Here is a 55,433-nt window from a genome sequence, read left to right on the forward strand (position 1 = left end):
GGCGGGGCAGTGCTCATCGACTGCGGCGCTACCGCTGAGGGTACCCCGGAGTATCTGCTCCAGTTCGCTTTCATGGGCTCCTACTACGCCGAGCGGGTGCTCAAGCGCCCCGAGCCCAAGGTGGGCCTGCTGAACATCGGCGCCGAGCCCTCCAAGGGTACCGACCTCCAGCGGGAGGCTCACGCCCTGCTGACTGCCGCCGACAAGGCCGGGCGCATCCACTTCGTGGGCAACGTGGAGGCCCGTGAGGCGGTGTTCGGCCAGGTGGATGTCATCGTGTCCGACGGCTACTCGGGCAACATCTTCCTCAAGACCATGGAGGGTACTGCTGGGTATATGGCCAAGGAACTGAAGGCCATGTTCAAGAAAAGCTTCCTGACCAAGCTGGCGGCGGTGCTGGTGTCCGGCGGTCTGAAGGAGTTCAAAAAGAAGATGGACTCCAGCGAGGTGGGCGGTACCGCCCTCATCGGCATCTCCAAGCCGGTCATCAAGGCCCACGGTTCCTCCAACGACTACGCCATCAAAAACGCCATCCGGCAGGCCCGGGATTTTGCCTCCTCCGGCATGATCGATGACCTGGTGGACAACATCGAGTACATGCGTCTGCCCACTGGCGCAGAGGAAAAAATTTGAGTTTCCTATTGACAGGCGATGGAAACTTGCCTATTATCATAGTGCAAGAGCAATGACGCCGTCGGACGACGGATGCGACAGGAGTAGATGAACATGATTTTTGAGAAGATCGCCGGTCTGCTGTCCGAGCAGTTTGGTGTGGAAGCTGACAGCATCACCATGGACACCTCCTTCGAGGACCTGGGTGCCGACTCGCTGGACATCGTGGAACTGACCATGGCGGTGGAAGAGGAATTCGGCCTGGAGAATATGGACGAGGACGATCTGTCCGGGGTTGCCACTGTGGCCGACCTGGTCCGCTATCTGAAGTCCAAGCTGGAAGACTGACACAGAATCCGACTGGGAGCCCCGCCGACGGCGGGGCTCCTGTCATGAAAGGAAGAGACGGCCATGGAAGCCTTGGAAGAAAAGCTGGGTTACCGCTTCAACCAGCGGGCCCTGTTGGAAAACGCCCTGACCCACAGCTCCTACGCCAACGAGAACAAGGCCAGGGGCAGCCAGAGCAATGAGCGGCTGGAGTTTCTGGGAGACTCCGTGCTGGGTATGGTGACTGCCGACTACCTGTTCCGCACCCACCCCGATCTGCCCGAGGGCGATCTGACCCGTACCCGGGCGGCTCTGGTGTGCGAGGGCAGCCTGGTGGAGGTGGCCCAGCAGTTGAACCTGGGCGCCTACCTGAAGCTGGGCAAGGGTGAGGACGCCGGCGGCGGCCGGGAGCGGCCCTCCATTGTGGCCGACGCGGTAGAGGCGGTAATCGCCGCGGTCTACCTGGACGGGGGCATCGGCTCCGCCCGTAAGATCATCCAGAAGTTCATTCTGGACCGGGAAGAGGAGAAGAGCGCCAGCCGGGACTACAAGACCGCCCTGCAGGAGCTGGTCCAGCGGGAGAGCGGCCAGGTGCTGGGCTATCAGCTCATCGGCGCCGAGGGCCCCGACCACGCCAAGATCTTCTCGGTGGAGGTGGACCTGAACGGCACCCCCATCGGCCAGGGCAAGGGCCGCAGCAAAAAAGAGGCCGAACAAAATGCAGCTAAAGCTGCCATTGAGAAGTTGAAGGGTTAACCATCAACCGGAAAGAAACAGGACTGCGGATCTTCCACAGTCCTGTTTTGTGCATTTCGGGGGGCAAAATGATTTGCAATAGGCCCCATTCCTTGATATAATACTTTATTCAGAAGTACGTGTGTTGCGAGGTGCCGCCTTGTATTTAAAAGCGCTGGAGATCCAGGGATTCAAATCATTCCCGGATAAAACGGTCCTCTCCTTCGGGGAGGACATCACCGCCATCGTTGGTCCCAACGGCAGCGGAAAATCGAATATCTCCGACGCCATCCGCTGGGTCATGGGGGAGCAGTCCACCAAGGCCCTCCGTGGCGGTAAGATGGAGGATGTGATCTTCGGCGGTACCGCCCTGCGTAAGCAGCAGGGCTTTGCCGAGGTGTCCCTGGTGCTGGACAATACCGACCACATCTTCCCGCTGGAGGAGAGCGAGGTCATGGTCACCCGCCGGTACTACCGGTCCGGCGAGAGTGAGTACTACATCAACCGCCGCTCCGTCCGCCTGAAGGACGTGAACGAGCTGTTCATGGACACCGGCCTGGGCCGGGAGGGCTACTCCATCATCGGTCAGGGCCGCATCGACGAGATCCTGTCGGTGAAGAGCGGCGACCGCCGTGAGATCTTCGAGGAGGCCGCCGGCATCTCCCGCTTCCGCCACCGGAAGGAGGAGGCCGAGCGCAAGCTGGAGCGCACCCAGGAGAACCTGGTGCGCATCACCGACAAGATCGATGAGCTGGAGCTCCAGGTGGAACCCCTGCGCCAGCAGAGCGAAAAGGCCAAAAAATTCCTCATCCTGCGGGACGAGCTGCGGGGACTGGAGATTTCTCTGTGGCTGGATCAGCTGGAGAAGATTCGGGCCGGGTCCCTCAAGACCCTGTCCGACTATGAGAACGCCGTCCGCCAGAAGGGGGAGGTCCAGCAGCAGGTGGAGGACCTGTATGCCGCCGCCGAGGCCTTCTCCGCCCAGATGCGGGACAAGGACGTGGAGACCGAGGGCGTCCGCTTCCAGATGATGCAGCGGGAGGCCGACGCCAACGGCCTGGAAAATGCCATCGCCGTCCTCAAGACCAACATTCAGAACAACTTGGAGAACCGGGACCGCATCCAGCGGGAGCTGGAGCAGCAGGAGGGCCGGGCCGACTCCATCGCCGCCCAGATCGGGGAGCGCAAGACCCGGCTGGAGGAACTGGAGGGTCAGACCGCCGGTTTGCGGCAGCAGCTGGCCGATCGTCAGGCGGAGGCTGCCTCCGCCAGCCGCTCCGCGGGCGCCATCGCCCAGGAGCTGGAGGACCTGCGCCGGAAGGAGGCAGTGGAGAACGCCTCCGCCGCCGATGCCAAGGCCCTCATCTCTGCCCTGGCCGCCGCCGCCCAGGAGGTGCTGGACCGGGACGAGGCCATGCGCCAGGAGTTGGCGGCCGGTGAGGAGCGACTCCATGAGGCGGAGGAGACCCGCCGTCAGGCCGCTCAGGAGCTGGACCAGGCCAGAGAGGACCGGGACAGCCTGCAGAACATCATCAGCGGCTATGCCCTGCGGCTGGAGGCCCGTCAGCGGAAGGCCAAGGAGGCGGAGGAGCGCCACGTCAAGCTCCAGATGGAGGACAACGCGCTGAACTCCCGCATCCATATGCTCTCCGAGATGGAAAAGATGTATGAGGGCTACTCCAAAGCGGTAAAGCTGGTCATGGGGGAGGCCAAGAAGGGTCAGCTCCGGGGCATCCACGGCCCGGTGGCCGGGCTCATCCACGTGCCCGATGCCTGTACCGTGGCCATCGAAATCGCCCTGGGTGGTGCCATGCAGCATATCGTGGTGGAGCGGGAAGAGGACGGTAAAGCCGCCATCCAGTACCTGAAGCGCCGGGACGGCGGCCGGAGCACCTTCCTGCCTCTGAGCTCCATCCGGCCCTCCGACTTCCGGGATCAGGGCGTGCGCAAGGAGCCCGGCTTCGTGGGCCTGGGCAATGAGCTCATCCAGTTCGACTCCCGGTATGAGAAGATCTTTTCCAACCTGCTGGGCCGTACCGTGGTGGCCGAGGATATGGACAAGGCCATCGCCATAGCCCGGAAATACAGCTATCGCTTCAAGATCGTCACCCTGGACGGCCAGGTGCTTAACCCCGGTGGCTCCATGACCGGCGGCTCGGCATCCCGCAGCGCGGGCATTCTGAGCCGGGCCAACGAGCTGGAGCGGCTGGCCCAGCAGCGCACCGGCGTAGCTCAGCAGCTGGCCGACGCGGCCCACGCCATGGAGGAGGCCAAGCGGGAGGCTACCGCAGCCGCCTACGAGATGGAGACCGCCCAGGCCCAGCAGCGCCGCCATGAGGATGATATCCTCAAGCTGGAGGAGCGCCTGGGCCATCTGGATACCCAGCTGGCCGACCTGAAGAAGCAGCGGGCCGACCAGAAGAATGAGCTGGAACAGCTCCAGGCCCGTTCTGCCCAGATCGAGGCGGATACCCATGCCGCCCGTGCCCGGGTGGAGTCCCTGGAGGGAGCCGCCGCCGCTCTGCGTGCGGAAGCCGAGGGTAAGGCCAGAGGCCAGAGCGACGCCCAGGAGAAGGCCACCGCCCTGGGTGAGGCCATTGCCGAACTGAACATGCGCCTGGCCGCCCTGGAGGCGGAGGCCCAGGCCGCCCGCCAGTCTATGACCGAGCTGGAGGAGCTGCGCCGGGACCTGACCGGCGACAAGGCCGAGCGGGAGAAGATGCTCTCCCAATTCCAGGAGAAGAACGCCGGCCTGGAGCGGGAGATCGCGGAGAAGGAGCGTCAGCTCCAGACCATCCGACAGGAGAACCAGGACCGGCAGGCCGCTATCAGCCGCATCAACGACGAGAAGCTGGCCCTGGAGGCCCAGCGCAACCAGGCGGACAAGGACGCCCGGGACAAGAACAGCGCCCTGCTCAACCTGGAGCGGGAGGTGTCGGTGCTGGAGCAGAAGAAGGCTGCCGCCGCCATGGAGGAGAAGAACCTGCTGGACAAGCTGTGGGAAACCTACGAGCTGTCCCACCAGGCGGCCATGGCCCAGCGGGTGGAGTTGGAAAGCGTCCCCAAGGCTCAGCGCCGGGTGGGCGAGCTGAAAAAGTCCATCTCCTCTCTGGGCAACATCAACCTGGATGCCATCGACGAATTCCAGCGCATCAACGAGCGCTATACCTACCTCACTGACCAGCGGGACGACGTGCAGAAGTCCAAGAAGGAGCTGGAGGGCATCATCGCTGATATTACGGAGGAGATGCGCGCCATTTTTGCCAAGCAGTTTGCCGTGCTCAACGAGTCCTTCCAGCAGACCTTCACCGAGCTCTTCGGAGGCGGTAAGGCCACCCTGGAGCTGGAGGACCCGGAGGATATCCTGAACTGCGGCATCGAGATTCGGGTACAGCCCCCGGGTAAGGCTTTGAAGGTGCTCTCCCTGCTGTCCGGTGGTGAGAAGGCCTTTGTGGCCATCGCCCTTTACTTTGCCATCCTCAAGGTGCGTCCCACCCCCTTCGTGGTGATGGATGAGATCGAGGCCGCTCTGGACGACGCCAACGTGGTGCGCTTTGCCCACTACATGCGCCAGATGGCGGACAAGACCCAGTTCATCGTCATCACCCACCGCCGTGGTACCATGGAGGAAGCGGATGTCCTCTATGGTGTTACCATGCAGGAGCAGGGCGTCAGTCGAATGCTCACCATCAACCTCAATGATGTGGAAAAAGAGCTGCATATCAAGTGAGTTTGCAGCTTTATCAACAACCGAAAGGAACCAAAATCAATATGGGCTTTTTTGCGAAGATCAAGGCGGGTCTGACCCGCACCAAGGAGAACATCGGCCACTCCATCGACCAGCTGTTTGCCGGTGAGCTCAACGACGACTTCTACGACGAGCTGGAGGAGACCCTGATCCTGGGCGACATGGGCGTGGATACCACCCTGAAGGCGGTGGAGGAGCTGCGCCGCCGGGTGAAGGAGGAGAAAATCAAGGACATGGACTCCGCCCGGGCCTGTCTGCGGCGGGTGCTCACCGAGATGCTCCAGGTGGGTGAGCCGGAGCTCCACCTCACCACCGCCCCCTCGGTGGCCCTGTTCATCGGGGTGAACGGCGTGGGCAAGACCACCACCATCGGCAAGCTGGCCGCCCGGATGAAGGGGGAGGGCAAGAAGGTGCTGATGGCCGCCGCCGACACCTTCCGGGCCGCCGCCGCCGACCAGCTGGAGATCTGGAGCCAGCGCTCCGGGGTGGAGATCGTCCGCCAGCACGAGGGGGCCGACCCCGCCGCCGTGGTGTACGACGCCCTCACTGCCGCCAAGGCCAGAGGCACCGATGTGATCCTCATCGACACCGCCGGCCGGCTGCACAACAAGCAGAACCTGATGAACGAGCTGAACAAGATCTCCCGTGTGGTGGACCGGGAGCTGCCAGGCTGCGACCGGGAGACCCTGCTGGTGCTGGACGCCACCACCGGCCAGAACGGCCTGATCCAGGCCAAGCAGTTCAAGGAGACCGCCGGCATCACCGGCATCGTCCTCACTAAGCTGGACGGCTCCGCCAAGGGCGGTATCGTCATCGCCATCGCCCAGGAGCTCCAGGTACCGGTGAAGTACATCGGCGTGGGCGAGGGCATTGACGACCTGATGCCCTTTGAGGCGGAAGCCTTTGTGGAAGCGCTGATTTAAGGGAGGTTATCTGATATGGCCAGAATCGACGGACGGGCCAACGACCAGCTTCGGCCCATTGAGATCATTCCCAACTTCAATCAATTTGCCGAGGGTTCCTGCCTCATCCGCTGCGGCAACACTCAGGTGCTGTGCTGTGCCAGCGTGGAGGAGCGCACCCCGCCCCACGTTCCCGAGGGGGAGGGCTGGGTCACCGCCGAGTACTCCATGCTGCCCCGTGCCAACCGGGAGCGCTCCAAGCGGGACATCGCCAAGCTGAAGCTGTCCCCCCGTTCCGCGGAGATCCAGCGGCTGGTGGGCCGGTCCCTCCGGGCCTGCGTGGATATGAAAAAGCTGGGTGAGCGTACCATCACCGTGGACTGCGATGTGCTCCAGGGGGACGGCGGCACCCGTACCGCCAGCGTCACCGGCGGCTTTGTGGCTCTGAGCCTGGCCCTCCACAAGCTTGTGGAGGAGGGCGTGCTGGAGAGCATGCCCCTCAAGACCTGTGTGGCCGCCATTTCCGCCGGTATCGTGGACGACCAGCTCCTGCTGGACCTGTGCTATGAGGAGGACTCCTCCGCCCAGGTGGACCTGAACTGCGTCATGACCGGGGAAGGGGAACTGGTGGAGATCCAGGGCACCGGCGAGGGCCGGACCTTCACCATCGCCGAGCAGCAGGCTCTGGTGGACCTGTGCGCCAAGGGCATCCGGGAAGTGCAGGCCATCCAGAAGGCTGTTCTGGGAGGTTAAGGATATGAAAATGGTATTGGCCAGCAAAAATGCCCACAAGCTGGTGGAGATGAAGGACATCCTCTCCCAGCTGGGGGTGGACGTGGTGCTGGAGTCCGAAGTGGGCGTGGATGTAGACGTGGAAGAGACCGGCACCACCTTTGAGGAGAACGCCTATCTGAAGGCCCATGCGGTATGCGAAGCCTCCGGTCTGCCTGCCATTGCCGATGACTCCGGCCTGTGCGTGGACGCCCTGAACGGCGCTCCCGGCGTGTACTCCGCCCGCTACGGCGGTCCCGAGTTGGACGACGTGGGCCGGTACAAGCTGCTGCTGGAGAACCTGCGGGGCCAGCTGGACCGGCGGGGCAAGTTCGTCTCTGCCATCTGCTGCTGCTTCCCCAACGGGGACAAGGTGGAGGCCCGGGGAGAGTGCCCCGGTACCATCGCCTACGCCCCCAAGGGCGAGGGCGGCTTCGGCTACGACCCGGTGTTCTTTATCCCCGGGCTGAAAAAGACCTTTGCGGAGCTCACCGCGGAAGAGAAGAACGCCATTTCCCACCGTGGAAATGCGCTGAAAGCCTTCCAAAAGCAATTACAGGAATACCTCTCCACTGGGGATAGATAACCCTGATGGGAGCCCAGCAAAGCGGGTTGCATCAGGAGAGGATGAACAACAAAATGGAGCGAATGTCCGCCAAAGGCGGACGTAGCGGAATGGAGTTTGTGAAGACGAAATGGAACTGACCAGTAAACAGCGGGCCCAGCTGCGGGGCCTGGCCAACAACATTGACACCATCCTCCACGTGGGCAAGGACGGCATCGGCGACAACCTGGTGAAGCAGGCTGACGATGCCCTGGAGGCCCGGGAACTCATCAAGGGCAAGGTTCTGGAGAACTGCATGCTCACCAGCCGGGAGGCGGCGGAGGAGCTGGCCCAGAAGACCCGCAGCGACGTGGTGCAGGTAATTGGAACAAAGTTTGTCCTGTATCGTCCAACCCACAAGAAGGATAAGAAGGACAAGATCGTCCTGGTAGCGGACAAGAAGCGGAAAGCATAACAAAAAAGAGGGGGCATGGTCATGAAGCTGGGCATCTATGGCGGGACCTTCAATCCGCCCCATCTGGGGCACCTGACCTCGGCCAAGGCGGCGATGGACGTTCTGGAACTGGACCACTTGCAGTTTGTCCCGGCGGCGCTGCCGCCCCATAAAACACTGCCGGAGGGCAGCCCCAGCCCCCAGGAGCGGCTGGAGATGGTGGAGCTGGCGGCTGACAGCCTGCTGCTGCCCAAGCGCATCGGGGTCAATGACCTGGAGCTGTCCCGGCCGGGCAAGAGCTATACCGCCGACACCCTGGAGCAGATCCACGAAAAATATCCCGAGGCCGAGTTGTGGCTGATGATGGGCACGGATATGTTCCTCACCCTGCACAACTGGTGGGACCCGGAACGGATCACCCGCCTGGCGGGTGTGTGCACCTTTGCCCGTACCCAGAGCGACAGCCTGGAGGCCCTGGACCGTCAGGCAGAATACCTGCGGGATACCTTCGGGGCCAGAACCCGTGTGCTCCGGCTGCCCGAGATCGTGGAGGTGTCCTCCACCCAGCTGCGGGAGCTGCTGGCCCGGGGAGAGGGGCAGGAGCACCTGCCGCCGGCCGTGTACGGCTACATCATCCGCCACGGCCTGTACGGCGTCCACTATGACCTGAAGCAGCTGCCCGACCGGGAACTGCGGGCCTGCGCCTGTTCCATGATCCGGGCCAAGCGGATTGCCCACATCAACGGCACTGAGGAAGAGGCTGTGCGTCTGGCCCGTCGCTGGGGCGCCGACGAGGAGAAAGCCCGCCGGGCCGGTATCCTCCACGACATCACCAAGTACCTGGAGATGGACGAGCAGTTGCAATTGTGCCATAAATATGGTATCGTACTGGATGATTTGGAACAGCGTGCCGTCAAGCTGCTCCATTCCAAGACCGGGGCGTGTGTGGCCCGGGATGTGTATGGAGTAAGCGATGATATCTATAGCGCCATTTTCTGGCATACCACCGGCAAGGCGGATATGACCCTGCTGGAAAAGATCCTCTACATCGCCGATTACATGGAGCCCAACCGGGACTTCCCGGGAGTGGAGAAGCTGCGTAAGCTGGCCTATGAGGATCTGGACCAGGCGGTGTTGGCAGGGTGTGAAATGAGCATTCAGGAAATGGCGGACCGGGGCCTGCCGGTCCACAGCAACACGCTGCAGGCCAGGGATTGGCTGAGGAGCAAATCCAGCAGAAAGGAATCTTGAGATGAACCCGGAAGAGAAAAAGAACAGCCACGGCGGCGCCCGGCTGGTAAAACAGCAAAAGCCGCCCAAGCAGAAGAAACCCAAGCCCAACCGTACCCCCAAGGAGAAGGCGCTGCGGATCGCGTTCATCGTGCTGACGGTGATCGCGGCCCTCATTGTGATTGTGTTTGTCGCCTACAAGCTGCTGGTGGTCAAGCCGGAGATCCCCAACGTGGTGGACCCCAATACCGAGGCCTCCCCCGGCATGGAGATGAACGGACCCAAGCTGTCCGGCGACCGCAAGGAGGAATTTTACACCTTTCTGGTGGTGGGCCGTGATACCGGCGGCGGCGGCAACACCGACACCATCATGGTCATGTCCTACGATATTCCCAATCAGCAGCTCAACGTGCTGAACATCCCCCGTGATACCATGGTCAACGTGCCCTGGGATGTGAAGAAGGTCAACTCCATCTACAACTGGGCCGCCAACTATGACAAGGACGGCATCGACTATCTGAAGGAGGAGATCTCCTACCTGATCGGTTTCCAGCCTGACTTCACCGTGGTGGTGGAGTGGGAGGCCGTGGGCGAGCTGGTGGACGCCATCGGCCCTGTGTGGTTCGATGTGCCCTACGACATGAATTATGACGACGGCACCCAGGACCTCTATATCCACCTGGAGGCCGGCCCTCAGGAGATCGACGGCGACGAAGCCATGCAGCTGCTGCGCTGGCGCAAGAACAACAAGATCGAAAACGGCAAGCTGGTTGTTTACGGCGGCTATCCCAACGGCGACCTGGGCCGCATCCAGACCCAGCAGGACTTCCTGAAGACCGTCATCGAGACCTGCCTGAACAATCTGACGGTGGATAAGATCCCCGCTCTGGCCCAGGTTTTCTTCAACAATGTGGACACTCGGGGCACCCTGACGGTGAACAACATCGCCTGGTTTGCCCAGGAGGCCATTCTGGGCGGCCTGAGCATGGACAATGTAAACTTCATGACCCTGCCCTGTGAGGGCGCGTGGGTGTACAGCCGCACCGTGGGCAATAAGCAGTCCTATGTGACCCCCATCCCCGACGAAACCCTGGAGATGGTGAACACCTACTTCAACCCCTATCTGGAGGATATCGAGCTCAACGAGCTGGACCTCATGATCGTCAATGAGGACGGGTCCCTGTCCTCTACCAGCGGTCATGTGGAGGACACCTATGCGGCCAAGCCTCAGGGCGGCTCCAGCAGCTCTTCCGGCAGCAGTTCTTCTTCCGGCAGCGGCTCTTCCAGCAGTTCCGGCAACTCGGGTACTACCAGTACCTCCACCCCCAAGCCCAGCAGCACACCGGCGGCCAGCACAGCCCCCTCGGCCACGCCCACGCCGGTGAACACCCCCGCTGCAACCCCCACTCCGGAAGCCACGCCGACTCCGGAGGCAACCCCCACCCCGGCGCCTACGCCGGTATCTACGCCCCAGCCTGATCCCACGGTGCCCGAGGTGGGCCCCGGGATGGAGCCTGTGGAGTAAAGGAGAGATTGTATGTTGACACCCAAAGAGATTGCCCTGCTGGCTGCCAAGGCGCTGGACAGCAAGAAGGGCCTGGATATCAAGGTGCTGGAGACCGGTCATCTGACCACCCTGGCCGACTATTTCGTGCTGTGCTCCGCCACCTCCACCACTCAGATCAAGGCCCTGGCCGACGTCTGTGAGAAGGAGCTGAAGGACGCCGGCGAGCCCCCCCACCATGTGGAGGGGCATCGCGGCGGTATCTGGATCCTGCTGGACTTCTCCTCCGTGGTGGTGCACATCTTCAATGAGGAGGCCAGAGAGTTCTATGATCTGGAGCGCCTCTGGAGCGACGCCACCCCCGTGGACCTGTCCGGTGTGCTCACCGAAAACTAAAACAAAAAGATGCCCGGCATATGCCGGGCATCTTTTTTTCCATTCAGGGAACCAATAGGCTTTCCGGCGCATCTATAGAGCGTCCGGACAAGGAAAAGCGAGGTGAGGATATGGCATCCATGGAACTGGCAGGCGGGATTAGCCCCCGGGAGGAGTTTGCGGCCCTGGTGACGGAACACAGCCGGAGTATGTTCCGGGCGGCCCGGTCCCTGCTGAACTGCGACGCCGACGCCGAGGATGCGGTGAGCGAGGCCATTCTCCGGGCCTGGCGGAAGTGGGGGCAGCTGCGGGACCGGGATGCCGCCCGGGCCTGGCTGCTGAAAATCACGGTGAACTGCGCCTATGAGCAGCGGCGGAAGGCTGCCCGGGTCCTCTATACCGACCAGGTGGAGGGAGTAGCCGGTGGTGCCGAGGACCAGCCGGTGTCCCATCTGTGGGAGGCGGTGCTCCGGCTGCCCGACGACCAGCGGGCGGCGGTGACCCTCTACTACTATGAGGACCTGCCGGTGAAGGAGATCGCCCGTATCCTGGGCGTGGCCAAGGGCACGGTGAAATCCCGGTTGGGCCGTGCCAGACAGCGGTTGAAACAATTGCTGCGGGAGGAGGAAGAACCATGAACGGATGGGATGAAGCACTGAAAGTTCGGGCCCGGCGGGAGGACTGCCCCCTGCCCCAGGGCTTTGAGGAACGGATTCAGAAGGAACTGGACCGGCTGCCGGTCCAGACAAGGCAACAAAAAAGGCCCCTGGGCCGGGCGTTGTGGCTGGCGGCCTGCCTGGCGGCAGGGCTGTGTCTCACTGCGGCTGCGGCGGCACTGACCGCCCGCTGGTTCCCCGGCGTGGGGGCCGTAAAGAGCGGGACGGCGGTGTGGCTTATGGAGGAGCCTGTGGAGTGGATCCAGGATGAGTGGACCTACCGCCTGGAGGCGGAGCGTCAGGGGGATGTGATCCGGGTCCATCTGGATCAGTATTCCACCGAAGTCCTACCGGGCCGGGACGATGAGGAGCCTGACTGCGGCTATCAGATGAAGCTCTTTGCCGGGGATCAGGAGCTGGAGGCCGGCCTGGAGGATCCCCTGGAGGGCTGGGAGTCGGTGCCCGATATCGGTACAAAGGGATGCTATACCAGCTTTCTGTCGGAGGACGAGCTGGAGCAGGGCTTCCGGGCCCTGGGAAGCACCGGGACCAGCTTCCGGGCGGCGGAGCAGCCGGAGGAGGGCTATACCCTGCGCATCTACACCTACGACGGCGGTACCCTGTTGTGGGAAAAGCCAGTCAGGCTGGCCACTGTCCAGGCGCTGGATATGACCGAGACCAGCCGGACCTTTGAAGAGGGGACGGTCACTGCTCTGGTCAGCCAGGACGGGCGGCTGCTGGACCTGTATCCAGACCGAACGGTGGAAGATGACAGCGCGCTGGCTTCCGTGTACGCCACCGATGTGGTATTCATCGGCGCGTCGGGTGAGAGATACCCGGCACAGATGTTGTCTGACGGTACGGGAGCCTTGGCCTGTAACGCCCCGCAAGAGGATGCCATCACGGCGGTGGAGATCGGCTCCCTGCGGCTGACCAAAGTGTATCTGGACAATGGGGTGCAACAGGAGGACGTGCCGGTCACCTATCGGGACCTGAACTGGGTCATCCCTGTGGCGTGAGATCCACCACCGGGCTGGAGGTCCACTCCAGGCCGCAGGGCCTGGGGGTGGGGAAGCACAGACCGTACAGGTCGGTGTACCGAGCCTCCGCCTCAAAGAGATGTCGGGCCAGACCGGTCAGGTCCCTGGCCTGAGCGGGCTTGGTGAGGATGGGGAGGGAGCAGGTATCCTTCATCTGCTTCAGCAATACCTGTCCCCGGCGGTTGAACCCCAGTACCCGCACATAGGGGGGCAGGGCAGGTCGGTCCTCGTCCATGCCCAGAAAGGCAGACAGAGCCAGCCGCCGCAGCCGGGCGTGGGTGTAGCGCTTGGTTTTGGCAAGGGAATAGAACTCATCCAGGGAGAGGGCCTGTCGGGCGGCGCGGACCAGCCGTTCCGGCAGGCCCTCTGCCGCGCCGCTGTCGGGGAGGGCGGCCCAGTCTGAGGTGTCCATGGTACGCAGCCTGGCCAGGATGGCCCGCTCCACATAGGTCAGGGAGGACACATCATCCATTTTGTCCAGCGCGCCGGGCCGCACCAGTTTGGCGGCCTCATCCCGCTGATCAGCCCGCAGCAGACGCCGCACCTGGGTGGCGGAGGCGAAGCCCTTCACTGCCTGGGTGCTGTTGTGCTCCGCACCTCGGCGGGGCACGGTAAGGACCTCCATGGAGGTATTCAGATGCGCCAGGGCCCGGAGGTATTCCACACCCAGGTTGTTGTTGGGGGTGGACAGGCAGGCGCAGCCCGCCGCCGCCTGCCGGGCGGCAGGAAAGGAGAGCCCCTGGTCCAGGGCGGCCCGGAGCCGGGCGGGGTAGTCGGGGGCATCTAGAGCCTTGGCGGCCTCCCTCAGCTCCTGGGCGCTGCCGCACTCGCTGCCAAAGGAGAGGGTGTCCGCCACCCCAGTGGCGGCCAGAATGGATACCGCTCCCCGGGCAAAGGGCTCCGCCGAGGCCATGGCCCAGGGGGTGGGCAGCTCCAGCACCAGGTCGGCGCCCCCCTCCAGAGCCAGACCAGCCCGGGTCCACTTGTGGGCAATGGCGCAGTCGGCTCCCTGGACCCAGTGGCCGCTCATGACGCACACCACCGGCCGGTCGGCTCCCAGCAGAGCGCGGGTCTGAGCAATGTGCCAGGCGTGTCCCAGGTGAAATGGGTTGTATTCTGCAACGATCCCAACGGCATTCATGGATTTTCCTCCAGAAGCAGAGTAAAATTTTTCTCCCTTTCGGCTAAAATGTGGGTTGTTCTTTGTGAAAAAAAGGGATAGAATAAAAGCGATATGTGCCCTGAGACAATATTGTACTACGGGAACGCTTGGCTCTCAAGCCACAGTTTATCAGGAAAAGTAAGGAGAGATAGAACGATGAAAGTTCTGGTCATCAACGCTGGCAGCTCTTCCCTCAAGTATCAGCTCATGGACCCCGCCACCCGCGAGGTGCTGGCCAAGGGCCTGTGTGAGCGCATCGGCATCGACGGCCGCCTGACCCACAAGGTGCCCGCCAAGGATGCCAAGTATGAGTTCGAGATCCCCATGCCCACCCATGCCGAGGCCATCCAGGCTGTGCTGGACGCCCTGCTCTCCAGCGAGCACGGCGTGATCAAGAGCGCCGCTGAGATCGACGCTGTGGGTCACCGCGTGGTGCACGGCGGCGAGAAGTTCGCCGGCTCCGTGCTCATCACGGACGAGGTCATGGCCGCTCTGGAGGAGTGCATCCCCCTGGCCCCTCTCCACAACCCCGCCAACATCACCGGCATCCAGGCCTGCCAGAAGGTTATGCCCGGCGTGCCCATGGTGGGCGTGTTCGACACCGCCTTCCATCAGACCATGCCCGCCAAGAGTTACATCTATGCTCTGCCCTACGAGTACTATGAGCAGGACAAGGTCCGCCGCTACGGCTTCCACGGCACCTCTCACCGCTATGTGTCTCAGCGTGCCGCCGCTATGCTGGGCAAGCCCATCGAGGAGCTGAAGATCATCACCTGCCACCTGGGCAACGGTTCCTCCGTGGCCGCTGTGGACTGCGGCAAGAGCGTGGACACCTCCATGGGCTTCACTCCTCTGGCCGGTGTGCCCATGGGCACCCGTTCCGGCGATCTGGACGCCGGCATCCTGGAGTACCTGATGAACAAGCACGGCTACGACATGAAGGAAATGATGACCATCCTCAACAAGAAGTCCGGCGTGCTGGGCATCTCCGGTGTGTCCTCCGACTTCCGTGACATTGAGAACGCCGCCGCCGAGGGCAACCAGCAGGCCACTCTGGCTCTGGAGGCCTTCCAGTACAGCGTGAAGAAGCTCATCGGCGCTTATGCCGCCGCTATGGGCGGTGTGGACGCCATCGTGTTCACCGCCGGCGTGGGTGAGAACGACGCCAACACCCGTATGGCCGCCGCTTCCGGCCTGGAGTTCATGGGCGTGAAGATGGACGCCGAGGCCAACAACGTCCGCGGCAAGGAGACCGTCATCTCCGCCGCCGACTCCAAGGTGAAGGTGCTGCTCATCCCCACCGACGAGGAGCTCATGATCGCCATGGATACCGCCGAGATCGTCGGCAAGTAAGCAAAATCCGCCATCCAAAGGGGCGCTGCATTGCAGCGCCCCTTTTTCATGCCCTGGGACAATGAACTTTAGAAAAATTTCATCCTTTTTTTATGGAAGATTCAGGGAGGACCTGCTATGCTGTTGTCCGGGCCAATTGGGAACAAATTGTGAATTGTATTTCCCCGCCGTTGACACCTGACAGATTGTCGTATTAAAATCATGACAGCTTGTCAGGTTTGGAGGGAGACAGTATGCCCAGCACCACCTTTTATCACCTGCCGGAGGAGAAACGGGAGCGGCTGATGTCGGCGGCCCGGGCAGAATTTCTCCGGGTCCCCTATGAGGATGCCTCCATCAACCGGATCATCCGGGAGGCGGGCATCTCCAGAGGCAGCTTTTACATGTACTTCACTGATAAAGAGGACCTGTTCCGCTATCTGATGGAGTCCTACGGGGAATTGCTGATCCAGCGGATGGGGGAGCGGCTGGACCGGAACCACGGCGATCTGTTTGCCGCCGCCCTGGACCTGTTTGACCACATGCGGGCCAACTGGCGGGAAGGTGAGTTCCGGGAGATGGCGGCCATCCTCCACCGCAACCGGCAGCTTCAGCCCGGACTGGTGCTCAACCGGCAGGGTCCCTGTGCCATGCTGGACCGGCTGCGGGACAAGATCGATCTGTCCCGGCTGGATCTGCGGACAGAGACCGATCTGCCCGACCTGTTCCACCTGATGATGGCCGCCTCCGCGGGCAGCGTGGTGGCTGCGGGGAAAGAGGGCGGCCCGGAACAGGCCCGGGCCCGGCTGGTGTGCATGCTGGAGTTGCTCCAGCGGGGCGCGGCGGCCAAAGACTATGCAGTTTGTCAGGGATAGCAAAGAAAAGGAGAAACGACCATGGAAGCAACTGAGCTCAAACCGGAAACCACAGCGGCTCCAGCTGAGGAGCAGGAGAAAGGGGCACCCCAATTCAAGGCCCCCAAAAAGAAGCGTAAATGGATCAAGCGGGTGATCATCCTGGCAGTGGTGGTTGCCTTCCTGGTCTTCCTGCTGAGTCGCTGTATGGGGGCGGGGCAGCAGCTGCTGAGCAGCGCCTATCTGCCTTATACCGCCTCTGTGCAGGATATGACGGTGTCGGTGTCGGGCACCGGTACCATCGAACCCATCCAGTCCTATAAAGTAACGACTCTGGTCAGCGGCGAGATCCTGGAGGCCCCTTTTGAGGAGGGCCAGACTGTCCACAAGGGGGACGTGCTTTTCCGCATTGACGCCCGGGATGTGGAAAACAACATCGCCCAGCTGGAGCTCAACGTCCAGTCGGCCCAGCTGGCCCTGGACGATCTGCTCAAGAGCCAGAGCGACAACCAGAAGGACCGCTCCATTACCGCCAAGGACGCCGGTGTGATCACCGAGCTCCACGTGGAGCAGGGGGATAGCGTGACGGTGGGCACCGTCATTGCCGATGTGCTGGACCGGGACCACATGAAGCTGAAGGTCCCCTTCCATGCCTCCGACGCGGCGAACTTCTACGTGGGCCAGTCGGCCACCGTGGCGGTGAGCGGCACCGCCTCCACCCTTACTGGAACGGTGAGCGAGATCTCCGCCACCAATGAGGTGGGCGCCGGCGGCACCCTGGTGCGGCAGGTGACCATCCTGGTGAACAACCCTGGCGTGCTCACCGACAGCAGCCAGGGTACCGCCTCCATCGGCGGCGTGGCCTGCGCCTCCGGAGCTGCCTTTACATACGCCACCTCCACCCAGATCACCGCCAAGGCCTCCGGCGACATCGACACCCTCTCTGTGAAGGAGGGGGACCGGGTCAGCAAGGGCCAGGTCATCGGCATGATCTCCGAGCAGGATCTGGAGACCCAGATCGAGAATGCCCGCATCTCTCTGGAAAATGCCCAGCTCTCCCTGAAGAGCGCTCAGGAGAAGCTGGAGGATTACACCATCACCTCCACCATCGACGGCGAGGTCATCGAGAAGAACCTGGACGTGGGCGACAATATCAACGGTATGTCCAGCTCGGGCACCACCGTGACCTACCCCGCGGTGATCTACGACCGCTCCCAGCTTACCTTTGAGATGGATATCGACGAGCAGGACATTAGCCAGATCAAGGTGGGCCAGAAGGTGGAGATCACCGCCGACGCCCTGGACGGCCAGAGCTTCACCGGTGTGGTGGATAAGATCAATATCAACGGCACCACCGCCAGCGGCCACACCAGCTACCCGGTGACCGTCCTGGTGGACGGCTCCCCGGAGGAGCTCTACCCCGGCATGAACGTCTCCGCCAAGATCATCGTGGAGGAGGTGGGCAGCGTGCTCACCCTGCCGGTGGAGGCGGTGGAGCGTGGGGACACCGTGCTGGTGGCCACCGAGGGCTGCCTGGATGAGAAGGGCAACGTGGTGGATATCTCCGCCGCTGAGAAGCGGCAGGTCACCCTGGGCCGCAACGACGACAATTATATTGAGATCGTGGACGGCCTGGAGGAGGGCGACGTGGTGCTGGCTCCCAGCCCTCAGGGCTCCAATATGATGGAAGCGATTGCGGGGATGAGTTAAGCCATGGGACATCTCATTGAACTCAAGGACATCTATAAGATCTACCAGATGGGGGAGGAGCGTGTCCACGCCCTGGACGGCATCTCCCTGACGGTGGATCAGGGGGAGTTCGTGGCCATCGTGGGCCAGTCGGGCTCCGGCAAGTCCACCGCCATGAACATCATCGGCTGCCTGGATGTGCCCACCGCCGGCACCTACCATCTGGGCGGGGTGGACGTGTCCACCATGGACGACGACCAGCAGGCCGAGATCCGCAACAAGATGCTGGGCTTCATCTTCCAGCAGTACAACCTCATCCCCAAGCTCAACGTGCTGGAAAATGTGGAGCTGCCCCTGCTCTATGCCGGTGTGTCCGGCAGCGAGCGGCGGGAGCGGGCCCTCCAGGCGCTGGAGCGGGTGGGGCTGGCGGACAAGTGCAAAAACCTGCCCAGCCAGCTCTCCGGCGGCCAGCAGCAGCGGGTGTCCATCGCCCGGGCCCTGGCGGGCAAGCCGTCGGTGATCCTGGCCGACGAGCCCACCGGTGCTCTGGACTCCCGCACCGGCCGGGAGGTGCTGGGCTTCCTCCAGAAGCTCAACGCCGAGGGGGACACGGTGGTGCTCATCACCCACGACAACTCCATCGCCGTCAAAGCCAAGCGCATTGTCCGCCTTCAGGACGGAAAGATCATCTATGACGGCGACGCCCGCGATCCCAGGGCGGTGGTCCAGCCTGATCTGGAGCAGGGCGACATGGATGGGGAGGTGCTGCACGCATGAAAATGGGTCAGTCCTTCCGTATGGCCATCAAGAGCCTGATGACCAGCAAGGTGCGTGCCTTGCTTACCATGTTGGGCATCATTATCGGCGTGGCGGCGGTTATCGTCATTGTCTCCCTGGGCAGCGGTATGCAGCAGTATATGAACGGCCAGTTCGAGCAGATCGGCGTCAATATGATCCAGGTGGGTATCTACTCCTACGGCGGCAACCGTGAGGTAACGCCGGAGGACTTCTATGAGCTGGCGGAAAAATATCCCCAGTACATTGACACGGTGAGCCCCTACCTCAGCGCCTCCGCCACCGTGCGCCAGGGTGCCGACGAGTATGAGCACACCAAGGTGTACGGTGTCAGCGAGACCATTTACAACAGCGAGAAGGGGCAGACCGTCACCGGCGAGAAGCTGGCCCAGGGGCGCTTCCTCAGCTATGTGGACGTGGAGCGCAACCAGAAGGTGTGTGTCATCGGCAATTACCTGAACGAGGACATGTTCGGCGGCGAGGGCCTGGGCAAGACCCTGACGGTGGGCGGCGTGCCCTACACCGTCATCGGCGTACTGGCCGAGAAGGCGGACTCCACCGAGGGCAGCGGAGACGACCTGATCTATATGCCCTACGGCCTGGTGGAGCAGATCAACGCCTCCGGCAGCATGATGGGGATGAGCAGCAACTCCTACCTGGTGGGCAGTACCAGCAAGGATACCTCCTCCGCCGCCAAGGGAGTTATTGAGAGCATGCTGTTCCGCATCTACGAGGACAACAGCGCTTACATGGTCATGACCTCCGCCGAGATGATGGAAATGATGGACTCCATGCTGGGCGTGCTCATGACCATCCTGGTGGTCATCGCCGCCATCTCTTTGGTGGTGGGCGGCATAGGCATCATGAACATCATGCTGGTGTCGGTGACCGAGCGCACCCGGGAGATCGGCATCCGCAAGTCCCTGGGCGCCAAGGGCCGGGACATCCGCAGCCAGTTTATCATCGAGGCGGGTACCACCTCCGCCATCGGCGGGGTCATCGGTATCCTGCTGGGTATCTTGCTGGCCAACGTATTCACAGCGGTGGTGGGCGCGGTGATGAGTGAAGCTGAGGGCTTTGCCGCCATTCCCACCCCGGCGGGCATTCTGGTGTCCTTCGGCGTGTCGGTGGGCATCGGTATCCTCTTCGGCTACCTGCCTGCCAACAAGGCCGCCAAGCTCAATCCCATCGACGCGCTGCGTTACGATTGATCCGGAGGGGACCTCCCTCTTGCCTCCCGCTTTTGGGGGGTATATACTGAAGACAGAAAGCGTCCATTTCCGTGAGAAGGAGAAAAAAGATGAAACATCGACTGTTATCCGGATTGCTGGCCGTGGTATTGGTGCTGGGGCTGGCCCCCGGGGCGCTGGCCGCCCCTCCGGCGGAGTCTGAGGCCGCTCAGGTCCTGGCCGCCCTGGACATCATGGTAGGCGATGAGAACGGGAATCTGAACCTGGATCGCACCATCACCCGGGCGGAATTCACCAAGATGACGGTGGCCGCCTCCACCAGCCGGGACACGGTGGGAGACGCGGTGGCCGTCAAGCCCTACCCCGACGTGCCCCAGACCCACTGGGCCGCTCCCTACATCAAGGCCGCTGTGGACCTGAATCTGGTCCAGGGCGACCTGTACGGCAACTTCAACTCCGATGAGAAGATCACGCTGGCGGAGGGTGTCACCATCCTGCTGCGCCTGCTGGGCTACACCGACAGCGACTTCACCGGCGTCTGGCCTGCCGGTCAGATGGCCCAGTACCGGGCTCTGGGTCTGGACGAGGGGGTCACCTGCGGCCAGAATGACAATATGACCCGGCGGGACGCCCTGTATCTGTTCTATAACCTGATGATCACCAAGGACAAGAACGGTTCCTATTACCTGAACACCCTGGAGCCCACCCTGAACCTGGTGAACGCCTCCGGTCAGCTGGACCGGGTGGGCCTCATCAACTCGGCCATGGAGGGCCCTGTGGTGGCCTCCGGCGGCTGGGAGACCCAGCTGCCCTTCTCCACCGCCTCCGCCAAGGTCTACCGCAACGGCAGTTCCTCCGATCTGGGCAGCATCCAGGACCAGGACGTGGTCTACTGGTCGGAGTCCATGCGCACCATCTGGGCCTACTCCGACAAAGTGACCGGCACTCTGGAGGCCCTCAGTCCCTCTGCCTCCGCGCCTACCTCGGTGACGGTGGCGGGCAAGACCTACCAGATCGAGACCACCTCCGCCGCCTATGAGCTGTCCGACCTGGGCAGCTACTCGGTGGGCGACCGGGTGACTCTGCTGCTGGGCCGCAGCGGCGGCGTGGCCGCTCTGGGCCAGGTGGGCAGCGACAGCGCTCTCATCTACGGCATCATCACCAAGGTTGAGAATGCCACCTATAACGACGGCAACAACGGCACCTACAACGCCCGCACTGTCACCATCGCGGCCACCGACGGCAACACCTACCGCTACCAGTGCAGCATCCAGACCCTGGAGGTGGGCGACATGGTGCGGGTGATCGCCGGGGACGCCGACGTACAGGTGAAGCGGCTGAGCACCACCTCCCTTACCGGCAAGATGAATTCCGACGGCACCAAGCTGGGCAGCTATCCCCTGGCGGACAACGTGGAGATCATCGACACCTATGAGGAGTGCACGCCGGTGCGCATCTATCCCAGCCGGCTGGCCGGGGTGGAATTTACCGGTGACATGGTGCGGTACTACGCTCTCAACGGAAACGGGGAGATCACCCATCTGATTCTCAACGATGTTACCGGCGACCTGCACAAGTACGGCATCATCACCGACGTAAATGAGGTCAACACGGTGCTGCCCACCGGCGGCTATCTGATCTCCTCCTCTTACACCTATGACCTGAACGGCCAGGAGATGGTGTTCGGCTCCGATAACACGGTGTACAACATGCATTCCGGCCCCTGCCAGATCAAGATGGAGGGCGACTCCACCGTGGAGCGGCTGTATAACCTGAAGGAGCGGCCTCTGTCCGCGGTCAGCGTCAGCGGCAACTTCGGTGTGGCCAGCAACGGACAGCAGTACGCCATCTCGGAGCATGTGGTGGTCTATGTGTACGAGAACAATGATTACCAGATCTCCAACCTGAACCGTGTGGCGGGCGGGGATTACACCCTCACCGGCTGGTACGACAAGAACGAAAAGGACGGCGGCTGTATCCGCGTGATCGTGGCCCGCTGAAATAAGAATCTCCCGGCGGAAGTATTTCGCCGGGAGATTTTTATATGCCTGCAAATATTTCCCCAATTGGAGTATAAGGCCGGTCCGGGCTGTCCAAAATAAGGCTCGGAGGTGCTGAAGAGTATGAAAAAATCATTCTACCACCGTTTCAGCGACTTTATCGAGGGAAAGGGATTTTACATCGTCCTGGCTCTCTGCATTGCGGCCATCGGCGTTTCAGGCTGGTTCCTGTTCTCCTCTCTCACCGGAGAGGAGCCGGCCGACCCCGTGGGCGGAAAGGCCAGCATCACGGTGACCCCCGCTCCCACATCCACCGTCCAGGCTCAGAAGCCCACCGTGACCGCGGCGCCCCGTCCCACAGCCACGGTGCCCGCCGCAGCGGCCGCAACGCCCTCGGCCACACCCCAGACCACCCCCACGCCTGCCAGCGCGCCTACGTCCCTCTCCTGGCCCGTCCAGGGGGAGGTGCTGACCGGCTACACCGTGGAGGCTCTGGCCTATGACACCACCATGGGTGACTGGCGTACCCACGCCGGGGTGGACATTGCTGCCGCCGCCGGTACCGAGGTCCGTGCCCCTGCCTCCGGTGTGGTGGCCCAGGTGACGGAGGACGCCATGATGGGCACCACCGTGGTCATTGACCATGGCGGCAATCTGACCACTACCTGCTCCAACCTGGCTGCTGTGCCCACCGTAGAGGTGGGAGACAGCGTCACCGTGGGGGATGTGATCGGTTCGGTGGGCAGTACAGCCATCGCCGAAAGCGCCCTGCCCAGCCATCTCCACTTCAGCGTGGAGCGGGAGGGCACCAGTGTGGACCCCATGGAGCTGCTGAATCATTGAGCAAAAAGGAACGCGCTGCCTCAGGCAGCGCGTTCCTTTTGTTGTACAGTTACCGGTGCAGACCGTCGCCGCTGCGGCTGATCTTGACCACCAGAGAGCTGAGGGCCAGCAGGCCGATCAGGTTGGGCAGTACCATCAGTCCGTTGAACATGTCGGACAGGGACCACACCAGGTCCACCTTCTGGGTGGAACCGATGACGATGAAGACCACCACGATGACGGCGTACACCTTGACGGCGCCCTTGCCGAAGAGGGCCTTCACGTTGAGTTCGCCGAAGAAATACCAGCCGATGATGGTGGAGAAGGCGAAGAACAGCATGCAGATGGCCACGAAGGCGTTGCCGAAGGAGCCGAAGGCGGCGTTGAAGGCGGCCTGAGCCAGAGCGGTGCCCTGGAGGGGACCGTTCACCGGCTGGAGCATGCCGGAGGACAGGATGACCAGTGCGGTCAGGGTGAGCACGATAAAGGTGTCGATGAAGACGCCCATCATGGCGATGACGCCCTGGTCCTGGGGCTTCTCCACCTTGGCCATGGCGTGGGCGTGGGGGGTGGAGCCCATACCGGCCTCGTTGGAGAAGAGCCCCCGGGCCACGCCGTACCGCATGGCCTCCCGCATGGTCAGGCCCAGAGCGCCGCCCAGCACCGCCTGGGGGTCAAAGGCGCACACAAAGATGGAGCGCAGGGCGGAGAGCAGAGCGTTGTGGTTGATGCACAGGATCACGATGCAGCCCACGATGTAGAACAGGGCCATGATGGGAACGATCTTCTCGGTGAAGGAGGCGATGCGCTGCACGCCGCCCAGGAAGATGAAGGCGGCGATGACCGCCACCACGATGCCAACCGCCAGCTTGGGGATACCGAAGGCGGTGTGGAAGGCGTCGCCGATGGAGTTGGACTGGACCATGTTGCCCATAAAGCCCAGGGCCAGGATAATGGCCACGGAGAAGAAACTGGCCAGGAACTTGCCGAACTTCCCCTGGAAGGCGGCCCGGATGTAGTAGATGGGGCCGCCGGTGACGTGACCGTCCTTGTCTACGGTGCGGAACTTCTGGGCCAGCAGGGCCTCAGAGTAGATGGTGGCCATGCCGAAGAAGGCGGACAGCCACATCCAGAAGATGGCGCCGGGGCCGCCGGAGTAAAGGGCGGTGGCGCAGCCGGTGATGTTGCCGGTGCCCACCTGAGCGGCGATGGCGGTGGTCAGGGCCTGGAAGGAGGACATGCCTTCCTTGCCCGCCCGGGCGCCCTTCAGGGAGAATCCGCCGAACAGCCGGCGCATGCCCTCCCCGAACTTACGCAGCTGAACAAAGCCCAGCCGCACCGTAAAGTAGATGCCGGTGGCCACCAGCAGGAACAGCAGCGCGTAATCCCACAGCACGGTGTTGACCGCGCCCACCAGTCCTTCGATCCATTCCATTGTACTCTCTCCTCTTTCCGTTGGGATTGCGGCAAAGAAAAGAGCCAAACCGCACACACTACGGTTTGGCTCTGAAATACAGCACAAAGACATCCGGTCTGAACCGGATGTCGCTGCGATCCACTCTGTCCTTTTGCCTGAGAGATTCGTGCTCCTGCGAGCGCGTTGCACCTTCGGCATCCCCGCTGGGGGGACTTCTCCAGAGCCACATCCATCCACAGTCTTCATTTCCCGGGGGAAACACCTGAGAGTTTTGCTCCTTCGGCAAGCCTTGCGGCTTTTTCCTGTGGACTTCCCTTGTCGCTATACGGCGGACGAATGTCCGTCCGATTTGATAAGCAGAACTATAACACGGTAAAGCGGTGTTGTCAAGCACTTCCAGGGAAAAAGAAACAGAAAATAAAAATAGGAAAGGCAACCACCGAAGTGATTGCCTTTCCTGGTACGGCTGAAGGGATTCGAACCCCCGACCTTTTGGTTCGTAGCCAAACACTCTATCCAACTGAGCTACAGCCGCATATCAACTGAAGTTTTATTTGCTCTCGCTGACAGCTCATTTATATTAGCACAGGTTCAGACAGAATGCAAGAGGAAAATTGAAATTTCTCGAAAAAATTTTTGGGAGGGCTATTTCTTCCCCTCCTGGGCGATGATGCGCTCCAGGCAGCCCATCAGGTCGGCCATGGTCTCCAGCCGGATGCCCATGCTGAGGATGTGCTCCCGCAGGTGGGGCGGCATGGAATCAAACTGAGGGCGGATCGCCGGGTCCACGTAAGCCATTGTATCACCTCCTCCGGCAGGTCTGCCTTCTCAGTATAGCCAGCCCGGGGGAAAAGGATACAGCAGGCATCAAAAAACGCGCCCCTGAAAACAGAGGCGCGGGAGTTTTGGTCTGTTCCCCACAGGGAGCGATTGCCGCCCTGCGGGGAACAGTGGGTAGTGCGTTGAAAAGAGAGAAGAGAGGAGGAGTAATGTCTTTGTTATCTTTGGTATCCTGACGCATCTTATGATATCAGATTCCCACCTGAAGTGGTGAACCCTTTCGGAACTTACTGTGAACGAATTATGAACGAGTGGGTTTGCTACAGCAGCGTGATAAAGGCGCTGTTGGCCCACCCCACCATGCCGTCCAGCTTCACCACGTACCAGTCCTCCCACTGGTTGAGCACGGTGAGGCGAGTGCCGTCGTAGGCCTTGGCCAGTACGGCGGCAGTGGTAGCGGGCTTATCCCGGATGTTCAGATAGCCCCAGGAGACGTCCACCACGGCGGAACGGGGGGACTGAGGCTCCAGGAAGGGCAGGCCGAAGTACTCTGTCAGGGAGAGCACGATGTTGCGGGCGATGGCATCCAGATTGTTCTGCACCCAGGCGGCGTCGTCGGGGTTGTCGTGGTAGCCCAGCTCCAGGAAGACAGCGGGGGCCCGCACCCGGCGCACCTCGCCGATGGAGGTGGTGGACTCCGCCCGCACCTTGTTGGGCAGCGGGTAGATGGTTTTGAGGCCGTTGGCAATGAGCTGAGCGGCCCGTTTGCCCTCGGCGGAGCCTGGGTAATAGAAGACCAGAACGCCCCGTGCCTGGCCGTACTGCTCCTCAGGAGCGGCGTTGGAGTGGAGGGCCAGGTGGAGATCGTAGTTCCCCGCGTTGGAGGCCCGGATGGAGGACAGGGCGGTCATATCCGGGGTATTGCGGGAAAAACGGATGCCGGCGGCAGTGAGGTAGGGCTCCATGGCGTCGGCCAGGCGGTTCATCCACTCCTCTTCTGTGCCGCCGTTCACATACAGGTTGTTCTCCTGGGTGGAAGGGGAGAGGTAGATAATGGGCATAAAAATGACCTCCTTTTTGCCCATCCTATGCGCAAAAGGGAGGTCATGACAATGGAAGAAGCGCCGGTCAGCCCGCTTCCTTGGGGGAGGACTCCAGGCTGTGGCGGATGTAGTTGGGTACCTCCTCCGGAGGCAGACACAGGGAAACAGACAGCTCGCCGTACAGCAGTTCCTCCGCCCGCTTGCGGTAACGCTCCTCCACCTTGCCGGGGCGGCGGCCCTGCTTGCGGGCAGCGGTATCCTTGGTGTGGATGGCCTTGAGCAGCCGGACCAGATCGGTACACCGGTTGGACTGGAAGGCGTTTTGATAGCTGTGGATCAGCAGCTGAGTGTTGTTGCCGCCGATGGGGTCGCCGCAGATGGAGGGGAACTGCTGGATCAGGGCGTCCGCCTCGCTTTTGGTCAACACCGGGCGCATGGATACCGGGGCATCCACCGGGGCGTAGATGGTTTCAGTGCTGTAGAGCGGCCGCAGGGTGTAGTAGGTGCGCTGGGTGCCGGTCTTTGCAGCCTGAGTGCCGATCGCCGCCACCTGGCAGACGCCGCTGGTGCCATAGACGATATAATCTCCAACCTGATACATGGGATCCTCCTTTCTGTTTCTTCTATTTTAGCATTTTTTGATGCGATTTTCCAGGAATCAGAAGTAGAAATGCAAAACTTTATGCACTTTTATGAATATAGAAGGGCGCGTATTTGTGCACAACGCGCAGGAGGACGACAAAAAGGCCTGCCCCGGCATCCCGGGGCAGGCCTTTGAAGAGACATATGTAAAAGACTCAGTCCACCTTGGGACCGGCGGCTACCAGAGCCTTGCCGGCGTCATTGGTGGTGTACTTGGCGAAGTTCTTCACGAAGCGGGCGGCCAGATCCTTGGCCTTGGTGTCCCACTCGGTGGGATCGGCGTAGGTGTTGCGGGGGTCCAGAATATTGGTGTCCACGCCGGGCAGCGCGGTGGGAACGGCCAGGTTGAAGTAGGGGATGGTCTTGGTCTCCGCCTTCAGAATGGAGCCGTCCAGGATGGCGTCGATGATGCCGCGGGTGTCCTTGATGGAGATGCGCTTGCCGGTGCCGTTCCAGCCGGTGTTGACCAGGTAGGCCTTGGCGCCGGACTTGGCCATCTTCTTCACCAGCTCCTCACCGTACTTGGTGGGATGGAGCTCCAGGAAGGCCTGGCCGAAGCAGGCGGAGAAGGTGGGGGTGGGCTCGGTGATGCCCCGCTCGGTGCCGGCCAGCTTGGAGGTGAAGCCGGACAGGAAGTAGTACTCGGTCTGCTCCGGGGTCAGGATGGACACAGGAGGCAGCACACCGAAGGCGTCGGCGGACAGGAAGATCACGTTCTTGGCGTCAGGGCCGGCGGACACGGGCCGGACGATCTTCTCGATGTGGTCGATGGGGTAGGAGACACGGGTGTTCTCGGTGACGGAGCCGTCGTCAAAGTCGCACTTGCCGTTCTCGTCCACGGTGACGTTCTCCAGCAGGGCGTTGCGCTTGATAGCGTTGTAGATGTCGGGCTCGGACTCCTTATCCAGGTTGATGACCTTGGCGTAGCAGCCGCCCTCAAAGTTGAAGACGCCGTTGTCGTCCCAGCCGTGCTCGTCGTCGCCGATGAGCAGACGCTTGGGATCGGTGGACAGGGTGGTTTTGCCGGTGCCGGACAGGCCAAAGAAGAGAGCGGTGTTCTCGCCGTTCATGTCGGTGTTGGCGGAGCAGTGCATGGAGGCCATGCCCTTCAGGGGCAGGAAGTAGTTCATCATGGAGAACATACCCTTCTTCATCTCGCCGCCGTACCAGGTGTTCAGGATGACCTGCTCCCGGGAGGTGAGGTTGAAGACCACGGCGGTCTCGGAGTTGAGACCCAGCTCCTTGTAGTTTTCCACCTTGGCCTTGGAGGCATTGTAGCAGACGAAATCGGGGGTGAAGTTCTCCAGCTCCTCAGCGGTGGGCTGGATGAACATGTTCTTCACGAAGTGGGCCTGCCAGGCCACCTCCATGATGAAGCGGATGGCCATGCGGGTGTCCTTGTTGGTGCCGCAGAACACGTCCATGACGTACAGCTTCTTGTTGGACAGCTCCTGGATGGCCAGAGCCTTACAGGCCTCCCAGGCCTCCTTGGAAGCGGGCTTGTTGTCGTTCTTGAATTCGTCGGAGGTCCACCACACGGTATCACGGGAGGTGTCATCCATAACGATGAATTTGTCCTTGGGGGAGCGGCCGGTATAGATGCCGGTCATGACGTTAACGGCGCCCAGATCCGTGACCTGGCCCTTGTCATAGCCTTCCAGGTCGGGGCGGGTCTCCTCCTGGAACAGGACCTCATAGGAGGGATTGCGGAGGATCTCAGTGACGCCGGTGATGCCGTATTGATTCAAATCAATGTTTGCCATAATGCATGACCTCTTTCCCGTATTGATCTCTCAGGGGCTCCGATGGGGCGGACAAACCCTGGAACTGCCAAATGCTATGCACTAATCATACACAGATTTGGATATAATGTCAATTCCTCTATCTCGTGCGATTTTGCAATTTTACATTTCGACAGTTTCAAACTGCCCCGTTCGGAGTTGAAGATTCAGCCGCCCAGGGACTGGATGGCCTGGGCCAGAGCGGCAAATTCCGGGATGCCCAGACGCTCGCCGCGGACGCTCTCCGGCAGTCCGGCATCGGCGATGGCCTGCCGCAGCTGGTCCTTGCTCAGCCGGTCGCCGAAGGCGGCGGACAGGCCGTTGAGCAGGGTCTTGCGGCGCTGGGCGAAGGAGGCCTTCACCACCTGGAAGAACCGCTTGTCGCTGACCAGGGTCTGGGCGGGCTCGGTCCGGGGGACCAGGCGGATCACCGCCGAGGTCACCTTGGGAGCGGGCAGGAAGCACTCCGGGGGCACCTCAAACAGGTACTCCGGTGTGGTGTAATACTGGCAGAAGAGAGAGAAGGCACCGTAATCGCTGGTGCCGGGCTCGGCACAGATCCGCTTGGCCACCTCCCGCTGGATCATCACCGTGATGGAGGCAAAGCAGCCCGCCTCAATGAGGGCAGTGATGACGGGGGTGGTGATGTTGTAGGGCAGGTTGGCGCAGGCTACGGGCGTGAGCCCGGGGAACTGTTCGGCGGCCAGGGTGGCCAGATCCAGCTTCATGGCGTCCCCGGGGATGACGGTTACGTTGTCATAGGGGGCCAGTGTCTCCCCCAGAATGGGCAGCAGATCCCGGTCCAGCTCAATGGCGGCCACCTTGCCCGCCCGCTGGGCCAACTGGACGGTGAGGGGGCCGATGCCCGGACCGATCTCCAGGGCGCCGCAGGTCTGGTCGGCGCCGGAGGCATCGGCGATGTCCCGGGGGACCCAGCCCTGAATGAGAAAGTTCTGGCCCATGCTCTTGGAAAAGCGGAAGCCGTGGCGGCCCAGCAGGGCCTTGATGTCATTGCTGTTGCAGAGATCCATAATCCACCTCGCACACGTATTGACATCAGTATACGGGAAACCGGCCCAAAATACAAGCCTACCGCCGGGGAAGCAGGACGGTGAAGGTGGTGCCGCTGGTGGCACTGCTGGCCACCGAGATCTTGCCCCGGTGGGTCTCCACAATGCTCTTGGCGATGGCCAGCCCCAGGCCGTAGCCCCCCTGGCTCCGGTCCCGGGAGGGGTCCGCCCGATAGAAGCGCTCAAACAGGTGGGGCAGGTGCTCCGGGGGGATGGGCTCGCCGGTGTTGTGGACGGTAAGGCGCAGCTTGTCCTGCTGCCGGGCCAGGGTGACAGTGACGGCGGGATTGGGGGGACCGGCATATTTTACCGCGTTGTCCAGCAGGATGCGGACCATCCGCCGCAGCTGCCCCTCGTCCCCCGTCAGGGTCAGGCCGGGCTCCAGTTGGGACTCCAGGGAGACCCCCGCTTCGAAGGCCACCGACTCAAAGGGGAGCAGACAGCCCTGGATCAGCTGGCACAGATCCACCTGGGTGGGGTGGGAGGCCAGCCGGGCGTTGTCCGACTTGGCCAGAAAGAGCAGGTCCTCCACCAACCCTTTCATCTGGCGGGCCTCCTCCTGAGTGTAGCCCAGCCACTTGGCCTGGGTGGAGACCGGTTCGTCCGGGTGGGCCAGTACAATGCCGGTGTTGGCCAGGATCACGGTGAGGGGGGTCTTGAGTTCGTGGGAGGCGTCGGCCACGAACTGCCGCTGCTGCTTCCAGGCCTTCTCCACCGGCCGGAGAGCCAGGGAGGAGAGGAAGAGCCCCACAAAGAAAAAGGCGGCCATGGCCAGCAGCCAGATCAGCAGACAGGACAGCAGCAGGGTACGCATGGTGCTGCTTTCCCAGGTCTGGTCTGCAAAGGCGATACGGGTGGTCCCCTCCGGGGTGTGCTCCATCAGAAAGCGCAGGCCCAGGCTGGGGAGCACCCCCCGGTCTTGCCTAGTGGCCAGGGCCTCCTGAGCGGCCTGCAGGGCGGTCTCCTCCGATACATTCACCTGCCCGCCGTCGTTGATGTCTGTGACCTGCCCGTCCTCCAAGGTGACGGAAAAGACGGGGATCAGAGAGGCGTTGCGGTCATTACCCGATTTCCCGCCCTCCAGGTCGGGCACGCCGATCTCAAAGCGGGGCGGCGTTTCGCCGTCCTGGCGGCTGAGCACCATGTAGAGGGCGGCGGTGCTCTGATTTTCCAGCCGCCGGGCGTTGGAGGCCAGCAGCAGCATCAGCACCACCGTCAGCACAAGCCCCACCAGCAGCAGGTTGATGAGGATAAAGCGCCACCGCAGCCGCTTGATCATGAGACAGGCACCTCCAGATAGTAGCCCACCTTACGCACCGTGCCAATACCCACGGTGGACTCCAGGAAGAGAAGCTTTTTCCGCAGGAAGGAGATGTAAACCTCCACGTTGTTGTCCTCCGCGTCTGACTCCAGGCCCCACACCCGGGCGATGATGTCCTCCTTGGGCACCACCGAGCGGGGGTGGACCATCAGCTGCCGCAGCACGTCAAACTCCTTGAAGCCCAGCCGCACCGATTTGGAACCGCACCGCAGGCAGCGGGTGGACAGCTCCAGGGGGAGGTCCCCGGCCAGCGGATGCTCGCCGATGACCTCCCCCTGGCGGCGGGTGAGGGCCCGTACCCGGGCCAGCAGCTCCCCGATGTCAAAGGGCTTGGTCATGTAGTCGTCGGCACCGTGGTCCAGTCCGGCGATCTTGTCGGGCATCTCATCCCGGGCGGTGAGCATCAGAATGGGGGTGGACACATGGGCGTGGCGCAGCCGGCTGGCCACCTCAAAGCCGTCCAGCTTGGGCAGCATCACGTCCAGAATAATGACGTCGTACTGTCCGGTAAGGCCGTAATCCAGACCGTCCGCCCCGTCATACACCACATCGGCCTGATAGCGCTGCTCGGCCATGATCTGCCCCAGGGCCTCCGCCAGCCGCCGCTCATCTTCAACAATCAAAACTCGCATTTGTAGGTTCCTTTCTTGTGTGGATTCAGGTTTGCTGCTCCAAGGATACCTTTCCATCCTGAAATTTCTCGGAAAAGATTATAGTAAAACGAAACAAAAAAAGGTTTTACAGAGTGTTAACAAAATGGATTGACAGCCCGATATATTGGTGATATGATTTTGATATCAAAAAGAGAACGGAGGTGCTCACATGAAAGAGAAGATTTTGGACGGCAAGAAAAAGGGCATGCCCATGCTGCTGCTCATTCTGGCCTTGTATGTGGTGGCGGTAGCGGCCCTGATCTGGGCTGCCATTCGGGAGGAAGCCGCTGAGTCCGCCTGGTTCGGCGGGCCCGATCCGCTGGCCATTATGGTGATGGTGGTGTGTATCGCCTGGCTGGCCCTGGGCTGGATCTTCCTGTGCGGTCTGAAGGTGCTCAAGCCCCAGGAGGCCCTGGTGCTCACCTTGTTCGGCAAGTACATCGGCACCCTGAAGGGGGAGGGCTTCTACTACGTCAATCCCTTCTGCTCCGGCGTCAATCCCGCGGCCCAGACCAAGCTGAACCAGAGCGGCGATGTGGACGGCGGTAAGGCGGAGAAGAAGGCGGAGGCCCAGGCCGCCGGCAAGAAGATCTCCCTGAAAATCATGACCCTGAATAACAACCGGCAGAAGATCAACGACTGCCTGGGCAACCCGGTGGAGATCGGCATCGCCGTCATGTGGCGGGTGGTGGATACCGCCAAGGCGGTGTTTGATGTGGACAACTACAAGGAGTACCTGTCCCTCCAGTGTGACAGCGCCCTGCGCAATATTGTGCGCATTTATCCCTACGACGTGGCCCCCAACGTGGACACCACCGGCGACGGTGTGGCTGACGAGGGCAGCCTGCGGGGCTCCAGCGAGGTGGTGGCCGCCCGCATCAAGGAGGAGATCCAGAGCAAGGTGGCACAGGCTGGTCTGGAGATCATTGAGGCCCGCATCACCTACCTGGCCTATGCCCCCGAGATCGCCGCGGTCATGCTCCAGCGCCAGCAGGCCAGCGCCATCATCGACGCCCGCAAGATGATCGTGGACGGCGCCGTGGGCATGGTGGAGATGGCTCTGGAGCGGCTCAGCGAGAAGCAGGTGGTGGAGCTGGACGAGGAGCGGAAGGCCGCCATGGTGTCCAACCTGCTGGTGGTGCTCTGCGGCAACCGGGACGCCCAGCCGGTGGTCAACTCCGGCAGCCTGTACTGATATGGCGGCGGACGGCAAGAAGCAGGTGCCCCTGCGCCTGTCCCCCAAGCTGTATGCGGCCATTGCAGCCTGGGCGGAGGACGATTTCCGCTCGGTGAACGGGCAGATCGAGTATCTGCTCACCGAGTGCGTCCGGCAGCGCAAGAAGAACGGAAAATATGTGTCTGACCAGATCGACGTGCCTCCGGAACTGGATATCGAATGAAAAAAGGACGTGCTGCCATGGCAGCACGTCCTTTTTGATTGGGTTTAGGCCTCGGCGGAGCCCAGGCGGATCTCCGGCATCAGCTCTTTGCTGATGATGGTGAGCATCTCCTCCAGCTTGGCGCACTCATCGGGGGTGAAGCGTTCCCGCATCCGCTCGGTGACCACATGAACGTAGTCGTTGCTGATGTTGTAGTACTCCTTGTACTTCTGGGTCACCTGCAGGTGATATTCCCGCTTGTCGTGCTCCGACTGGATCTTCTGAACATAGCCCTTGCGGATCAGACTGTTGATCTTGTAGGCCGCGTTGGGGGGAGAAATGCGCATGAAGGAGGCAAACTCGTTGATGGTGGGGGACCCCAGTGCCTGAATGGTCTCCATGGCGAAGGTCTCCACCGTGGTCAGACTGGCCTCCCGATTCTGAAAGCGCTCAAAGATCTCCTGGTAAAAATGAAGTTTGAATTTCGTATACACAATCTCAAATTTTTCTTCCAGCATGCCCGCGCCTCCGCAAAACAGTATCTTTTTCATCCGTATTATAGCAAAAAGCGGAGGGAAGGGCAATCAGGAATCCTTGCCCAGGACGAGGGTGAGCTCCGCCGACACGGCCAGGACGCCGTCTACCGTGGCCTTCGCCTCTGCCACGGCTACGGGACCTTTCTGCTTGGTGATGACGCACTCCAGCTCCAGCACGTCGCCGGGGGTGACCTGACGGCGGAACCGGGCGTTCTTGATGCCGCCGAAGAAGCCCAGCTTTCCTTTGTTCTCCGGCAGAGAGAGCATAGCCACAGCCCCCACCTGAGCCAGAGCTTCAATAATGAGCACGCCGGGCATCACATGGTACTGGGGGAAGTGGCCCTGGAAGAAAGGTTCATTGACGGTGACGCACTTGATGCCCTTGGCCCACTTGCCCGACTCGCCGTCCACGATGCGGTCCACCAGGGCGAAGGGGTAGCGGTGGGGCAGGATCTCTGCAATCTGATTGGAGTTCAGTTCCATAGCGTTTAACCCTCCCACTTTTTGAACAGGACGCAGGCGTTGTGACCGCCAAAGCCCAGCGAGTTGGACAGCACGTACTCCACCTGAGCCTCCCGGCCCTCGTTGGGCACATAGTCCAGATCGCAGGCGGGATCGGGCTCCTGATAGTGGATGGTGGCGGGCAGATAGCCCTCCTTCAGGGTGAGGGCGGAGAAGATGGCCTCCACCGCGCCGGCGGCGCCCAGCATGTGGCCGGTCATGGACTTGGTAGAGCTGACCGCCAGCTTGTAGGCGTGGTCGCCGAACACCGTCTTGATGGCGTCGGTCTCGCCGGAGTCGTTCAGGGGGGTGGAGGTGCCGTGGGCGTTGATGTAGCCCACCTGCTCGGGGGCCACGCCGCCGTCGGCCAAAGCCTGGGCCATGGCCCGGGCGCCGCCCTCTCCGTGGGGGGCGGGGGCGGTCATGTGGTAGGCGTCGCAGGTGGCGCCGTAGCCCACCACCTCAGCGTACACCTTGGCCCCGCGGGCCTTGGCGTGCTCATACTCCTCCAGCACCAGGATACCGGCGCCCTCGCCCATCACAAAGCCGGAGCGCTGGGCGTCAAAGGGAATGGAGGCACGGTTGGGGTCGTCGCCCACGTGGAGGGCCCGCATAGTGGTAAAGCCGCCCATGGACAGGGGGGTGACAGCAGCCTCAGCGCCGCCGCACAGCATCACCTCGGCGTAGCCGTCCCGGATGTGGCGGAAGGCGTCGCCCACGGCGTTGGAGCCGCCGGCGCAGGCGGTGACGGGGCAGGTGCACATGCCCTGGAAGCCAAAGGCGATGGCGATGAGGCCGGCGCCCATGTTGGCGATGGTGGAGGGGATGTAGAAGGGGGAGGCCCGGTCAAAGCCCTTCTCGGAGCAGCGCATCTGCTCACTCTCGGTGAGGGCGATGCCGCCCACGCCGCTGGAGACAATGACGCCGCAGCGGGTGCGGTCCAGGGACTCCAGGTCCAGGCCGCTGTCAGCCACCGCCTCCTTGGCGGAGGCCATGGCCAGCTGGGAGAAGCGGGCCATGTGGCGCACTTCCTTCTTGTCCAGCACGGAGGTGGGGTCCCAGTCCTTGACCTCGGCGGCCAGGTGGACCTTCTGAGCGGAAGCGTCATAGTGGGTGATGGGGGCGATGCCGCACACCCCGTCCCGGACGGCCTGCCAGGTCTGAGCCACGTTGTGGCCCAGGGGGTTCACGGTCCCCATGCCGGTAATGACTACTCTGCGTTTTTCCATAATTGATTATATTCCTCCTAATAGAGATAGGCGGTTAACGTATTGTCACGGTTCGCCTGTTCGCGACGCCCGGCTTCCCTCCGTCTCGGGCTGGTCTGCGGGCCGCAATGCGGCCCTGCGCTCGCCCTCGCTCCGGTCCATCCGGGCTGCTCACGACGGCTTACCGCTTCTTCATCACATGCCCATTCCGCCGTCGACGGAAAGGACCTGCCCGGTGATGTAGGATGCCTCATCAGAGGCCAGGAAGGCCACGGCGGCGGCCACATCCTCGGGAGTGCCGGCCCGGCCGACGGGGATGGTGGACAGCATGGCCTCCCGGGCGGCCTCCGGCAGAGCGGCGGTCATGTCGGTGGCGATGTAGCCGGGAGCCACCGCGTTGACGGTGACGCCACGTCCGCCCAGCTCCTTGGCCAGGGACTTGGTCATGCCGATGACGCCCGCCTTGCTGGCGCAGTAGTTGATCTGGCCGGGATTGCCCCGGAGAGCCACCACGGAGCTCAGGTTGATGATGCGGCCGTAGCGGGCCTTCATCATGGGCCGGGCGGCGGCCTTCATGCACAGGAAGGCGCCCTTCAGGTTGGTCTCGATGACCGCGTCGAAGTCCTCCTCCTTCAGCATCATGGCCAGGTTGTCCCGGTTGATGCCGGCGTTGTTCACCAGGATATGGAGGCCGCCCAGCTCTTTCACGGCGGTGTCCATCAGGGTCTTCACAGCGGCGGGGTCGGCCACGCTGCCCTGGACGGCACGGGCTTCCACGCCAAGCTCCTTAAGGGCGGCCAAAGTCTCCTCAGCGGCGGCGGTGTTGCCGGCGTAGGAGAACACCACGTTGGCCCCACGGCGGGCCAGCTCCAGGCAGATGGCCTTGCCGATGCCCCGGCTGCCGCCGGTGACCACGGCGATTTTTCCATTCATGCTCATACAGTTATCCTTTCAAAGCGGCGGAGAGGGCCTCAATGTCGGCGCAGGTCTCCACGGCGTAGGTCTTGATGGAGGGAGCGGTCTTCTTCACAAAGCCGCTGAGGGCCTTGCCCGGCCCGATCTCCACGATGGTGTCCACACCCAGCGCCTCCAGACGGCGGATGGTGTCCTCCATGTAGACGGAGGACTGGACCTGCTTCTCCAGCAGGGCGGGGATGGTGTCGTTCTCGCCCATCTCATGGCCCAGGCAGTTGAAGAGCACCGGGAAGGCCATCTGGCCAAAGGTGACGCTCTGGAACTTCTCCCGCAGGGCGTCGCCGGCGGGATGGAGCAGGGAGGTGTGGAAGGGGCCGCTGACCTTCAGGGGCAGGCAGCGCTTGGCGCCCAGTTCCTTGGCCAGGGCGGAGGCCTTGTCTAGCGCCTCCTTCTGACCGGCAATGACCAGCTGGCCGGGGCAGTTGTAGTTGGCGATCTCCACCACACCGGCGTCAGCGGCCTGGTCGCAGGCCTGCTGCAGCTTCTCCCGATCCAGGCCCAGCACGGCAGTCATACCGCAGGCCATACCGGCGCAGGCGGAGGCCATGGCCTTGCCCCGGAAGGCGGCCAGGGAGATGGCCTGGGCGGGGGTGAATACCCCGGCGGCCTGGAGGGCGGAATACTCGCCCAGGCTGAGACCGGCGGCGTAGTCGGGGGTGATGCCCAGCTGGGAGAGAATGGCGGTCATGCCGGCGGCAAAGGCCACCATGCAGGGCTGGGTGTACTCCGTCTGGTTCAGCACCCCGTCGGGGTCGGTGAAGGAGACGGTTTTCAGGTCAAAGTCCACGTCGGCACTGTCCAGCACCTCTTTGAACACGGGGTGGGCCTCATAGAGGTCGGCGCCCATGCCGGGGTGCTGGCTGCCCTGTCCGGCATACAGAAACGCGAGGCTCATACGTTCAGTCCTTTCACAACGGCCTGACAGCCGCTCATCATGTCCTCAAAGATGGCCCGCAGGGGACGGACCTCCTTCACCATGCCGGCCACCTGACCGGCCATAAAGCTGCCGGTGTCCAAATCGCCGTCAAACACGGCCCGGCGGAGGGAACCCAGAGTCAGCTTCTCCATCTCCTCCAGAGGCAGGTTCTGCTTCTCCATGCGCAGGTACTCCCGGGCCATCTTGTTCTTGAGCACCCGGACGGGGGCGCCGCCGGTGCGGCCGGTGACAGTGGTATCGTTGGCGCCCGCCTTCACCACGGCCTGCTTGTAGTTGTCGTGGATGGGGCACTCCTCGCTGGCCAGCAGGCAGGTGCCGATCTGCACGCCGCAGGCCCCCAGGGCGAAGGCGGCGGCCATCTGACGGCCGTCGGCAATGCCGCCGGCGGCGATGACGGGCACGCTCACCGCGTCCACCACCTGAGGCACCAGGGCCATGGTGGTCATCTCGCCCACGTGGCCGCCGCTCTCGGTGCCCTCGGCGATGATGCCGTCAATGCCATAGCGCTCCAGACGCTTGGCCAGGATGGGGGCGGCCACCACGGGGAAGACCTTGATGCCAGCCTCTTTCCAGGCGGGGACGTACTTGCCGGGGTTGCCGGCGCCGGTGGTCACCACCTGGACGCCCTCCTCCACCACGACCTTGGCCAGATCCTCGATGTGAGGATTCATCAGCATCAGGTTGACGCCGAAGGGCTTGTCGGTGGAGGACTTGGCCACCTGGATCTCATGGCGCAGGGCGTCGGCGTCCATGCCGCCGGAGCCGATGAGGCCCAGCGCACCGGCATTGGACACGGCGGCGGCAAAAGCGCCGGTGGCCACGTTGGCCATGCCGCCCTGGATGATGGGGAATTCGATCCCCAACAGTTCGTTCAGTTTCATAGTAAGCTCCTTATCAAAGAAACGGGCGGCGTCCTCGACGCCCCGCCGTTTTATGCCAATTCCAAAAGGGCTCCCGCCCAGGTCAGACCGCCGCCGAAGCCCACGCACAGGGCCTTCTGGCCGGAGGTCAGCTGGCCGGAGGTGACCAGCTCATCCAGCAGCAGGGGCACGCTGGCGGCGGAGGTATTGCCGGTGCGGGCGATATTGCCGGTGCACTTGGCCGGATCGGCTCCCAGCTTTTTCACCGCGAAGTCGATGATGCGCTGGTTGGCCTGGTGGAACACAAAGCGGTCCACATCGTCCAGGGTGATGCCCGCTTTCTCCACCACCTGACGGGCGCAGTGGGGAAGGGCCTCCACGGCGAAGCGGAACACCGCCTTACCGTCCATGTGGATGTAGGAGGGATCGGTGCTGTTGGCACCGGGCACATACAGAGCCTCCTGATTGCCCCGGCAGCCCAGCACGGCGTGGAGGGAGGGATAATCTTCCCGCCACTCCACCACGGCGGCTCCGGCGCCGTCTCCGAAGAGAACGCAAGTGCCACGGTCGGTGAAGTCGGTGATGCGGCTCAGAGCCTCCACGCCCACGATGAGGCCGTACTTCCGGGCGGAAGCGGCCAGCAGGCATTCGGCAGTGTGGAGGGCGTATACAAAGCCGGAACAGGCGGCATTCAGGTCAAAGCACACCGTGTCCTCCGGGAAGCCCAGATCCCGCTGGAGGATGCAGGCGGCGGCGGGGGTGAGAAAATCCTGGGACAGGGTGGCCACGATGCACACCCCGATCTGCTCCGGACCGATGCCGGAACGCTCCAGAGCCTGCTTGGCGGCGGCCAGACACAGGGTGGTGTGGCTCTCCCCCTCGGTGCAGTGGTAGCGGCTGCGGATGCCGGTGCGGCTGGCGATCCACTCGTCGCTGGTGTCCACCCGCTTGGCCATGTCGTCGTTGGTCACCGCCTGCCGGGGCAGGGCGGAACCGGTGCTCAGCAGTTTGATTCCGTTCATGGGCGCTCCTTTCTCGGGGCCTTGCTGCCCATCAGGCGGAATTTTTTGTAGCGCTGGGTGGCCAGCGCCTGGCCGTTCATCTTGTTGAGGGCGGCCAGCTCCTTCACCAGGACGGCGTCCAGCGCCTTGCAAACCCGGTGCAGGTCGGTGTGGGCACCCTCAGGCGGTTCGGGGATAATGGCGTCGATGACGCCCAGCTCCAGCAGGTCGGTGGCGGTGAGCTTCATCACGTCGCAGGCCTCGTCGCTGCGGGAGGAGTCCTTCCACAGGATGGCGGCAAAGCCCTCGGGGGAGAGGACGGAGTAGACGGCGTTCTCCAGCATAAGCACGCGGTTGCCCACGCCCAACGCCAGGGCGCCGCCGCTGCCGCCCTCGCCGGTGACCACCGAGATCACCGGGACGGTGAGGGCGGAGGAGAGCGCCAGGGTACGGGCGATGGCCTCGCCCTGGCCCCGGGCCTCGGCCTCCAGGCCGGGGTAAGCGCCGGGGGTGTCGATGAAGGTGATGACGGGGCGGCGAAACTTCTCCGCCTGCTCCATCAGCCGCTGGGCCTTGCGGTAGCCCTCGGGGGAGGGCATGCCGAAGTGGTAGGCCAGGTGCTCCTCCAGGGTGCGGCCCTTCCGGTGGCCGATGACGGTGACCGGCTGGCCATGGAAGAGGGCCACGCCGCCCAGGATGCTGCCGTCGTCAGCGCACAGGCGGTCGCCCCGCTGTTCAAAGAAATCGGTGAAGAGGGCGGAGATGAAGTCGGCGGTGCCCGGCCGGTCCTGATGGCGGGCCAGGGCCACCCGCTGGGCGGGTGTGAGATTATTTGCCACGGTCGCTCCCTCCTTTCCCGTGGAGTTTCAGCAGCTGGATCAGGGTGTCCCGCAGCTGGGCCCGGGGGACGATGGCGTCCAGGAAGCCGTGCTCCAGCAGGTACTTGGCGCTCTGGAAGCCCTCGGGCAGCTTCTCGCCGATGGTCTGCTCAATGACCCGGGGCCCGGCAAAGCCGATGAGGGCGCCGGGCTCGGCCAGCATGATATCGCCCAGGCTGGCAAAGCTGGCGGTGACGCCGCCGGTGGTGGGATGGGTGAGCACGGAGATGTACAGCCCGCCCTTGCGGGAGAACCGCTCCAGGGCGGCGGAGGTCTTGGCCATCTGCATCAGGGACAGAATGCCCTCCTGCATCCGGGCTCCGCCGCTGGCGGAGAAGAGGATGAGGGGCAGCTTATATTTTTCGGCGTACTCCACCAGCCGGGTGACCTTCTCGCCCAAGGCGGCGCTCATGCTGCCCATGAAGAACCGGCTGTCCAGGGCGCCGATGGCCACCTTCTGGCCGTTGATGCGGCCGGTGGCGGTGACCACGCCCTCGTTCATGCCGGTGCGGCGGCGGGCCCCCTCCAGCTTGGCGGCATAGCCGGGGAAGGACAGGGGATCGTTGGAGGACAGGGCGGGCTCCAGTTCCCGGAAGGTGCCCTTGTCCAGCACCAGGCTCAGCCGGTAGTAGGCGCCCACCGGGTAGTGGTGGCCGCACAGGGGGCAGACATACCGGGCCATGACCAGATCCCGGCGGCGGAAGGTGCCGCCGCAGGCAGGACAGGTCTCCTCGGTGTGGGCGGGGACGGGGGAGTTGCCTCGGAGAGCCTTCAGGGAGAGCAGCTTCTGGCGCCGCTGGGCAAAGACGTTGCTCATGCCTTAGGTTCCTCCTCTCCGCTGCGGCTCCAGGCCAGCAGGGTGTCCATGTTGGCCTCCAGGTAGCCGGTGGTGTAGTTGCCCCGGATGAAGTCGGGGTGGTGCATGATCTGGTGGAGCAGATCGGTGTTGTTGGCAGGACCCTCGATGATGAGCTCCTCCAGAGCCCGGCGCATCCGGCGGATGGCCTCCAGCCGGGTGGGGGCGTGGACGATGAGCTTTGCCATCAGAGAGTCGTAGTAGGGGGGCAGGGTGTAGCCGGTGTACAGGCCGGTGTCCACCCGCACGCCGCAGCCGCCGGGCAGGTGCACGAAGTCGATCTTGCCGGGGCAGGGCCGGAAGTCGTTGGCCGGGTCCTCGGCGTTGATGCGGCACTCAATGGCGTGGCCGTTGAGGGTGACCTCCTCCTGGGTGTGGGAGAGAGGCAGGCCGGCGGCAATGCGGATCTGCTCCCGCACCAGATCCATGCCGGTGACCAGCTCGGTGACCGGGTGCTCCACCTGGATGCGGGTGTTCATCTCGATGAAATAGAAGTTGCCCTCCTGGTCCAGCACGAACTCAATGGTGCCGGCGTTCTCATAGTGGGCAGCCTTGGCGGCGGCCACGGCGGCGGCGCCCATCTTCTCCCGGAGCTCGGGGGTGAGGGCCTTGGAGGGGGACTCCTCCAGCAGCTTCTGGTTGCGCCGCTGGATGGAACAGTCCCGGTCGCCCAGCTGGATCACGTGGCCCTGGGAGTCGGCCAGGATCTGAAACTCGATGTGCCGGGGGTTGAGGATCAGCTTTTCCAGATACATCTCCCCGCTGCCGAAGCAGGCCACCGACTCGCTGCGGGCCTCCTCAAAGAAGGGGATCAGCTGGTCGGGCTCGAACACCCGGCGCATGCCCCGGCCGCCGCCGCCGGCGGCAGCCTTGATGAGCACGGGGTAGCCGATGGAGTCGGCCAGAGCCTTGGCCTCCTCGGCGGTGTCCACCGCCCCGTCGGAGCCGGGGACCACCGGCACACCGGCGGCCACCATCAGCTTGCGGGCGGCGGCCTTGTTGCCCATGGCCCGGATCACGTCGCCGGAGGGGCCGATGAAGGCAATGCCCGCCTGGGCGCAGGCGTCGGCAAAGTCGGCGTTTTCAGACAGGAAGCCGTAGCCGGGGTGGATGGCGTCGCATCCGGTGGCTTGGGCCACGGTGAGAATGGCGTCCACATTTAAGTAGCTGTCCGCCGAGCGGGCGGGGCCGATGCAGTAGGCCTGCTCCGCCAGCTGCACGTGGAGGGCTTCGGAATCCGCCTGGGAATAGACCACAACGGGCTCAATGTCCAGCTCCCGGCAGGCCCGGAACACCCGGACGGCGATCTCGCCCCGGTTGGCGATCAAAATACGCTTGAACATGGGCTCACCCTTCCCGATAGCGGATGAGGGGATCGCCGAAGGACACCAGCGCCCCGTCCTCCTGGAGAATGGCCTCGATGGTGCAGTCACAGGGGGCGTGGACCTCGTTCATCATCTTCATGGCCTCCATGAGGCAGACGGTCTGCCCCTTCTTCACTTTGTCGCCCACCTGAACAAAGGGAGCGGCGTCGGGGGCGGAGGCGGCATAGAAGGTGCCCACCAGGGGGGCGGTGATGCAGGGACCCTCGGTCTGAGCTGCAGGGGCGGGAGCGGCAGCCGCAGCGGGTGCGGGCACACCGGCAGGAGCGGCGGCGGGGAGGACGGCGGCGCCGCCCTTGCCCAGCTCCAGGGTGCAGTCCTTGGTAGTCAGCTTGAAGGTAGTGATGCCGCTGGCGTCAAAACGGGCCATCAGCTCAAAGATTTCTTGGTTGGTCATAGCGGCTCCTTTCGGAAAAAAGGCATCGGTTTGCACCGATGCCCGTTTTCTTCCTCATTACTCAGCGTGATCCTCGATGTACTTCATCAGGTCGCCCACAGTCTTCATGTTGGGCAGGTCCTCGTCGGCGATGGTCACGCCGAAGGCCTCCTCCAGAGCCATGGACAGCTCCACGGCGGCCAGGGAATCGGCCTCCAGGTCCTCGGCCAGACGGGCCTCGGGGGTCACCTTGTCGGCGTCGCAGCTGAGGGTTTCCACAATGATATCCTTAATCTTCTCGAAATCCATGATAATGCTCCTCACAAACTAATTCAAAAAATTTAGTTAAATTATTTTACTTAAAAATTTTTAAATAAAATAATTTAAGCATATTTTAGCAGGCGGCGCGGATTTGTCAAGACTTTTTTTGGAAACCACAGGGGTCAAATTTAAGCGAGGACGGGAAAATGACCGGATTTGGATCAAAAAATCCCCTGCGGCGGGAGGCCGCAGGGGAGATTGGGGGTAAGTAACCGCCCCGGATGGGGCGGCGCGGGGTTCAGCGGCAGCAGCGGCAGCCGCAGGAGCTGTCGTCGTCCTCCTCCTGGGTGTTGCCCCACAGGAAAGCGGGGATGGTGAGATACACCGGCAGGCCGGTGCCATTCCCGGACTCCATGGAGATGGAGAGGTTGGAGAACAGGGAATTGTTATTCCCGTTGTTCTCGGAGGAGGAGCAGCAGCCACAGCAGCGGCAGCAGCAGCGATTCCGGTTGTTACAGCACATAATGAAGTACCCCCAATCAAATTCGTGACGGGCGCTTGCCCCTCACAGTCCCAGTATACGCCGGGGGCGGGGCGGAGGTACCAAAAATAAAAAAGCGAGACAGCCATAGGCTGTCTCGCTTTGGCAGCGGGAGAAGGATTCGAACCCTCACATACAGAGTCAGAGTCTGCTGTGCTACCCTTACACAATCCCGCTATTTCGTTGTCGCACTCGCAAGCGCAGGTGTTATTATAGCAAAAGCAGAAAAAAAGTCAATAGGGAATTTGAAAAAAATTAAAAAAATTTGTGGGCCGGGAAAACCCGGCCCACGGGAAAGGGATCAATGACGGTTGGGATCACCGGTCTTATCCTGGGGCTGCTCCTGCTTCTTGCTCTGGGGATGCTTGCAGTCCTGGGGAGCAGGGTTCTGGTTGCGGGACTTCTTCTGGTCGTTGTACTGGTTCTGCATTGCGCTCACCTCGCTTTCACCGTTCTTAGCTTGCCCGCTTTTTTCCTGGTGTATGCAAAAACTTTGTAATTTTAGGGATACCAACCGGGAACAGCTTATGGTATAATGCTCTGTGTATAGCCACTATATGTTGGCGGGGGACAAACCCGCCGCAGGGAGATAGAAGGAGGTCTGCCGCTGTGAAGTGCCCGTACTGCGCCCACCCGGAGAGCAAGGTCGTGGATTCCCGTCCCTCGGACGAGGGCTCCAGCATCCGCCGCCGCCGGGAGTGTCTGGCCTGCCATAAGCGCTTTACCACCTATGAGACCATGGAGAGCCTGCCCCTGATGGTCATTAAAAAGGACGGCAGCCGCCAGACCTTTGACAAGACCAAGCTGCTCAACGGCATGATCCGGGCCTGTGAGAAGCGGCCTGTGGCCTTTGCCACTTTGGAGGAGATGGCCAACGAGATCGAGCAGGTCCTCCAGAACGAGATGGACCGGGAGATCCCCACCGCCCGCATCGGCGAGCTGGTGATGGAGCGGCTGAAGGGCGTGGACGAGGTGGCCTATGTCCGCTTCGCCTCGGTGTATCGCCAGTTCAAGGATATCAGCACCTTTATGGAGGAGCTCAATAAGCTGCTGGCGGAAAAGTGATGTGAATGGAGAAGAGGAGGGGACGCTGCGGCGCCCCCTCCTGCCCATTTACAGGACATTTTTCAGGGTGAGCTGCTCGGCCTCGCTGAGCAGCCCGATCTGGGTGACCAGCCGGGCGTTGGCGGCGGCGTACTCCCCGTACTCCCGGCTCTCCAGCAGGGCCAGCACCTCCTGAAACCCCGCATAGATCTGGTCGGTATCGGCGTGGCGCAGCAGAACATGGAGGTAGACGTCCCGACCGCTCCAGGTCTGGAGGGCCTCCTGGGTGAGAGAATTGGCCTCCTCCCAGCGGTCGGCCCGGGCCAGGTCCTGAGCCTGCTCCAGGGAATGGGTGAGCCCCCGGGTGAAGCCTCCCAGGGACCAGGTGTGGAGCAGGGTGCCGCACAATAGGGCGGCCAGCAGGGCAAGCGCGATCCAGAGCCGCTTCATTGGCCCACCTCCTTTTCAATGAGACAGACCTGGTTGGTCTCATCCACCGTCATCAGGAACACATCCTGGACCCGGTCCACCTTGTGGGATTTCAGCTGCTTTTCCAGCCACTGGTCATTGAAGCCTCGGGTCAGCAGATTGCGGCGGATCAGCCGGCCATCGTTGATAAGCACCACCGGCAGGCCGGGCTCCGGCAGATGGAGGTCCAGGTCCTGAGCGGTGGGGGGCTGCTGGGCGGCAAAGGGAAGGACGGACAGCTGGCCGTTGGTCTCCAGAATGGCGTATTTAACGGTGGACAGGTCGGTGACCCCCTTCATCCGCAGCTCCTCCATCAACTCATCCAGGGTAAAGCGGTTTTTCCGCATCTCCCCCTGGCGCAGCTTGCCGTTTTCCACGATGATGCTGGGCCGTCCGCAGAGGACCGCCCGGAATTTGACGCTCTTCATGGTGAGCACCGACAGGGCCATGGTCAGGCACAGCAGGGTGAGAATGGGGATAAGGCCGGTGAGCAGGGGAATGCCGAAGTCCTGCATGGGGACGGCGGCCAGATCGGCGATGAGCAGAGCCAGCACCAGCTCGGAGGGCTCCAGCTCCCCCACCTGGCGCTTGCCCATGAGCCGGATGCCGGCGATGATAAAGACGTAGAGAATGATGGTGCGCAGGAACGCGATGACCATGCAATGACCTCCCGTGACAGCGATATCTTCAGTATGGCCGGGAGGGAAACGGATATGCAGAAGGAGGAACCAAATGAAGAAAAAGACAGTAGCTGCCCTGGCCGCAGGAAGCGCGGCGGCCGGTATTCTGCTGGCGGCCCTGGATGTGCGCCTGGCGGTGCGGCACTATACGGTGGAGAGCGAGAAGGTGGAGATGCCCATCCGTCTGGCAGTGCTCACCGATCTCCACGCCTGCCGGTACGGCAAAAACCAGAAGGATCTGCTGAAGGCTGTGGCGGAGCAGGACCCGGACCTGGTGCTGATGTGCGGCGATATTGTGGATGACGAGCCCCGGATGGAGGAATGGCGGGCCTTGCTTACCATCCAGAAGCTGGCCGAACGCTGGCCGGTGTACTATGCCTCGGGCAACCATGAATACCGCACCGGTCGGCTGGCGGAGATCAAGCGGCTGGTGGAGGCCTGCGGCGCGGTGGTGCTGGACGGCGACTGTGTCTGTGCCGCGGCGGGCGGGCAGATGGTACAGATCGGCGGCATTGACGACCCGGAAGCGGGGGAGGAGCGGTGGCACTGGCAGCTGTCCACCGCCAGCAGCAGTCTGGACGGCAATCACTTCTCCATCCTGCTGACCCACCGGCCCGAGCGGGTGACCGACTACGCCGGCAGCGGCTTCGACCTGGTGCTGGCGGGCCACGCCCACGGGGGTCAGTGGCGGCTGCCCGGCCTCATCAACGGGGTGCTGGCCCCCAATCAGGGGATGTTCCCCTCCTACGCCGGAGGCCGCTATGAGCTGGGCAACACCACCCTCATCGTCAGCCGGGGCCTGGCCCGGGAGAGCACCCGGGTGCCCCGCCTGTTCAACCGGCCGGAGCTGGTGGTGGTGGACGTGGAGCCACCAAAATAATTATGAGGTTAAATTTAAATTTTTGAGACATTCGGGGCGCATTGACCGTCAAAAACGGCAGTGGCGCCCCGCTTTTTTGTCCAAAATTACGATTTTGAAAAATGTGGTTCAAAGGTGGTTGCCGCAGCGAAAGATTTAGAGTACAATCGAACAAATACCAAGGAAAGAAAGGCGTGATGCAGGAGATGAAGGCGACCCTGATTCTTGAGAACGGCGCTGTGTTCGAGGGCGTCAGCATTGGCTCTCCGGCCGACCGGGTATGCGAGATGGTGTTCAACACCTCCATGACCGGCTACCAGGAGATCCTGACCGATCCCTCCTATGCGGGACAGGGGATCGTGATGAGCTATCCCCTCATTGGCAATTACGGCGTGAACCACGAGGACAACGAGTCTTCCCGGCCCTGGGCCGAGGCTTTTATCGTACGGCACCTGGCCCGGCGGGGCAGCAATTTCCGCTGTGAAGGGGAGCTGGACGCCTATCTGAAACAATATGACATCACCGGGATCGAGGGCGTGGATACCCGGGCATTGACTAGAATACTCCGCAGTCAGGGGACCATGAATGGCATGATCACCTGTGCGGAGCATTTTCATGTAGAGGAGTGCCTGGAGAAGATCCATGCCTACCGGGTGGAGGGCACCGTGGAAAAGGTGACCCGCAAGGAGCCCCAGCTCTACCCCGCCCTTGGGGAGCAGAAGCTGCGGGTGGCCCTGATGGACTACGGCGTGAAGGAGAACATGATCCGCTGCCTCCAGAAGCGGGGCTGCCAGGTTATGGTCTACCCCGCCCACACCCCGGCGGAGACCATCCTGTCCGGCGGCTATGACGGCGTCATGCTGTCCAACGGTCCCGGCGACCCGGCGGACAATGTGGACATTATTAAAGAGGTGCGCAAGCTCTACGACTCCAGCCTGCCCCTCTTCGCCGTCTGCCTGGGCCACCAGCTGCTGGCCCTGGCCACCGGCGCCGAGACCCGGAAGATGCGCTTTGGCCACCGGGGTGGCAATCATCCGGTGAAGGATCTGGCCGCCGGCCGGGCCTTCATCACCAGCCAGAACCACGGCTATGTGGTCACCGCCGAGAGCGTGGACCCCGCCGTGGCCGAGGTGTCCCACGTCAACGTCAATGAGGGCAGCGTGGAGGGCCTGCGCTACAAGCGGCCCAACTGCTTCACCGTCCAGTTCCACCCCGAGGCCTCCCCCGGCCCCATGGACACGGAATATCTCTTTGACCGCTTTGTGGACAGCATGAAGGGAGGGAACCGGTAATGCCCAAGAATCCGAATATCAAGAAGGTGCTGGTGCTGGGCTCCGGCCCCATCGTCATCGGCCAGGCCGCTGAGTTTGACTACGCCGGCACCCAGGCCTGCCGCGCCCTGAAGGAAGAGGGCGTGGAGGTGGTGCTGGTCAACTCCAACCCCGCCACCATCATGACCGACAAGGACATCGCCGATCATGTGTATATCGAGCCCCTGAACATCGCCAGCGTGGAGCAGGTCATCCAGAAGGAGCGGCCCGACTCCATCCTGCCCACCCTGGGCGGCCAGACCGGCCTGAACCTGGCCATGAACCTCCACGAGCAGGGCATCCTGCAGAAGTACGGCGTCAAGCTGCTGGGCACCAGCCCCGAGTCCATCCGCAAGGCGGAGGACCGCCAGGGCTTCAAGGACGCCATGGAGGCCATCGGCCAGCCCTGCGTCACCTCCGACGTGGTGGAGAGCGTGGAGGATGCCGTGGCTTTTGCTGGCAGCATCGGCTACCCCGTCATCGTCCGCCCCGCCTACACCCTGGGCGGCACCGGCGGCGGCATCGCCTATGACGAGATGTCCCTGCGGGAGATCGCCGACCGCGGCATCCACCTGAGCCGCGTGGGCCAGGTCCTCATCGAGCGCTGCATCTCCGGCTGGAAGGAGATCGAGTTCGAGGTCATGCGGGACTCCGCCGGCAACGTGATCCAGATTTGTTCCATGGAGAACGTGGACCCGGTGGGCGTCCACACCGGCGACTCCATCGTGGTGGCCCCCACCCAGACCCTGGCCAACCGGGAGTTCCAGATGCTCCGCAAGGCCTCCCTGGACATCATCTCCGCCCTGGAGATCGAGGGCGGCTGCAACGTGCAGCTGGCTCTGAACCCCGATTCCTTCGAGTATGCGGTCATCGAGGTCAACCCCCGCGTGAGCCGCTCCTCCGCCCTGGCCTCCAAGGCCACCGGCTATCCCATTGCCAAGGTGGCCGCCAAGATCGCCCTGGGCTATACCCTGGACGAGATCCCCAACGCGGTGACCGGCAAAACCACCGCCTGCTTTGAGCCCACCCTGGACTACTGTGTGCTCAAGATCCCCCGCCTGCCCTTTGATAAGTTCACCACCGCCAGCCGCACCCTGGGCACCCAGATGAAGGCCACCGGCGAGGTCATGGCCATCGGCAACTCCTTCGAGGGCGCCCTGATGAAGGCCATCCGCTCCCTGGAGCTGCCAGTGAAGTCCCTGCGCCTGCCCGGCCTGGACGAGCTGTACACCGAGGAGATCGAGGAGCGGCTGGTGAACATCGACGACCAGCGCCTCTTCGTGGTGGCCGAGGCCCTGCGCCGCGGCTTCTCTCCCGAGAAGATCAACAAGATCACCAAGTACGACCTGTGGTTCCTGGACCGCCTCCAGAACATCGTGGACATGGAGGACAAGCTGGACCACGGCCATCTGGACGCCGATACCCTGCGCATGGCCAAGGAGATGGGCTTCTCCGACGCCTGGATCGCCGCCCTGTCCGGCAAGGAGCGGGAGGAGATCAAGGCCCTGCGGGAGTCCTTCGGCATCCGTCCCGCCTTCAAGATGGTGGACACCTGCGCCGCCGAGTTTGAGGCCCAGACTCCTTACTATTACTCCACCTACGACGAGGAGAACGAGGCCGCCGAGGAACTGCATATGCCCCAGGTGGGCGAGCTGGCTCCTCACATTCCCGAGGCCCCCTATCTGGCCGCCGCCACCCCCGAGGCTCACCGGCCCGGGCAGGACAAGAAGAAGGTGCTGGTGCTGGGCTCCGGCCCCATCCGCATCGGCCAGGGCATTGAGTTCGACTATTGCTCCGTCCACTCCGTCTGGGCCTTCAAGCGCCTGGGTTATGAGACCATCATCATCAACAACAACCCCGAGACCGTGTCCACCGACTTCGACGTGGCCGACAAGCTGTACTTTGAGCCTCTGACCCCCGAGGACGTTGAGGCTGTGGTGGAGCTGGAGAAGCCCTGGGGCGCCGTGGTGCAGTTCGGCGGCCAGACCGCCATCAAGCTGGCCCAGGCTCTCACCAACATGGGCGTGCCCATCCTGGGCACCTCCGCCGACGGCGTGGACGCCGCCGAGGACCGGGAGCGGTTTGACGAGATCCTCAATCAGTGCAAGATTCCCCGTGCCGCCGGTAAGACCGTGTTCACCACCGAGCAGGCCCTGGAGGCCGCTCACGAGGTGGGCTACCCCGTGCTGGTGCGCCCCTCCTACGTGCTGGGCGGCCAGGGCATGGAGATCGCCTACAACGACCGCAACATCACCGAGTTCATGCGCATCATCAACCAGGTGGAGCAGGAGCATCCCATCCTGGTGGACAAGTACCTGATGGGCCGCGAGGTGGAAGTGGATGGCGTGTTCGATGGCGAGGACCTGCTCATCCCCGGCATCATGGAGCACATCGAGCGGGCCGGCGTTCACTCTGGTGACTCCATCTCCGTCTATCCCCCCATCCACATCGAGGAGAAGCACAAGCAGACCATCTACCGCTACACCTACGACCTATCCAAGGCTCTAGGCGTGGTGGGCCTGGTGAACATCCAGTTCGTCATCTACGACGACACTGTATACGTCATCGAGGTCAACCCCCGCTCCTCCCGTACCATCCCCTATATCTCCAAGGTCACCGGCGTGCCCATCATTGACCTAGCTACCAAGGTCATGCTGGGCCAGAAGCTGAAGGACCTGGGCTATGGTACCGGCATCTACAAGGAGGCCGACTACTACGCCGTGAAAATGCCGGTGTTCTCCTTCGAGAAGCTCACCGACGTGGACACCGGCCTTGGCCCCGAGATGAAGTCCACCGGCGAGTGCCTGGGTCTGGCTGAGTCCTTCCCCCAGGCTCTGCTGAAGGCCTTCAAGGGCGCCAACATGAAGGCCCCCAAGAAGGGTGGACGCATCATCATCACGGTCAAGGACGAGGACAAGGGCGAGATCATCGGCATCGCCCAGGGCTTTGCCGACATGGGCATCGAGATCCTGGCTACCAGCGGTACCTGCGACGCCCTCAACGCTGCCGGCATCCCCGCCCGTAAGGTGGCCCGCGTCTCTGAGGCTCACCCCAACATCCTGGACATGATTGCCTCCGGCACCGTGGACCTGGTCATCAACACCCCCACCCGGGGCCGCCGCCACGACACCGACGGCTTCCGCATCCGCCGCTCCACCGTGGAGCACTCCGTGGCCTGTATCACCGCCATCGATACTGCCCGGGCCATGCTCACCGTCCGCACCCAGGGCCGGTCTGCCGACCTGCATCCCATTGATATTACCCAGATCTAAATAAAATGGGAACTTCCCCCTTCCGGATTCGTCTGAGAAAATAGACTAAAGAATCTGGAAGGGGGAGTTTTTATGCGTAAACTGGTTCCTTTAACCCTGGCAGCCTGCCTGCTGGTCGCCTCACTGACCGGGTGTGAGGTCGTGGATAGAGGGGCGGTCACTGCAAAACCGGTGATCTACCTCTATCCGGAGGAGGAGACACAGGTCTCGGTCAGTCTGGATTTTGACGGGCAGCTGACCTCCACCTATCCCGCCTATGAGGACGGCTGGACAGTAGAGGCATCGCCCGACGGCACCCTCACCGACCCTGCCACCGGGCGGCAATACTACTGCCTGTTCTGGGAGGGAATCGGCCCGACGGAGTATGACTTTTCCGCCGGCTTCTGCGTGGCTGGGGAAAACACCGCCGCCTTTTTGGAGGACGCCCTGGCGGACCTGGGCCTGACCGAAAAGGAGGCCAACGAGTTTATCATCTACTGGCTGCCCAAGATGGAGCACAACCCCTACAACCTGATTTCGTTCCAGACAGAGGCCTACACCGACAGCGCCGCGCTGACCATAGACCCGGCCCCGGATACTCTAATCCGGGTATTCATGGCCTGGCAGGGGCTGGACCAGCCGGTGGAGGTGGAACCCCAGACCCTCACCGCCCCCGACCGTACCGGCTTCACCGCCGTGGAGTGGGGCGGCGCAGAGGTGACGGCATGAAAAAACTGCTGTGGTTACTGCCTCTGGCTTTGTTGCTATCCGGCTGTGGAGGAGATTCCACCGCTGTTCCGGAAAAACCGGTGATCTACCTCTACCCGGAGGAGAAGACCCAGGTTTCCGTTACCCTGGATTTTGATGGAGACATGACCTCCACCTATCCCACCTATGAGGACGGCTGGACAGTAGAGGCATCCCCTGACGGCACCCTCACCGACCCTGCCACCGGGCGGCAGTACTACTGCCTGTTCTGGGAGGGGATCAGCCCGACAGAGTATGACTTTTCCGCCGGCTTCTGCGTGGCTGGGGAAAACACCGCCGCCTTTTTGGAGGACGCCCTGGCGGACCTGGGCCTGACCGAAAAGGAGGCCAACGAGTTTATCATCTACTGGCTACCCAAGATGGAGCACAACCCCTACAACCTGATTTCGTTCCAGACAGAGGCCTACACCGACAGCGCCGCGCTGACCATAGACCCGGCCCCGGATACTCTAATCCGGGTATTCATGGCCTGGCAGGGGCTGGACCAGCCGGTGGAGGTGGAACCCCAGACCCTCACCGCACCCAACCGCACCGGCTTCACCGCCGTGGAGTGGGGCGGCGCAGAGATCAAAGCATAAACAAAACGCCGCCGGACCGATACAGTCCGGCGGCATTTTGCCTTGTTGCGGGCTGGGGAAAAACGTGATATCCTGAACAAGATGTGTGGGAAGAGAAAGGAGGCGGAGCGGGTATGAAAACGCGGGAATATCAGTATGATAATATTCGCTTTCTGCTCATGGCTTTGGTGGTGCTGGGGCACCTGCTGGAGATCGCGGGGGAATTTCCTCACAGAGAGCTCCTCTATGCCCTGATTTACTCCTTCCATATGCCCGCCTTTCTGTTCCTCAGCGGTATGTTTGCCCGATTTGACCGCGCCAAATGGCTCTTCGGCATGGCGCTGCCCTATCTGCTGCTCCAGTGGTTGTACACCGCCTTTGTAGAAAAACTGGGGGACCCCTGGGTCCATGTGCAGTTTTCAAGGCCCTACTGGATTCTGTGGTACCTCTTTGTGCTGATGGTGTATACCCTCCTGCTGCCGGTGTACGATACCCCATCCCCTGTGAAGCAGGGGCTGATGGTGGCCGCATCGGTGGTTCTGGCGCTGCTGGCGGGCTTTGATAAAAGCATCGATTACCAGTGGAGCGCTTCCCGGATCATCGCTTTCCAGCCCTGGTTTCTGCTGGGCTACTACTTCAGGCGGGCGGAGGGCCTGCGGGAGCGCTGGAAGGGCGCGGGGCGGACCTTCCGGGGGATGATCCTGGGACTTGTGACCCTTTGCTGTGTGGGCCTGGAGTGGCTGCTGCTGCGGCAGGGCGTCACCGCAAAAATGATGCTGGGGGCCTACGGCTATGAAGATCTGGGCTACCGCTGGCAGACCCGGGGACTCATCATGTGCTGCGCCGCCTGCGTGATCTTCCTCCTGTTTGTGGGTCTGGCGCCCAGGCTCAAATGCAGGATCCCGGTGATAACGGTTTTGGGGCAGAACACCCTGCCCATTTACCTGCTTCACGGATTCTTCTTCCACCTGTTCCGCCTGAAATACCCCTGGCTGGTGGCCCAGCCGTGGCAGGTACTGCTGGTGTGGGCGGGGCTGCTGCTCCTGCTGGGCAATCCGGTTGTGGGCAGCTGTACCGACTTTTTATTGGGCGGAGGATGGTACCGCCTGCTTCAGACACGGTTTACCTGCGGGAGAAGTATTGCACCCGGGGGAAAAATATGATATTCTAAGCTGTAATTGTAATGCGATTCTTCGGAAAACCATAGACTCCATAGAAAGAAGGAACTTGAATGTCCCATCAGACCGTAATTGTTCTGGATTTTGGCGGCCAGTACAACCAGCTCATCGCTCGCCGTGTCCGTGAGTGCGGCGTGTACTGCGAGGTCAAGCCCTATACCACCCCGCTGGAGCAGCTGAAGGCCATGGAGCCTATCGGCTTCATCTTTACCGGCGGTCCCAACAGCGTGTATGACGAGAAGGCCCCCCATGTGGACCCCGCCATCTTTGAGCTGGGTGTGCCCGTGCTGGGCATCTGCTACGGCTGCCAGCTGATGGCCCACACGCTGGGCGGTCAGGTCACCGCCGCCCAGGAGGATACCGCCCGGGAGTACGGCAAGACCGAGACCTACTACGACACCACCTGCAAGCTCTTCAAGGGCCTGCCGGAGCAGGGCATCTCCTGGATGAGCCACGGCGACTATATGGCCAAGGTGCCCGAGGGCTTTGCCCTTACCGCCCACACCGACGCCTGCCCCAACGTGGCCATTGCCGACGAGAAGCGTGGCTTCTACGGCGTGCAGTATCACCCCGAGGTCAACCACACCCAGCACGGCGTGGACATGATCCGCAACTTCCTCTATGAGGTGTGCGGCGCCACCGGCGACTGGACCATGGGCGACTACAAGAACACCGCCATCCGGGATATCCGGGAGAAGGTGGGCGACGGCAAGGTGCTGCTGGCCCTGTCCGGCGGCGTGGACTCCTCCGTGGCCGCCGCTCTGCTGGCCGAGGCGGTGGGCAAGCAGCTGACCTGCGTGTTTGTGGACCACGGCCTCATGCGTAAGAACGAGGGCGACGAGGTGGAGGCCGCCTTTGCCCGCTGGGACATCAACTTTGTCCGGGTGGACGCCGAGGCCCGCTTCCTGCTGAAGCTGGCCGGTGAGGCGGAGCCCGAGCGCAAGCGCAAGATCATCGGCGAGGAGTTTATCCGGGTCTTTGAGGAAGAGGCCAAGAAGATCGGCCGGGTGGATTATCTGGTGCAGGGCACCATCTATCCCGACGTCATCGAGTCCGGCGCCGGCGATGCCGCCGTCATCAAGAGCCACCACAACGTGGGCGGCCTGCCCGACTATGTGGACTTCAAGGAGATCATCGAGCCCCTGCGGCTGCTCTTCAAGGACGAGGTGCGTCAGCTGGGCCGCGAGCTGGGCCTGCCCGAGTACCTGGTCATGCGTCAGCCCTTCCCCGGCCCCGGTCTGGCCATCCGTGTCATCGGCGACCTGACCAAGGAGAAGCTGGACACCCTGCGGGACGCCGACGCCATCTACCGGGAGGAGATCGCTGCCGCTGGTGAGGATAAGAACATCAACCAGTACTTTGCGGTGCTCACCAACACCCGCTCTGTGGGCGTCATGGGTGATGGCCGGACCTACGACTACACCCTGGCTCTCCGCGCTGTGACTACCAGCGACTTTATGACAGCCGACTGGGCCCGTATCCCCTACGACGTGCTGGACCGCATTTCCACCCGTATCGTCAATGAGGTCAAGGGCATCAACCGCATCGTTTACGATATTACGAGTAAGCCCCCTGCGACCATTGAGTGGGAGTGAGTTTTTGAAACTCCGAACCCGTTGCGGCACAACGATTTTGCGGTTTTATATCTCTCTTTTGATAACGATTTGATAACGCTCCCCATAGGCCGTATCATTCTGTATCCCCAGTGGATTGCGGGTAAAGAATGTTCTTTTGCGGCTTATAAGTGAGGACAACCATATTAGAAAGCCCTTACCGATGGCAACGTCGGTAAGGGCTTTTGCTGTCTATTCATCAGTATCGGGGCTATCTTTGAGTGCATCCACCAGGAAATCACTCAATTCCTGTGAGGGAACTTTTGCCCACCGCAGGGTGGTGTCGTACTTGGGGTAGTTGTACCGCCAGCGGTCATAGTCCTCCCTGGTGATCTCCCCGGCCTCCAGCTTCTTGGCCTGCTCCGCCCAGGCGGACAGCATATCAAGCATATTGGCATAGGTCTTGCCTTTGGATTTGTCCAGACGCAGACAAACCTCGCCGTCAATCTCCCCAATAGTCAGCCCCCGAATATCCTCCAAAGCAAAGAGGGTGTGCATCAGGCCGATGTCGGTATCTATGTCAGGGACGGTCAGGGCATCAGGGGAAATATCAAAGAAGTCAGCC

At 62.4% G+C, this 55,433-nt stretch carries 56 protein-coding genes, 2 tRNA genes and 1 riboswitch (2 of these 59 running past the window's edge); of the genes, 30 read left to right on the top strand and 28 right to left on the bottom strand.

Going from position 1 to position 55,433, the window contains the following annotated elements; translation table 11 throughout:
* The 13 genes from plsX to J9789_RS02240 form a co-directional block, all read left to right on the top strand.
* Window positions 1-633, top strand: the 3' portion of a protein-coding gene (gene plsX, locus J9789_RS02180) for a phosphate acyltransferase PlsX (protein ID WP_209341835.1). It extends 405 nt beyond the left edge of the window; 633 of the gene's 1,038 nt are visible here — the last part of the coding sequence; the start codon falls outside the window, past its left edge; the stop codon is at window positions 631-633.
* A 93-nt stretch (window positions 634-726) separates the two neighbouring features.
* Complete coding sequence (locus J9789_RS02185) at window positions 727-960, top strand: acyl carrier protein (RefSeq protein ID WP_087189306.1); 234 nt, start codon at window positions 727-729, stop codon at window positions 958-960.
* Window positions 961-1,023: 63 nt separating this feature from the next.
* The gene (gene rnc / locus J9789_RS02190; RefSeq protein ID WP_209341837.1) at window positions 1,024-1,695 is read left to right on the top strand and encodes a ribonuclease III; all 672 of its coding nucleotides are present in this window, start codon (window positions 1,024-1,026) and stop codon (window positions 1,693-1,695) included.
* 139 nt (window positions 1,696-1,834) lie between these two features.
* A complete protein-coding gene (smc, locus tag J9789_RS02195) occupies window positions 1,835-5,404 on the top strand; it encodes a chromosome segregation protein SMC (protein WP_209341838.1) in 3,570 nt (1,189 codons plus the stop codon).
* A 41-nt stretch (window positions 5,405-5,445) separates the two neighbouring features.
* Window positions 5,446-6,345: a signal recognition particle-docking protein FtsY gene (ftsY, locus tag J9789_RS02200; RefSeq protein ID WP_209341839.1), complete on the top strand. Its 900-nt coding sequence runs from the start codon at window positions 5,446-5,448 to the stop codon at window positions 6,343-6,345.
* Window positions 6,346-6,360: 15 nt separating this feature from the next.
* Window positions 6,361-7,077: a ribonuclease PH gene (gene rph / locus J9789_RS02205; RefSeq protein WP_209341841.1), complete on the top strand. Its 717-nt coding sequence runs from the start codon at window positions 6,361-6,363 to the stop codon at window positions 7,075-7,077.
* A gap of 4 nt (window positions 7,078-7,081) precedes the next feature.
* Window positions 7,082-7,681: an XTP/dITP diphosphatase gene (locus J9789_RS02210; RefSeq protein WP_209341843.1), complete on the top strand. Its 600-nt coding sequence runs from the start codon at window positions 7,082-7,084 to the stop codon at window positions 7,679-7,681.
* A 109-nt stretch (window positions 7,682-7,790) separates the two neighbouring features.
* The gene (gene yhbY, locus J9789_RS02215) at window positions 7,791-8,114 is read left to right on the top strand and encodes a ribosome assembly RNA-binding protein YhbY (RefSeq protein ID WP_209341845.1); all 324 of its coding nucleotides are present in this window, start codon (window positions 7,791-7,793) and stop codon (window positions 8,112-8,114) included.
* A gap of 21 nt (window positions 8,115-8,135) precedes the next feature.
* Entirely contained in the window at window positions 8,136-9,344 is a 1,209-nt protein-coding gene (gene yqeK / locus J9789_RS02220) for a bis(5'-nucleosyl)-tetraphosphatase (symmetrical) YqeK (RefSeq protein ID WP_209341854.1), read from the top strand.
* 1 nt (window position 9,345) lies between these two features.
* Complete coding sequence (locus J9789_RS02225) at window positions 9,346-10,848, top strand: LCP family protein (RefSeq protein ID WP_209341856.1); 1,503 nt, start codon at window positions 9,346-9,348, stop codon at window positions 10,846-10,848.
* A gap of 15 nt (window positions 10,849-10,863) precedes the next feature.
* Window positions 10,864-11,223 (top strand): ribosome silencing factor, encoded by a 360-nt coding sequence (gene rsfS, locus J9789_RS02230; protein ID WP_209342287.1) that lies wholly within the window; start codon window positions 10,864-10,866, stop codon window positions 11,221-11,223.
* Window positions 11,224-11,333: 110 nt separating this feature from the next.
* The gene (locus J9789_RS02235) at window positions 11,334-11,840 is read left to right on the top strand and encodes an RNA polymerase sigma factor (RefSeq protein ID WP_209341858.1); all 507 of its coding nucleotides are present in this window, start codon (window positions 11,334-11,336) and stop codon (window positions 11,838-11,840) included.
* Window positions 11,837-12,877, top strand: coding sequence for a hypothetical protein (locus J9789_RS02240; RefSeq protein WP_209341860.1), 1,041 nt, complete (start codon window positions 11,837-11,839; stop codon window positions 12,875-12,877). Before J9789_RS02235 ends, J9789_RS02240 begins: the two co-directional genes overlap by 4 nt.
* On the opposite strand, the gene J9789_RS02245 is transcribed toward J9789_RS02240, so the two are convergent.
* The gene (locus J9789_RS02245) at window positions 12,861-14,039 is read right to left on the bottom strand and encodes a nucleotidyltransferase family protein (protein ID WP_209341865.1); all 1,179 of its coding nucleotides are present in this window, start codon (window positions 14,037-14,039) and stop codon (window positions 12,861-12,863) included. The two genes, J9789_RS02240 and J9789_RS02245, sit on opposite strands and share 17 nt — an antisense overlap.
* Before the next feature lie 177 nt (window positions 14,040-14,216).
* Here J9789_RS02245 and J9789_RS02250 point away from each other — a divergent pair, with 177 nt between their 5' ends.
* The 7 genes from J9789_RS02250 (at window position 14,217) to J9789_RS02280 (ending at window position 22,763) form a co-directional block, all read left to right on the top strand.
* A complete protein-coding gene (locus J9789_RS02250; protein ID WP_209341867.1) occupies window positions 14,217-15,413 on the top strand; it encodes an acetate kinase in 1,197 nt (398 codons plus the stop codon).
* Between the two features lie 233 nt (window positions 15,414-15,646).
* Complete coding sequence (locus tag J9789_RS02255; RefSeq protein ID WP_209341869.1) at window positions 15,647-16,267, top strand: TetR/AcrR family transcriptional regulator; 621 nt, start codon at window positions 15,647-15,649, stop codon at window positions 16,265-16,267.
* 21 nt (window positions 16,268-16,288) lie between these two features.
* Entirely contained in the window at window positions 16,289-17,956 is a 1,668-nt protein-coding gene (locus tag J9789_RS02260) for an HlyD family efflux transporter periplasmic adaptor subunit (RefSeq protein ID WP_209341871.1), read from the top strand.
* Between the two features lie 3 nt (window positions 17,957-17,959).
* Window positions 17,960-18,712, top strand: coding sequence for an ABC transporter ATP-binding protein (locus tag J9789_RS02265; RefSeq protein ID WP_209341873.1), 753 nt, complete (start codon window positions 17,960-17,962; stop codon window positions 18,710-18,712).
* The gene (locus J9789_RS02270; protein ID WP_209341875.1) at window positions 18,709-19,941 is read left to right on the top strand and encodes an ABC transporter permease; all 1,233 of its coding nucleotides are present in this window, start codon (window positions 18,709-18,711) and stop codon (window positions 19,939-19,941) included. The genes J9789_RS02265 and J9789_RS02270 overlap by 4 nt, the downstream gene beginning before the upstream one ends.
* Before the next feature lie 89 nt (window positions 19,942-20,030).
* Window positions 20,031-21,920, top strand: a complete 1,890-nt coding sequence (locus J9789_RS02275; protein ID WP_209341877.1) for an S-layer homology domain-containing protein — start codon at window positions 20,031-20,033, stop codon at window positions 21,918-21,920.
* A gap of 123 nt (window positions 21,921-22,043) precedes the next feature.
* Window positions 22,044-22,763, top strand: a complete 720-nt coding sequence (locus tag J9789_RS02280; RefSeq protein ID WP_209341879.1) for a M23 family metallopeptidase — start codon at window positions 22,044-22,046, stop codon at window positions 22,761-22,763.
* 49 nt (window positions 22,764-22,812) lie between these two features.
* Here the strand turns inward: J9789_RS02280 and J9789_RS02285 are convergent, their stop codons facing one another.
* From J9789_RS02285 to J9789_RS02325, 9 genes are all read right to left on the bottom strand, one after another.
* Window positions 22,813-24,177, bottom strand: a complete 1,365-nt coding sequence (locus J9789_RS02285; protein ID WP_209341881.1) for a sodium:alanine symporter family protein — start codon at window positions 24,175-24,177, stop codon at window positions 22,813-22,815.
* A gap of 115 nt (window positions 24,178-24,292) precedes the next feature.
* A riboswitch (glycine riboswitch) is annotated at window positions 24,293-24,390 on the bottom strand.
* Between the two features lie 227 nt (window positions 24,391-24,617).
* Window positions 24,618-24,694 (bottom strand) — tRNA-Arg (locus J9789_RS02290).
* A 110-nt stretch (window positions 24,695-24,804) separates the two neighbouring features.
* On the bottom strand, window positions 24,805-24,957 hold the full coding sequence (locus J9789_RS02295; protein WP_209341883.1) for a hypothetical protein: 153 nt from the start codon (window positions 24,955-24,957) through the stop codon (window positions 24,805-24,807).
* Window positions 24,958-25,259: 302 nt separating this feature from the next.
* Complete coding sequence (locus J9789_RS02300; protein WP_209341885.1) at window positions 25,260-26,000, bottom strand: N-acetylmuramoyl-L-alanine amidase; 741 nt, start codon at window positions 25,998-26,000, stop codon at window positions 25,260-25,262.
* Window positions 26,001-26,067: 67 nt separating this feature from the next.
* Entirely contained in the window at window positions 26,068-26,583 is a 516-nt protein-coding gene (locus J9789_RS02305) for a CarD family transcriptional regulator (protein ID WP_209341887.1), read from the bottom strand.
* Window positions 26,584-26,779: 196 nt separating this feature from the next.
* The gene (gene pckA, locus J9789_RS02310; protein ID WP_209341889.1) at window positions 26,780-28,387 is read right to left on the bottom strand and encodes a phosphoenolpyruvate carboxykinase (ATP); all 1,608 of its coding nucleotides are present in this window, start codon (window positions 28,385-28,387) and stop codon (window positions 26,780-26,782) included.
* 185 nt (window positions 28,388-28,572) lie between these two features.
* Window positions 28,573-29,436, bottom strand: a complete 864-nt coding sequence (rsmA, locus tag J9789_RS02315; RefSeq protein WP_209341892.1) for a 16S rRNA (adenine(1518)-N(6)/adenine(1519)-N(6))-dimethyltransferase RsmA — start codon at window positions 29,434-29,436, stop codon at window positions 28,573-28,575.
* Between the two features lie 58 nt (window positions 29,437-29,494).
* Complete coding sequence (locus tag J9789_RS02320; RefSeq protein ID WP_209341893.1) at window positions 29,495-30,754, bottom strand: HAMP domain-containing sensor histidine kinase; 1,260 nt, start codon at window positions 30,752-30,754, stop codon at window positions 29,495-29,497.
* On the bottom strand, window positions 30,751-31,428 hold the full coding sequence (locus tag J9789_RS02325) for a response regulator transcription factor (protein ID WP_209341894.1): 678 nt from the start codon (window positions 31,426-31,428) through the stop codon (window positions 30,751-30,753). The genes J9789_RS02320 and J9789_RS02325 overlap by 4 nt, the downstream gene beginning before the upstream one ends.
* 190 nt (window positions 31,429-31,618) lie before the next feature.
* Here J9789_RS02325 and J9789_RS02330 point away from each other — a divergent pair, with 190 nt between their 5' ends.
* Entirely contained in the window at window positions 31,619-32,644 is a 1,026-nt protein-coding gene (locus J9789_RS02330; protein WP_209341900.1) for an SPFH domain-containing protein, read from the top strand.
* A gap of 1 nt (window position 32,645) precedes the next feature.
* On the top strand, window positions 32,646-32,849 hold the full coding sequence (locus J9789_RS02335) for a PTS ascorbate transporter subunit IIC (protein WP_209341902.1): 204 nt from the start codon (window positions 32,646-32,648) through the stop codon (window positions 32,847-32,849).
* Window positions 32,850-32,893: 44 nt separating this feature from the next.
* On the opposite strand, the gene J9789_RS02340 is transcribed toward J9789_RS02335, so the two are convergent.
* The 15 genes from J9789_RS02340 to J9789_RS17240 all read right to left on the bottom strand — a co-directional run bounded on the left by J9789_RS02340 (window position 32,894) and on the right by J9789_RS17240 (window position 43,570).
* Window positions 32,894-33,346, bottom strand: coding sequence for a MarR family transcriptional regulator (locus tag J9789_RS02340; protein ID WP_209341904.1), 453 nt, complete (start codon window positions 33,344-33,346; stop codon window positions 32,894-32,896).
* 66 nt (window positions 33,347-33,412) lie between these two features.
* On the bottom strand, window positions 33,413-33,847 hold the full coding sequence (gene fabZ / locus J9789_RS02345; protein ID WP_209341906.1) for a 3-hydroxyacyl-ACP dehydratase FabZ: 435 nt from the start codon (window positions 33,845-33,847) through the stop codon (window positions 33,413-33,415).
* 5 nt (window positions 33,848-33,852) lie between these two features.
* The gene (gene fabF, locus J9789_RS02350; protein ID WP_209341914.1) at window positions 33,853-35,094 is read right to left on the bottom strand and encodes a beta-ketoacyl-ACP synthase II; all 1,242 of its coding nucleotides are present in this window, start codon (window positions 35,092-35,094) and stop codon (window positions 33,853-33,855) included.
* 174 nt (window positions 35,095-35,268) lie between these two features.
* Window positions 35,269-36,012: a 3-oxoacyl-[acyl-carrier-protein] reductase gene (gene fabG, locus J9789_RS02355; RefSeq protein WP_209341915.1), complete on the bottom strand. Its 744-nt coding sequence runs from the start codon at window positions 36,010-36,012 to the stop codon at window positions 35,269-35,271.
* Window positions 36,013-36,016: 4 nt separating this feature from the next.
* Entirely contained in the window at window positions 36,017-36,943 is a 927-nt protein-coding gene (gene fabD / locus J9789_RS02360; RefSeq protein WP_209341916.1) for an ACP S-malonyltransferase, read from the bottom strand.
* Window positions 36,940-37,866: a DUF561 domain-containing protein gene (locus tag J9789_RS02365; protein WP_209341917.1), complete on the bottom strand. Its 927-nt coding sequence runs from the start codon at window positions 37,864-37,866 to the stop codon at window positions 36,940-36,942. Before J9789_RS02365 ends, fabD begins: the two co-directional genes overlap by 4 nt.
* 50 nt (window positions 37,867-37,916) lie before the next feature.
* Window positions 37,917-38,867, bottom strand: a complete 951-nt coding sequence (locus J9789_RS02370; RefSeq protein WP_209341919.1) for a beta-ketoacyl-ACP synthase III — start codon at window positions 38,865-38,867, stop codon at window positions 37,917-37,919.
* Window positions 38,864-39,685, bottom strand: coding sequence for an acetyl-CoA carboxylase carboxyltransferase subunit alpha (locus J9789_RS02375; protein ID WP_209341921.1), 822 nt, complete (start codon window positions 39,683-39,685; stop codon window positions 38,864-38,866). The genes J9789_RS02370 and J9789_RS02375 overlap by 4 nt, the downstream gene beginning before the upstream one ends.
* Entirely contained in the window at window positions 39,675-40,541 is an 867-nt protein-coding gene (gene accD, locus J9789_RS02380; RefSeq protein ID WP_209341923.1) for an acetyl-CoA carboxylase, carboxyltransferase subunit beta, read from the bottom strand. The genes J9789_RS02375 and accD overlap by 11 nt, the downstream gene beginning before the upstream one ends.
* Entirely contained in the window at window positions 40,538-41,923 is a 1,386-nt protein-coding gene (gene accC, locus J9789_RS02385) for an acetyl-CoA carboxylase biotin carboxylase subunit (RefSeq protein WP_209341925.1), read from the bottom strand. The genes accD and accC overlap by 4 nt, the downstream gene beginning before the upstream one ends.
* A 4-nt stretch (window positions 41,924-41,927) precedes the next feature.
* Window positions 41,928-42,359 (bottom strand): acetyl-CoA carboxylase biotin carboxyl carrier protein, encoded by a 432-nt coding sequence (gene accB / locus J9789_RS02390; RefSeq protein ID WP_209341927.1) that lies wholly within the window; start codon window positions 42,357-42,359, stop codon window positions 41,928-41,930.
* A 57-nt stretch (window positions 42,360-42,416) separates the two neighbouring features.
* Window positions 42,417-42,647 (bottom strand): acyl carrier protein, encoded by a 231-nt coding sequence (acpP, locus tag J9789_RS02395; RefSeq protein ID WP_087339930.1) that lies wholly within the window; start codon window positions 42,645-42,647, stop codon window positions 42,417-42,419.
* A 250-nt stretch (window positions 42,648-42,897) separates the two neighbouring features.
* Window positions 42,898-43,122 carry a hypothetical protein gene (locus J9789_RS02400; protein ID WP_209341929.1) on the bottom strand — a complete coding sequence of 75 codons (225 nt, stop codon included), beginning with the start codon at window positions 43,120-43,122 and terminating at the stop codon, window positions 42,898-42,900.
* Between the two features lie 121 nt (window positions 43,123-43,243).
* Window positions 43,244-43,317: transfer RNA gene (locus J9789_RS02405), tRNA-Gln, on the bottom strand.
* Between the two features lie 124 nt (window positions 43,318-43,441).
* Window positions 43,442-43,570, bottom strand: a complete 129-nt coding sequence (locus J9789_RS17240) for a hypothetical protein (RefSeq protein ID WP_280842567.1) — start codon at window positions 43,568-43,570, stop codon at window positions 43,442-43,444.
* A 179-nt stretch (window positions 43,571-43,749) separates the two neighbouring features.
* Between J9789_RS17240 and nrdR the strand changes: the two genes are divergently transcribed.
* Entirely contained in the window at window positions 43,750-44,205 is a 456-nt protein-coding gene (gene nrdR / locus J9789_RS02410; RefSeq protein ID WP_209341940.1) for a transcriptional regulator NrdR, read from the top strand.
* 48 nt (window positions 44,206-44,253) lie between these two features.
* Here the strand turns inward: nrdR and J9789_RS02415 are convergent, their stop codons facing one another.
* A complete protein-coding gene (locus J9789_RS02415) occupies window positions 44,254-44,634 on the bottom strand; it encodes a DUF4363 family protein (RefSeq protein WP_209341941.1) in 381 nt (126 codons plus the stop codon).
* Window positions 44,631-45,311, bottom strand: a complete 681-nt coding sequence (locus J9789_RS02420) for a DUF421 domain-containing protein (RefSeq protein WP_209341943.1) — start codon at window positions 45,309-45,311, stop codon at window positions 44,631-44,633. The genes J9789_RS02415 and J9789_RS02420 overlap by 4 nt, the downstream gene beginning before the upstream one ends.
* A 73-nt stretch (window positions 45,312-45,384) precedes the next feature.
* Here J9789_RS02420 and J9789_RS02425 point away from each other — a divergent pair, with 73 nt between their 5' ends.
* The 7 genes from J9789_RS02425 to guaA all read left to right on the top strand — a co-directional run bounded on the left by J9789_RS02425 (window position 45,385) and on the right by guaA (window position 54,850).
* Window positions 45,385-46,212 carry a metallophosphoesterase gene (locus J9789_RS02425; RefSeq protein ID WP_209341945.1) on the top strand — a complete coding sequence of 276 codons (828 nt, stop codon included), beginning with the start codon at window positions 45,385-45,387 and terminating at the stop codon, window positions 46,210-46,212.
* Between the two features lie 176 nt (window positions 46,213-46,388).
* Window positions 46,389-47,483, top strand: a complete 1,095-nt coding sequence (locus J9789_RS02430; protein WP_245185041.1) for a carbamoyl phosphate synthase small subunit — start codon at window positions 46,389-46,391, stop codon at window positions 47,481-47,483.
* Entirely contained in the window at window positions 47,483-50,773 is a 3,291-nt protein-coding gene (carB, locus tag J9789_RS02435; RefSeq protein WP_209341949.1) for a carbamoyl-phosphate synthase large subunit, read from the top strand. The genes J9789_RS02430 and carB overlap by 1 nt, the downstream gene beginning before the upstream one ends.
* A gap of 72 nt (window positions 50,774-50,845) precedes the next feature.
* Window positions 50,846-51,481 carry a hypothetical protein gene (locus J9789_RS02440; RefSeq protein ID WP_209341951.1) on the top strand — a complete coding sequence of 212 codons (636 nt, stop codon included), beginning with the start codon at window positions 50,846-50,848 and terminating at the stop codon, window positions 51,479-51,481.
* Complete coding sequence (locus J9789_RS16925; RefSeq protein ID WP_245184995.1) at window positions 51,478-52,098, top strand: hypothetical protein; 621 nt, start codon at window positions 51,478-51,480, stop codon at window positions 52,096-52,098. Before J9789_RS02440 ends, J9789_RS16925 begins: the two co-directional genes overlap by 4 nt.
* 113 nt (window positions 52,099-52,211) lie before the next feature.
* Window positions 52,212-53,240, top strand: coding sequence for an acyltransferase family protein (locus J9789_RS02450; RefSeq protein WP_209341953.1), 1,029 nt, complete (start codon window positions 52,212-52,214; stop codon window positions 53,238-53,240).
* Window positions 53,241-53,308: 68 nt separating this feature from the next.
* The gene (gene guaA / locus J9789_RS02455; RefSeq protein WP_209341955.1) at window positions 53,309-54,850 is read left to right on the top strand and encodes a glutamine-hydrolyzing GMP synthase; all 1,542 of its coding nucleotides are present in this window, start codon (window positions 53,309-53,311) and stop codon (window positions 54,848-54,850) included.
* Between the two features lie 210 nt (window positions 54,851-55,060).
* Here the strand turns inward: guaA and J9789_RS02460 are convergent, their stop codons facing one another.
* On the bottom strand, window positions 55,061-55,433 hold the 3' portion of the coding sequence (locus J9789_RS02460) for a helix-turn-helix transcriptional regulator (protein ID WP_019541686.1). The gene runs 161 nt beyond the window's last position; 373 of the gene's 534 nt are visible here — the last part of the coding sequence; its start codon lies off the right edge, out of view; it ends in the stop codon at window positions 55,061-55,063.

The organism is Flavonifractor sp. AGMB03687, assembly GCF_017811815.1.
In the GTDB taxonomy this organism is placed as follows: Bacteria; Bacillota; Clostridia; order Oscillospirales; family Oscillospiraceae; genus Flavonifractor.

Bases quoted from the DNA above. Each gene is read 5' to 3' on its own strand.
- J9789_RS02185 (WP_087189306.1), top strand. From the start codon at position 727: ATGATTTTTGAGAAGATCGCCGGTCTGCTGTCCGAGCAGTTTGGTGTG.
- rnc (WP_209341837.1), top strand. From the start codon at position 1,024: ATGGAAGCCTTGGAAGAAAAGCTGGGTTACCGCTTCAACCAGCGGGCC.
- ftsY (WP_209341839.1), top strand. From the start codon at position 5,446: ATGGGCTTTTTTGCGAAGATCAAGGCGGGTCTGACCCGCACCAAGGAG.
- rph (WP_209341841.1), top strand. From the start codon at position 6,361: ATGGCCAGAATCGACGGACGGGCCAACGACCAGCTTCGGCCCATTGAG.
- J9789_RS02210 (WP_209341843.1), top strand. From the start codon at position 7,082: ATGAAAATGGTATTGGCCAGCAAAAATGCCCACAAGCTGGTGGAGATG.
- yhbY (WP_209341845.1), top strand. From the start codon at position 7,791: ATGGAACTGACCAGTAAACAGCGGGCCCAGCTGCGGGGCCTGGCCAAC.
- yqeK (WP_209341854.1), top strand. From the start codon at position 8,136: ATGAAGCTGGGCATCTATGGCGGGACCTTCAATCCGCCCCATCTGGGG.
- J9789_RS02225 (WP_209341856.1), top strand. From the start codon at position 9,346: ATGAACCCGGAAGAGAAAAAGAACAGCCACGGCGGCGCCCGGCTGGTA.
- J9789_RS02235 (WP_209341858.1), top strand. From the start codon at position 11,334: ATGGCATCCATGGAACTGGCAGGCGGGATTAGCCCCCGGGAGGAGTTT.
- J9789_RS02240 (WP_209341860.1), top strand. From the start codon at position 11,837: ATGAACGGATGGGATGAAGCACTGAAAGTTCGGGCCCGGCGGGAGGAC.
- J9789_RS02245 (WP_209341865.1), bottom strand. From the start codon at position 14,039: ATGAATGCCGTTGGGATCGTTGCAGAATACAACCCATTTCACCTGGGA.
- J9789_RS02250 (WP_209341867.1), top strand. From the start codon at position 14,217: ATGAAAGTTCTGGTCATCAACGCTGGCAGCTCTTCCCTCAAGTATCAG.
- J9789_RS02255 (WP_209341869.1), top strand. From the start codon at position 15,647: ATGCCCAGCACCACCTTTTATCACCTGCCGGAGGAGAAACGGGAGCGG.
- J9789_RS02260 (WP_209341871.1), top strand. From the start codon at position 16,289: ATGGAAGCAACTGAGCTCAAACCGGAAACCACAGCGGCTCCAGCTGAG.
- J9789_RS02265 (WP_209341873.1), top strand. From the start codon at position 17,960: ATGGGACATCTCATTGAACTCAAGGACATCTATAAGATCTACCAGATG.
- J9789_RS02270 (WP_209341875.1), top strand. From the start codon at position 18,709: ATGAAAATGGGTCAGTCCTTCCGTATGGCCATCAAGAGCCTGATGACC.
- J9789_RS02275 (WP_209341877.1), top strand. From the start codon at position 20,031: ATGAAACATCGACTGTTATCCGGATTGCTGGCCGTGGTATTGGTGCTG.
- J9789_RS02280 (WP_209341879.1), top strand. From the start codon at position 22,044: ATGAAAAAATCATTCTACCACCGTTTCAGCGACTTTATCGAGGGAAAG.
- J9789_RS02285 (WP_209341881.1), bottom strand. From the start codon at position 24,177: ATGGAATGGATCGAAGGACTGGTGGGCGCGGTCAACACCGTGCTGTGG.
- J9789_RS02295 (WP_209341883.1), bottom strand. From the start codon at position 24,957: ATGGCTTACGTGGACCCGGCGATCCGCCCTCAGTTTGATTCCATGCCG.
- J9789_RS02300 (WP_209341885.1), bottom strand. From the start codon at position 26,000: ATGCCCATTATCTACCTCTCCCCTTCCACCCAGGAGAACAACCTGTAT.
- J9789_RS02305 (WP_209341887.1), bottom strand. From the start codon at position 26,583: ATGTATCAGGTTGGAGATTATATCGTCTATGGCACCAGCGGCGTCTGC.
- pckA (WP_209341889.1), bottom strand. From the start codon at position 28,387: ATGGCAAACATTGATTTGAATCAATACGGCATCACCGGCGTCACTGAG.
- rsmA (WP_209341892.1), bottom strand. From the start codon at position 29,436: ATGGATCTCTGCAACAGCAATGACATCAAGGCCCTGCTGGGCCGCCAC.
- J9789_RS02320 (WP_209341893.1), bottom strand. From the start codon at position 30,754: ATGATCAAGCGGCTGCGGTGGCGCTTTATCCTCATCAACCTGCTGCTG.
- J9789_RS02325 (WP_209341894.1), bottom strand. From the start codon at position 31,428: ATGCGAGTTTTGATTGTTGAAGATGAGCGGCGGCTGGCGGAGGCCCTG.
- J9789_RS02330 (WP_209341900.1), top strand. From the start codon at position 31,619: ATGAAAGAGAAGATTTTGGACGGCAAGAAAAAGGGCATGCCCATGCTG.
- J9789_RS02335 (WP_209341902.1), top strand. From the start codon at position 32,646: ATGGCGGCGGACGGCAAGAAGCAGGTGCCCCTGCGCCTGTCCCCCAAG.
- J9789_RS02340 (WP_209341904.1), bottom strand. From the start codon at position 33,346: ATGCTGGAAGAAAAATTTGAGATTGTGTATACGAAATTCAAACTTCAT.
- fabZ (WP_209341906.1), bottom strand. From the start codon at position 33,847: ATGGAACTGAACTCCAATCAGATTGCAGAGATCCTGCCCCACCGCTAC.
- fabF (WP_209341914.1), bottom strand. From the start codon at position 35,094: ATGGAAAAACGCAGAGTAGTCATTACCGGCATGGGGACCGTGAACCCC.
- fabG (WP_209341915.1), bottom strand. From the start codon at position 36,012: ATGAGCATGAATGGAAAAATCGCCGTGGTCACCGGCGGCAGCCGGGGC.
- fabD (WP_209341916.1), bottom strand. From the start codon at position 36,943: ATGAGCCTCGCGTTTCTGTATGCCGGACAGGGCAGCCAGCACCCCGGC.
- J9789_RS02365 (WP_209341917.1), bottom strand. From the start codon at position 37,866: ATGAAACTGAACGAACTGTTGGGGATCGAATTCCCCATCATCCAGGGC.
- J9789_RS02370 (WP_209341919.1), bottom strand. From the start codon at position 38,867: ATGAACGGAATCAAACTGCTGAGCACCGGTTCCGCCCTGCCCCGGCAG.
- accD (WP_209341923.1), bottom strand. From the start codon at position 40,541: ATGAGCAACGTCTTTGCCCAGCGGCGCCAGAAGCTGCTCTCCCTGAAG.
- accC (WP_209341925.1), bottom strand. From the start codon at position 41,923: ATGTTCAAGCGTATTTTGATCGCCAACCGGGGCGAGATCGCCGTCCGG.
- accB (WP_209341927.1), bottom strand. From the start codon at position 42,359: ATGACCAACCAAGAAATCTTTGAGCTGATGGCCCGTTTTGACGCCAGC.
- acpP (WP_087339930.1), bottom strand. From the start codon at position 42,647: ATGGATTTCGAGAAGATTAAGGATATCATTGTGGAAACCCTCAGCTGC.
- J9789_RS02400 (WP_209341929.1), bottom strand. From the start codon at position 43,122: ATGTGCTGTAACAACCGGAATCGCTGCTGCTGCCGCTGCTGTGGCTGC.
- J9789_RS17240 (WP_280842567.1), bottom strand. From the start codon at position 43,570: ATGCAGAACCAGTACAACGACCAGAAGAAGTCCCGCAACCAGAACCCT.
- J9789_RS02415 (WP_209341941.1), bottom strand. From the start codon at position 44,634: ATGAAGCGGCTCTGGATCGCGCTTGCCCTGCTGGCCGCCCTATTGTGC.
- J9789_RS02420 (WP_209341943.1), bottom strand. From the start codon at position 45,311: ATGGTCATCGCGTTCCTGCGCACCATCATTCTCTACGTCTTTATCATC.
- J9789_RS02425 (WP_209341945.1), top strand. From the start codon at position 45,385: ATGAAGAAAAAGACAGTAGCTGCCCTGGCCGCAGGAAGCGCGGCGGCC.
- J9789_RS02430 (WP_245185041.1), top strand. From the start codon at position 46,389: ATGCAGGAGATGAAGGCGACCCTGATTCTTGAGAACGGCGCTGTGTTC.
- carB (WP_209341949.1), top strand. From the start codon at position 47,483: ATGCCCAAGAATCCGAATATCAAGAAGGTGCTGGTGCTGGGCTCCGGC.
- J9789_RS02440 (WP_209341951.1), top strand. From the start codon at position 50,846: ATGCGTAAACTGGTTCCTTTAACCCTGGCAGCCTGCCTGCTGGTCGCC.
- J9789_RS16925 (WP_245184995.1), top strand. From the start codon at position 51,478: ATGAAAAAACTGCTGTGGTTACTGCCTCTGGCTTTGTTGCTATCCGGC.
- J9789_RS02450 (WP_209341953.1), top strand. From the start codon at position 52,212: ATGAAAACGCGGGAATATCAGTATGATAATATTCGCTTTCTGCTCATG.
- guaA (WP_209341955.1), top strand. From the start codon at position 53,309: ATGTCCCATCAGACCGTAATTGTTCTGGATTTTGGCGGCCAGTACAAC.